At 48.8% G+C, this 57671-nt stretch carries 41 protein-coding genes and 1 other annotated feature (1 of these 42 running past the window's edge); of the genes, 12 read left to right on the top strand and 29 right to left on the bottom strand.

Features of this window, described 5'->3' with window-relative positions; all coding sequences use genetic code 11:
* Positions 1-76: 76 nt before the first annotated feature.
* From QMO62_RS32235 to QMO62_RS32225, 3 genes are all read right to left on the bottom strand, one after another.
* Complete coding sequence (locus QMO62_RS32235; RefSeq protein WP_284646594.1) at positions 77-619, bottom strand: P-loop nucleotide/nucleoside kinase family protein; 543 nt, start codon at positions 617-619, stop codon at positions 77-79.
* A gap of 174 nt (positions 620-793) precedes the next feature.
* Positions 794-1192, bottom strand: coding sequence for a GNAT family N-acetyltransferase (locus tag QMO62_RS32230; protein WP_284646593.1), 399 nt, complete (start codon positions 1190-1192; stop codon positions 794-796).
* A 659-nt stretch (positions 1193-1851) separates the two neighbouring features.
* Positions 1852-2814 carry a helix-turn-helix transcriptional regulator gene (locus QMO62_RS32225; protein ID WP_284646592.1) on the bottom strand — a complete coding sequence of 321 codons (963 nt, stop codon included), beginning with the start codon at positions 2812-2814 and terminating at the stop codon, positions 1852-1854.
* A gap of 150 nt (positions 2815-2964) precedes the next feature.
* Between QMO62_RS32225 and QMO62_RS32220 the strand changes: the two genes are divergently transcribed.
* Positions 2965-3444 (top strand): hypothetical protein, encoded by a 480-nt coding sequence (locus QMO62_RS32220; protein WP_284646591.1) that lies wholly within the window; start codon positions 2965-2967, stop codon positions 3442-3444.
* Between the two features lie 22 nt (positions 3445-3466).
* Positions 3467-3943: a GyrI-like domain-containing protein gene (locus QMO62_RS32215; RefSeq protein ID WP_284646590.1), complete on the top strand. Its 477-nt coding sequence runs from the start codon at positions 3467-3469 to the stop codon at positions 3941-3943.
* Between the two features lie 151 nt (positions 3944-4094).
* Here the strand turns inward: QMO62_RS32215 and QMO62_RS32210 are convergent, their stop codons facing one another.
* Complete coding sequence (locus QMO62_RS32210; protein ID WP_284646588.1) at positions 4095-4541, bottom strand: MerR family transcriptional regulator; 447 nt, start codon at positions 4539-4541, stop codon at positions 4095-4097.
* A gap of 170 nt (positions 4542-4711) precedes the next feature.
* On the opposite strand from QMO62_RS32210, the gene QMO62_RS32205 reads away from it, so the two are divergent.
* A complete protein-coding gene (locus QMO62_RS32205) occupies positions 4712-5563 on the top strand; it encodes an aldo/keto reductase (protein WP_284646587.1) in 852 nt (283 codons plus the stop codon).
* Positions 5564-5817: 254 nt separating this feature from the next.
* Here QMO62_RS32205 and QMO62_RS32200 read toward each other — a convergent pair whose 3' ends face one another.
* From QMO62_RS32200 to QMO62_RS32150, 11 genes are all read right to left on the bottom strand, one after another.
* On the bottom strand, positions 5818-8094 hold the full coding sequence (locus QMO62_RS32200) for an ATP-binding cassette domain-containing protein (RefSeq protein ID WP_284646586.1): 2277 nt from the start codon (positions 8092-8094) through the stop codon (positions 5818-5820).
* Positions 8095-8116: 22 nt separating this feature from the next.
* Complete coding sequence (locus tag QMO62_RS32195) at positions 8117-8659, bottom strand: dihydrofolate reductase family protein (protein ID WP_284646585.1); 543 nt, start codon at positions 8657-8659, stop codon at positions 8117-8119.
* Positions 8660-8971: 312 nt separating this feature from the next.
* Complete coding sequence (metG, locus tag QMO62_RS32190) at positions 8972-10612, bottom strand: methionine--tRNA ligase (protein ID WP_284646584.1); 1641 nt, start codon at positions 10610-10612, stop codon at positions 8972-8974.
* Positions 10613-10655: 43 nt separating this feature from the next.
* Positions 10656-10917, bottom strand: a binding site (T-box leader).
* A 180-nt stretch (positions 10918-11097) separates the two neighbouring features.
* On the bottom strand, positions 11098-14094 hold the full coding sequence (locus tag QMO62_RS32185) for an OmpL47-type beta-barrel domain-containing protein (RefSeq protein ID WP_284646582.1): 2997 nt from the start codon (positions 14092-14094) through the stop codon (positions 11098-11100).
* A gap of 204 nt (positions 14095-14298) precedes the next feature.
* The gene (locus tag QMO62_RS32180; protein ID WP_284646581.1) at positions 14299-15522 is read right to left on the bottom strand and encodes a glycoside hydrolase family 130 protein; all 1224 of its coding nucleotides are present in this window, start codon (positions 15520-15522) and stop codon (positions 14299-14301) included.
* Positions 15523-15583: 61 nt separating this feature from the next.
* Positions 15584-16453: a carbohydrate ABC transporter permease gene (locus QMO62_RS32175; RefSeq protein ID WP_284646580.1), complete on the bottom strand. Its 870-nt coding sequence runs from the start codon at positions 16451-16453 to the stop codon at positions 15584-15586.
* A gap of 20 nt (positions 16454-16473) precedes the next feature.
* Entirely contained in the window at positions 16474-17394 is a 921-nt protein-coding gene (locus QMO62_RS32170) for an ABC transporter permease (RefSeq protein ID WP_284646579.1), read from the bottom strand.
* A 206-nt stretch (positions 17395-17600) separates the two neighbouring features.
* A complete protein-coding gene (locus QMO62_RS32165) occupies positions 17601-19115 on the bottom strand; it encodes an extracellular solute-binding protein (protein ID WP_284646578.1) in 1515 nt (504 codons plus the stop codon).
* Positions 19116-19318: 203 nt separating this feature from the next.
* Positions 19319-21601 carry an AraC family transcriptional regulator gene (locus tag QMO62_RS32160; protein ID WP_284646577.1) on the bottom strand — a complete coding sequence of 761 codons (2283 nt, stop codon included), beginning with the start codon at positions 21599-21601 and terminating at the stop codon, positions 19319-19321.
* Between the two features lie 252 nt (positions 21602-21853).
* The gene (locus QMO62_RS32155; protein WP_284646576.1) at positions 21854-22255 is read right to left on the bottom strand and encodes a nuclear transport factor 2 family protein; all 402 of its coding nucleotides are present in this window, start codon (positions 22253-22255) and stop codon (positions 21854-21856) included.
* Between the two features lie 48 nt (positions 22256-22303).
* Positions 22304-22774 (bottom strand): DinB family protein, encoded by a 471-nt coding sequence (locus QMO62_RS32150; protein WP_372516751.1) that lies wholly within the window; start codon positions 22772-22774, stop codon positions 22304-22306.
* A 199-nt stretch (positions 22775-22973) separates the two neighbouring features.
* Between QMO62_RS32150 and QMO62_RS32145 the strand changes: the two genes are divergently transcribed.
* Entirely contained in the window at positions 22974-23885 is a 912-nt protein-coding gene (locus QMO62_RS32145) for a LysR family transcriptional regulator (RefSeq protein ID WP_284646575.1), read from the top strand.
* 462 nt (positions 23886-24347) lie between these two features.
* On the opposite strand, the gene QMO62_RS32140 is transcribed toward QMO62_RS32145, so the two are convergent.
* From QMO62_RS32140 to QMO62_RS33675, 3 genes are all read right to left on the bottom strand, one after another.
* Positions 24348-31145, bottom strand: a complete 6798-nt coding sequence (locus QMO62_RS32140; protein ID WP_284646574.1) for an S-layer homology domain-containing protein — start codon at positions 31143-31145, stop codon at positions 24348-24350.
* Positions 31146-31431: 286 nt separating this feature from the next.
* Entirely contained in the window at positions 31432-31671 is a 240-nt protein-coding gene (locus tag QMO62_RS32135; protein WP_284646573.1) for a hypothetical protein, read from the bottom strand.
* 77 nt (positions 31672-31748) lie between these two features.
* Complete coding sequence (locus QMO62_RS33675; protein ID WP_504928723.1) at positions 31749-32411, bottom strand: sulfatase/phosphatase domain-containing protein; 663 nt, start codon at positions 32409-32411, stop codon at positions 31749-31751.
* A gap of 402 nt (positions 32412-32813) precedes the next feature.
* Here QMO62_RS33675 and QMO62_RS32120 point away from each other — a divergent pair, with 402 nt between their 5' ends.
* A complete protein-coding gene (locus tag QMO62_RS32120; RefSeq protein WP_284646568.1) occupies positions 32814-33503 on the top strand; it encodes a hypothetical protein in 690 nt (229 codons plus the stop codon).
* 51 nt (positions 33504-33554) lie between these two features.
* Here QMO62_RS32120 and QMO62_RS32115 read toward each other — a convergent pair whose 3' ends face one another.
* Both QMO62_RS32115 and pelA read right to left on the bottom strand, forming a co-directional pair.
* On the bottom strand, positions 33555-35027 hold the full coding sequence (locus tag QMO62_RS32115; protein WP_284646567.1) for a hypothetical protein: 1473 nt from the start codon (positions 35025-35027) through the stop codon (positions 33555-33557).
* Positions 35028-35176: 149 nt separating this feature from the next.
* Positions 35177-36904 carry a pectate lyase gene (gene pelA, locus QMO62_RS32110; RefSeq protein ID WP_284646565.1) on the bottom strand — a complete coding sequence of 576 codons (1728 nt, stop codon included), beginning with the start codon at positions 36902-36904 and terminating at the stop codon, positions 35177-35179.
* A gap of 545 nt (positions 36905-37449) precedes the next feature.
* On the opposite strand from pelA, the gene QMO62_RS32105 reads away from it, so the two are divergent.
* Complete coding sequence (locus QMO62_RS32105; protein WP_284646560.1) at positions 37450-39009, top strand: copper amine oxidase N-terminal domain-containing protein; 1560 nt, start codon at positions 37450-37452, stop codon at positions 39007-39009.
* A 62-nt stretch (positions 39010-39071) separates the two neighbouring features.
* Here the strand turns inward: QMO62_RS32105 and QMO62_RS32100 are convergent, their stop codons facing one another.
* The 6 genes from QMO62_RS32100 to QMO62_RS32075 form a co-directional block, all read right to left on the bottom strand.
* On the bottom strand, positions 39072-40547 hold the full coding sequence (locus QMO62_RS32100) for a sulfatase family protein (RefSeq protein WP_284646559.1): 1476 nt from the start codon (positions 40545-40547) through the stop codon (positions 39072-39074).
* Positions 40548-40617: 70 nt separating this feature from the next.
* Positions 40618-42147 (bottom strand): ABC transporter substrate-binding protein, encoded by a 1530-nt coding sequence (locus QMO62_RS32095; RefSeq protein ID WP_284646557.1) that lies wholly within the window; start codon positions 42145-42147, stop codon positions 40618-40620.
* Positions 42148-42291: 144 nt separating this feature from the next.
* The gene (locus tag QMO62_RS32090) at positions 42292-43074 is read right to left on the bottom strand and encodes a response regulator transcription factor (protein WP_284646556.1); all 783 of its coding nucleotides are present in this window, start codon (positions 43072-43074) and stop codon (positions 42292-42294) included.
* Entirely contained in the window at positions 43049-44890 is a 1842-nt protein-coding gene (locus QMO62_RS32085) for a sensor histidine kinase (RefSeq protein WP_284646555.1), read from the bottom strand. The genes QMO62_RS32090 and QMO62_RS32085 overlap by 26 nt, the downstream gene beginning before the upstream one ends.
* Before the next feature lie 90 nt (positions 44891-44980).
* Positions 44981-45823 (bottom strand): carbohydrate ABC transporter permease, encoded by an 843-nt coding sequence (locus QMO62_RS32080; protein WP_284646553.1) that lies wholly within the window; start codon positions 45821-45823, stop codon positions 44981-44983.
* Between the two features lie 27 nt (positions 45824-45850).
* Complete coding sequence (locus tag QMO62_RS32075) at positions 45851-46825, bottom strand: carbohydrate ABC transporter permease (RefSeq protein ID WP_284646552.1); 975 nt, start codon at positions 46823-46825, stop codon at positions 45851-45853.
* Positions 46826-47037: 212 nt separating this feature from the next.
* Between QMO62_RS32075 and QMO62_RS32070 the strand changes: the two genes are divergently transcribed.
* From QMO62_RS32070 to QMO62_RS32055, 4 genes are all read left to right on the top strand, one after another.
* Positions 47038-47772 (top strand): c-type cytochrome, encoded by a 735-nt coding sequence (locus QMO62_RS32070; protein WP_284646551.1) that lies wholly within the window; start codon positions 47038-47040, stop codon positions 47770-47772.
* 111 nt (positions 47773-47883) lie between these two features.
* The gene (locus QMO62_RS32065) at positions 47884-49827 is read left to right on the top strand and encodes a plastocyanin/azurin family copper-binding protein (RefSeq protein ID WP_284646550.1); all 1944 of its coding nucleotides are present in this window, start codon (positions 47884-47886) and stop codon (positions 49825-49827) included.
* A gap of 163 nt (positions 49828-49990) precedes the next feature.
* A complete protein-coding gene (locus QMO62_RS32060; RefSeq protein ID WP_284646549.1) occupies positions 49991-50557 on the top strand; it encodes a sigma-70 family RNA polymerase sigma factor in 567 nt (188 codons plus the stop codon).
* A gap of 3 nt (positions 50558-50560) precedes the next feature.
* On the top strand, positions 50561-51301 hold the full coding sequence (locus QMO62_RS32055; protein ID WP_284646548.1) for an anti-sigma factor: 741 nt from the start codon (positions 50561-50563) through the stop codon (positions 51299-51301).
* A 474-nt stretch (positions 51302-51775) separates the two neighbouring features.
* Here the strand turns inward: QMO62_RS32055 and QMO62_RS32050 are convergent, their stop codons facing one another.
* Positions 51776-53980 carry a heavy metal translocating P-type ATPase gene (locus tag QMO62_RS32050; RefSeq protein ID WP_284646547.1) on the bottom strand — a complete coding sequence of 735 codons (2205 nt, stop codon included), beginning with the start codon at positions 53978-53980 and terminating at the stop codon, positions 51776-51778.
* Positions 53977-54528, bottom strand: a complete 552-nt coding sequence (locus QMO62_RS32045) for a cyclic nucleotide-binding domain-containing protein (RefSeq protein ID WP_284646546.1) — start codon at positions 54526-54528, stop codon at positions 53977-53979. Before QMO62_RS32045 ends, QMO62_RS32050 begins: the two co-directional genes overlap by 4 nt.
* A gap of 111 nt (positions 54529-54639) precedes the next feature.
* On the opposite strand from QMO62_RS32045, the gene QMO62_RS32040 reads away from it, so the two are divergent.
* On the top strand, positions 54640-55023 hold the full coding sequence (locus QMO62_RS32040) for a DoxX family protein (RefSeq protein WP_284646545.1): 384 nt from the start codon (positions 54640-54642) through the stop codon (positions 55021-55023).
* Here QMO62_RS32040 and QMO62_RS32035 read toward each other — a convergent pair.
* Complete coding sequence (locus QMO62_RS32035; protein ID WP_284646544.1) at positions 55020-56468, bottom strand: serine hydrolase domain-containing protein; 1449 nt, start codon at positions 56466-56468, stop codon at positions 55020-55022. The two genes, QMO62_RS32040 and QMO62_RS32035, sit on opposite strands and share 4 nt — an antisense overlap.
* A 153-nt stretch (positions 56469-56621) precedes the next feature.
* Here QMO62_RS32035 and QMO62_RS32030 point away from each other — a divergent pair, with 153 nt between their 5' ends.
* Positions 56622-57671, top strand: partial view of a glycoside hydrolase family 43 protein gene (locus QMO62_RS32030; RefSeq protein WP_284646543.1) — the 5' portion only. It continues 528 nt past the right edge of the window; the window shows 1050 of its 1578 coding nt (coding positions 1-1050); its start codon is at positions 56622-56624; its stop codon lies beyond the right edge, outside the window.

Raw genomic sequence — 57671 nt, 5'->3', positions numbered from 1 at the left:
CCTCCCGTTAACGTAATGAAGCTGCCGGTCGCAGCGGCAGCTTCATGTGGTTTATTGAGCTAAAGTCTTTTTTAGCTTAATCTTTCATATTCACATTATGTTCATTCCATTTACTCAAGACATACCTTTTTATTTGCTCTGCCACTTGAGATGGAGGGGGTGATGTAGTATCAATTGTGGGCATAGGTGGGATGTATGCAGTTTCTGCATTATTAATAAGCCACTGAGCAAATTCTTCATGTTCTTTTAGCTTCTCATCGGTCCAATTTGCTTTATCTCCTCGGTTACGCAAACGATTATTACGGGTAGCATCATCGCAATGTAAGTTAATAAAACATACTTCACTAAATTTATTGTAAGTATCACATTTTTCTGCTGCCCAAGGCATCAATGTGCCGCAAATTATCGTTCCCCTTCCGGATTTTGCAACAGCATTAGCAAAATGAAACAATATGTTAAATCTATCTTGGTATTCTAGTTTGGACGCGGTTGTTCCAAAATTATCAATATCAGTGCTAAATACATCAAACTCCGGCATTGTAGTGCGTAGTTCACCCATAACCGTTGTTTTTCCAACGCCACTTGCCCCAGTGACAATAAATAAAGGTATTTTCTTCACAAAAAATCCCCCTAAAATATGCATAAACACATATTATATCCAGACTTAGTTTAGGGGAAGGGAAATTTTTCCTTAACATATTGTTTACCTACTATGGTGCCCTTTACGTTAAAGAATAAGAAGCAGTTGCCGCTGAAACTGCTCCCAAGTTAGGTTGCTTAATGTTGTAATGGGTTATTTAATAACTCGGTGCCATGTATCTTCGATATCTTTGAAATTACTGAATCCGATTTTTTTATAAAAATTTTTAGATTCGGGGGCGGATATCAGGAACATCAATGTATCCTTTTCTAACTGTGGTTCTAAATACTCTACTAACCCTCTGCCGATTCCCATTCCTTGATACTCTGGGTCAACAGCAATATCGTTAATGTAGCAATCAAAACAAAAGTCTGTGAATGCTCTCAGGAAACCCACTAACTTCTCGTTATGCCAAGCAGATACTTTAATATTTGCATTCTTTAACATCATTTCCATTCTTCCCTCGTCGTTAGGTCGTCTTAAATTGGCTTTATTGTATAGTGCTATGATTTCCTTCGATGAGGGTGTTTCACCGCTTTTATAAATTATCATTAGTTCATGCCTCATTCCCCGTTGAGCAAATTAATTTCCATTTCGATTATTAAATTCTCATTAAATAAATTCCACCAACATTTTCACCATCCAAATTTTCAATGGAAAACATAAGACGGTTTGATGAAAAGTCAGAAAATCGCTCTATAAAATAATTTGCTTCTGCTAATCTATGGCGGACCTTATTATCGTGACGTCAACAAGACAGATCTCATAACCGATACATATTACTTATGGAAGCAGAATAGCAGTTTCTATGCTGCTCGCTTAGACAATCGCTTTATAAAGAAGAAAATTATGAAGAACTCGTTAAAGCTTTCATACTCGCACCTTAATCAGGCAGAGCGTAAAGCGATTGAGCGATTCCAAACAGCTTGAACCGATCCAAGGGGCGAGTTGATCCCACCTTTTCTTTTCGACGGTAGCTCGGTTGCTATAATCGTCTTTACGCCCTTGCCGTACGAATAATCTAGCCCTACTTATGGTATGGTTCTCCATATCAGCTCTAAAGCGAAATATCAGCTCGCCACGGCGTTCTGATATTTCGCATGTTATATAGAGTGAGCGCTAAAATTTTTGAGGTTACTGCGGCATCAGGCCGACTCGGGCTCGCGAACGTTGCAGCCCGGTTATTATCCTAACGTATTTTTGTTAAAGTGTCAGCACTTCCCCTTCAACCGCTCTTCCAAAATCAAGCGCAGCTCAACAGGAATTCGTTCAAACTCCACCCCTTTCCCCAAAAACAAAAGCCAATCCGCATAATACTCTAGCGCCTCAACATCGGTTACATCCAGTTGAGCATTGAAAATCCCACTCGACTGGAACATCCCTGTAAAGGATAAAATAATCCCCGGCGGGTGCAAGCGCTTAAAGCGCTGAATCCCAGTCGTATCAAGCTTTACAATCAGATTGGACTCACGTGCGCCAAGCCGTTTTTTGCTTAAAATCTCTTGCTCAGACCGCCTCATCTTCTGCTCAGAAATGGCCGAATCCCGCAGCATCTCAACAGGCAAATAACGAAACTCATCGGTATCTAGATCGTAAACCTCGACCAGCCAACGAGCGTTTGAGTTAAAAATATGAATCAAAAAAACGTCCATTAACTGCGGCCAGCCAGGACTCGGCTCATACGTCAAGCGCAAGTGCTTATCCCGCGCGGCAAGTGAAATCAACTGGTTCAACTCCGCAGGCGCCGCATCATCGAGTTCCAAAAGATTCGGATTAGCAGGATTTGTATTTTCAAAAAGCAAGATATGATTCAGCTCGATCAACTCGTCGTGCTGGGTTTGCGACGCGATGCCGATGAGCTTTTCAGTGATGGAGCGGCGATTTTGCAAATAAGGCAGCTGCGAATTTTTCGAGGCGATAAAGCTGATAAATATCGCTTTCAGCTCTTCTGGTGTGAAACGGACGGCGGACAGATACTGATTTTTCAGGACATTGTAGCCGCCCCCGCGCCCAAGCTCGGTCGTCAGCGGAAAACCCATCGCCTGAATCTCGTTAATGTCGCGGATCGCCGTCGCGCGAGAAATCTTGAACTCCCGCTGAATCTCTGCAATCGTAAAATGCGCGCGGTTATTGATGAAGCGCATGATCAGGTTCACTCGTTCTGTCTTTTTCATGATTTTATTGTATCAGAAATGTAGCACCAGTACTGATTTTGATTCTGTTTTTGCAATACTTTTTGATATTCGATAAAAGGTATCGTTTTTTGATACATTTAGAGAATAGTATCAATCTTGTAAAAACAAATCCGCTAAGGAGAGATCAAGATGTCTAACTACTCCATCCAAACCATCTCAGAAAACTACAAAATGACTGCTTTCGGTGTTTTACTTGAAGACTACAACGACTGGGCAGGCAATGCAGCAAAAACTACAGCGAAAAAAGCTGAAATCACTGAAAACGGCAAGCTTGCCGAACTTCTCGCGCTCGCTGACGGGCAAGAATATCAAATCAACTACGTCATCGACGGCAAGGCTTGGCGCGGCTTCGGCGTGATGGGCGCATACGACGTGGAAGGCGCGGTCGTCCTTGACTTCCTCGCTGGGGACTACCTCGTCGTGCCTGGTACAGGCGCTGACAAAGACCGCCTTGCTGACGAAATAACAGGCAAAGTTTTCGGTGGCCTGCTGCAAGAAATCACAGACTACACATACGTTGGTCCTGGTAACTCAACATTTGTCAAAGCAGCTGAAGACGGTACATTTTATGGCCAAATGTGGCTTCGTGCAAAAAAAGTAGCAGGCTAATCTCAGTCAAAGGAGCACTCCCATGGCAAATTACACAGTTGAACATAAGAAATCATTTACATTGACCGCTTATGGTTTTTCAATTCAATCCAATTTCCAAGACGCGCCAGCTTTGCAGAAGGAAAAAGCAGAGTTTTGGGGAGGACTCAAGGCTGACGGGCGTTTTGATAAGCTCAAAGCGGCCGCAAAAGATGATCGCGAATGGTCAGTCAACGAGGTTTATCAAGGCAGACCGTGGAATTATTTCGCGGTAGAAGCTAGCAAATCGGTGGCTGACGCAACACGCATCATAGAATTTCCAGAGAGCGAGTACATAGTGCTCGCAGGAACCGGCGACAAGGAAACTTTGTTTGATCAGTTGACTTATCGTGCTTTTGGCGAAGTTTTGTCGCAAATCACTGACTATGCTTACATCGGCGGTCCCAATGCGACTTATCGCAAAGAAAACGGTGACGGTATTTTCTACGGCGAATTTTGGGTTCCTGTGGTTAAAAAATAGTATGATTTGAGCAAAGGGCCACCCCGAAACACACGCGGATGGCCCTATTTGAATTATTGACAAATAATAATCTAAATATATTTTGCGTCATTGATGATACGGTTCACCGTAACAGAGCTATCAGCGAATACGGTTTAACCGGCTTCGACATTCAAACTCTATGTGCAGCCTTATAAAATACGTCACCATGCATATGCTGAATTCTGTCCCAATTGATGGGATTGGTTGTATCTGGAGTGCGGTGCTCTAGTATGGCTTGATATAGGACTGTTTTCTCTTCCAAATGGGCAACGTGCAGTTTGGCCTCCTCGAGCTTAGCGAGCGCCGCTTCCTTATGTTGCATCATGAGTGTGTAGCGTTGCGGAATGGTGGAATCCCCCTCGAGACATAAATCGATATACGTTTTAATGACATCAATCGGCATCCCGGATTGCTTGAGGCATTTGATGCCATGCAGCCAGTTGATCGATTCTTCGTCGAATATTCGAACATTATTCTCATTGCGCTGTACGCTTGGCACCAGACCTTTATCCGTGTAAAAGCGCACAGCGTGTTCGGTGAGTCCCGTGACTTGTGCGGCTTCTTTGACTGTGTACATGTGGAATCCTCCTTTGAAAAAAAGAATAACAGCCTCTTGCCTTCGTCTAACACGAAGGTACTAAGCTTATTGTAATGCAACTGAGTCGTAATCGGAATTCCCTCTCCAGTACCGATTTCCGGGATACGCACCGGTTGCTGCTATACAATTAATCAATAGGAGGAATTTCAATGCAAACTGTAACTTTGAACAACGGTGTGAAGATGCCGATCCTAGGCTTCGGGGTCTACCAAATTCCGGATGCTGTAGAGTGCGAGAACGCGGTGTACGAAGCACTGTCGGCCGGTTACCGCTTGATCGACACCGCCGCCGGTTACCTTAACGAGGAAGCGGTCGGACACGCGATTAAGCGCAGCGGTGTACCGCGTGAAGAGCTATTCATTACGACCAAGATTTGGGTTCAGGATGCCGGATACGAGAGTGCCAAGCTTGCGTTTGCAAAGTCCCTGAAGAAGCTGCAGCTCGACTATCTCGATCTATACCTAATTCACCAGCCGTTCGGCGATTACTACGGCGCTTGGCGCGCGATGGAAGAGCTTTACCGTGAAGGCAAAATCAAGGCCATAGGGGTCAGCAACTTCATGCCGGATCGTCTGATGGACCTCATTGTGCATAACGAAATCGTGCCCGCCGTCAACCAGATTGAGACGCACCCGTTCTACCAGCAGACAGAGAGCGGTGCTTTCTTGAAAGAGCAGGGCGTGCAACATCAGTCGTGGGCGCCGTTCGCTGAAGGACGCAATAACCTGTTTAGCAATGAAGTTCTGACCTCGATCGCGGAAAAACACAACAAATCCGTCGCCCAGATCGTATTGCGCTGGCTTGTTCAGCGAGAAGTTGTTGTCATTCCAAAATCGATACACAAAGAGAGAATCGTCGAAAACTTCGCTATTTTCGATTTTACGTTGAGCGTGGACGATATGGAACGCATTTCCGCCCTTGATACACGGGAGAGTCTATTCTTATCGTACCAAGATCCGGGAGTCGCCAAGATGATGGGCAACTGGAGAGTCGAACTGTAAACTTTGGTCTGGTTTCTCCACTAGGAATGGACAGGGCGGGTGCCGCTGTCCTTCCTTGTTGTTTCATCGGCCCTCCACCTTACCACTATTTGGTTCTCCATAACGAGTTTAGCGGCGGGCTGGATGAATTAATCGTTGCAAGCATATTCATTACAAGCAAAAACAAACGTTTTGTCTACCTGGATCCTCTGTTTTATTCAATTAACGTTCTCCAAAAGCTTAATCCTCGATCGGGTCCGTTACAAAGTACCCCGTCAGAAAGACGCTCCTTGCCTGGTTTCCGCCTTGCGTAAATACTCCCCCGTTATCGAATGCTCGGAAGCAGCCAGCTGGACAGGAGTGCCTTCGAATATGATTCGGCCACCCCGGTGCCCGCCCTCGGGACCCATGTCAATAATCCAATCCGCGCTCTTGATCACATCCAGGTTGTGCTCGATGACTACCACCGTGTTGCCCCCGTCGACCAAGCGGTTCATAATGTCCATCAGACGGGAGATATCGGACATATGCAGTCCGGTTGTCGGCTCGTCCATTACATAGAGACTGCCTTTCTTGTGAAGTTCCCCGGCCAGTTTGATGCGTTGGCATTCTCCGCCCGACAAGGTGCTCAGAGGCTGGCCCAGCGTCACGTATCCGAGTCCCACATCCTCCAGCGTCTGCAATTGACGGAGCAGCTCTTTCCCGGTGAAAAACTCCGAAGCTTCCCGTACCGTCATGGCGAGGACGTCGCTGATGGATTTTCCGAACAGCTTATACTCTAGTACTTCATCGCTGAACCGCCTGCCTGCGCAAATTTCGCAAGTCGTCCTTATTGGTTCGAGAAAGGCCAGATCCGTGTATACCATCCCGAGACCCTGACAGTTGGAACAGGCTCCCTTGGAGTTGAAGCTGAACAACGATGCGCTCACCTTGTTGGCGACTGCGAACAGCCGCCGGATCTCGTCCATCATCCCCGTATAAGTGGCTGGGTTAGAGCGGATGGATGTGCCCACGGCCGACTGGTCGATCACAATTGCTTCCGGATGCGACGGCAGGAATGCTCCGTTAATCAACGTACTCTTGCCTGAGCCGGCTACCCCCGTTACCACGGTCAGCACACCTACGGGTATATCGACTGTTACATCCTTCAGATTGTGCAGACTGGCGCCGGCTACGGTCATCCAACCCTTGGGCACCCTGGTTGAAGTTTTCAAGGGCAGACTTTGCTTCAAGTATCGTCCTGTCAAGGTATCCGCGCGGAGCAAACCCGCAAAGTCGCCTTCGTAGACGATTTCCCCTCCGCGGGTTCCCGCATGAGGTCCGACATCGATGATATAATCGGCGATCTCCATGACTTCGCGGTCGTGTTCGACAACGAGCACGGTATTCCCTTTGTCCCGTAGCTGGCTCAGCATGCCGTTCAGACGATGGACATCTCGTGGATGCAGCCCGACGCTCGGTTCGTCGAAAATGTAGATCATGTCGGTAAGACTGCTGCTCAGATGACGGACCATCTTGATGCGCTGCGACTCCCCGCCCGACAAGGATGTAGTCTGCCTATCCAGACTCAGATACTCTAGCCCGATGGAGACCAGATGATTCAGCCGGTTCAGAATCCCGTCAATCATCGGGCCGGCAACGGGATCCTGAATCGATTCAATCATACGTATTAGCTCGCCAATCTCCATCGCCGCGCATTGGGCAATGTTGTATCCGTTAATCCGGCAGCCCAAGGCCGCTTGATTAAGCCGGCTTCCCCCGCAAAGGTGACACTCGCTATAGGTTAGAAAGCGGTTAAGGGTTTCGCGTTTGGCATCTGACATCTCGCTGCTGTCTCGCTTTAAATACAGGCGGGTGAGCTTGGGCAGCAGACCTTCATAATCCGATTCGATATCGCCGCCTTTGGTGCGGTATACGATCTTGCTTTCTTTGCCGTGGAGGAGGGTATCCCATTCCGCCGGCGTAAAGTCGGCGAGCCGCTTGTCGTTGTCGAACAAGCCGGAATGGGTATACGTATTCAAGTACCAGCTACCCACTTTAAATACGGGGAACAGGATTGCGCCTTCATTCAGCGACTTGGACCTGTCAAGCAGCTTGCCCACATCGAACTGCACCACTTGTCCGACCCCGGAGCATTCCGGGCACATGCCAGCCGGGTCGTTAAACGAAAAAACATGCGAATTACCAGCAAAAGGTTTACCGATTCTGGAGAAAAGCAACCGGAGCATCGAATAAATATCCGTGATCGTGCCGACCGTCGAACGGGAGTTGCCCCCGAGCTTTTTCTGATCGATCACAACCGCCGTAGACAGGTTTTCAATCCGATCGGTATCCGGTTGACTACAACGGGGCAGCCGATTGCGGATGAATGTGGAAAAAGTCTCGTTAAGCTGCCGCTGAGCTTCGGCACTGATGGTGTCGAAAACCAGGGAAGATTTGCCCGAGCCCGAGACGCCTGTGAAGATCGTGATTTTTTGCTTCGGTATGCGGACATTCACGTTTTTAAGGTTATTCTCGCGTGCTCCCTCAATTACGATATCATTGATGTTCATAGCCCCTTCACCTCGGATTTTCTTAATGATAAATTAATTGTACAACGCCTGAGGAGAACGTTCTTGTATTAACGAATTTTAAATTCAATCTCTGTTTTATATCCGCAAACAGCGGTTTTCCTTCTCCCAAAACAACAGGATGAACGGATAATCTATATTCATCAACAAGTCCTAAATTGATAAAAGTTGTAATAAGACTTGCTCCACCATATAGCCAGATGTCTTTGCCGGGCTTATTCTTTAATTCATTTACTTTTTCAACAATACTATCATTGATGAATATTGCTTTATTACCTATCCCTTTTTGTGTCCTGGAAAACACATATTTCTCTTTACTGTGAACCGATTCCCAGAATTCTCTTTCAAAATCCGTATGTTCAAGTTCCGGAGTAAATTGTCCCCATATATCATAGCTTTTTCTTCCATATATAATGGTATCAATTTGATTTAAAAAATGGTGAAACCCCATCTCAGAGTCCATAATGCACCAATCAACTTCACCATTTTTTCCTTCAATAAAACCATCTAAAGTAACCGCTAAATCTAAAATTATTTTTCGTTTCATGATTTGTTACTCCTTTCGTTAATCTACCACCCACTATAGACCTCAAATACGTCAACTTATGTCATATTAATAAAAGAGAGCTCTCCGTCAGAGCGATTCCCTGAAAAGCTACGCGGGTTCTCATGGGGCAGTCGAGCGAAACTGAAATAATAAACGTTCCATTAACCGTAGCTTGCGGATTATTTGCAATTCGACACATTCTGTCATTCTCCAGCATTTCCCGGGAAATTTGGATCCTGTTCCGTTAAATGTCGACGCAGGTGATGGGGAAAGAATCATCCGGATGGAAGTCTCCTCCCCGGTTGAGTGAGCCTACAACCTTTGCTTCTCCAAGAGTCTGTTTTCTTCTTCTATCCGACTAATGTCAATTCGCTCGAACAGTAGCTCTAGATTTTGGATTTGTTGGTCCGCCGGAATTTGAAGCAACTTCCAGCTCGGTTGTTCAAGTGTAAGAAATCCTCTTATTTTCTCACAAGAGAAGGGGAGGAAAGGATGGAGCAAATTGGAAAGGTTCGCAATGATCTGGACACAAGCATGTAATGTAGCTCCGCATGCCTCTCGATTATCCTTGATTTGTATCCAAGGCTTTTGTTCGTCAAAAAATTTGTTTGCTTGGCGAACGTATGTGAAAATCAACTCAATGGCCTCCTTGTGACGGCCTTCTTCAATGAGGTTTCCGGAAACCCGATACAACTTTTCCGTTTCCTTATTCCAAACCCCATTTAGTTCTCCTGGCGGAATACGTCCTTCAAAGGATTTGTCAATAAAGACTAGCGTACGGTTAACAAAGTTTCCAAAAGCACCCAGCAGCTCGCCATTGTGGCTGTGAATGAACTCCCTCCAGGAAAAATCAGTGTCACGCCTCTCCGGCCCATTTGCGATGAGAAAGTATCGAATAGAGTCCGGTTGATACCTGTTCAGAACATCAGGTACCCAAACTGCCCAATTACGGCTTGTCGAAAACTTTTGCCCTTCCAATGTCATATACTCACATGAGATGATTCGATCCGGCAAATGCAGCCCCCCGACACCCAAGAGAAGTGCAGGCCAGATCAGCGTATGAAAAGGTATATTGTCCTTTCCATGAACATAATAAGCGGTTATGTCCTTTTCCAAGTCCAACCAAAAGGATTCCCAGCTGCCTCCCGTCTCAGCTGCCCACTTTTTGCTTGCCGACAGGTATCCGCTAACAGCTTCAACCCAAACATAGATTTTCTTCTCTTCAAATTCTTCAACCGGAACTCCCACGCCCCATGTCAAATCTCTAGTCGCCGCTCGATCTTGAAGCCCCTCTTCCAAGTACCTTTGGGTCAATTTAACGGCGTTTTCTCTCCAGCCCTGAGCCTTTTCTGCATATTGGCTGAGTTCATCTTGAAATGTAGACAGAACAAGATAAAAATGCTCCGTTGGGCGCTCAACAGGGGGATTTCCGCAAATTTTACATGTCTTTTCGAATAAGTCCGCCGGGTCGAGCAATGATGAACAATAATCACATTGATCGCCTCGGGCTCGATGTCCGCATACAGGGCAATTCCCTTCAACATAACGATCCGGTAAAAATTGTTGATCTGTTTCGCAATATGTCTGCAATATTGCTTTCTTGTACAGATGTCCGTTTTCCAGAAGCCTTAAAAATATGTCTTGTACTACTCGATGGTGAAATTCTTGATCGGTTCGCGTGTATAAATCATAGGTAAAGCCCAAGCGATGAAAGCAGTCGACAAATTCTCGATGGTATCGATCTGCAATATCACTTGGCGAGACTCCCTCATGATTGGCTTGAACAGCGACCGGTGTTCCATGACAATCGCTGCCAGACACGTACAACACATCTTCACCCTTCGCACGGAAATAACGTGCCAACACATCCCCCGGCAATAAACTTGCCAATCGTCCAAGGTGCAACGAACCATTCGCATATGGCCATGCTCCACCAATAAATATTTTCGCCATGTGATACCCTCCTTTTTTTGGACAAACAAAAAAACCCTCATCCCATAGGGACGAGAGTTGTGCTCACGTGGTACCACCCAATTTCATCAATGCCTTGCGGCATTCACCTCTTCAGGTACGACGCTTTTTACGTTTATACCCTAGCACAGTAACGGATGCGGGTTCCGGCGCAGCCTACGACCAAGTATGGTTTCGATGCGCAGCTCTGAGACCATGTTCCCTAGGCTATTCTTTACTCCTTTTCAGCTGTCGGAGCTCTCTGTAAAAGCCGTCACCAAGGTACTCTTTCTCTTCTTAGATTTTCAAAATATTCAAGTTATTGGGAATTTTACTAAACGTTTATTCCAAAGTCAAGGTACTTTTTCGGAGTAGGGGCTGTTGTGTGTAATGTGACCCGCTCCTACCTACGCGGACTACCCTCATACCGATGCGGCATGAGGGTAGTCATTATCCATTTCGCTAAGGTTAGGAGGCTGAACCGTTCATCATTGCGCGGCTCCTCTGTCATGCGGTACCGTGACCGTCGCCGAAACATCCTTCTTATGGCCTGCTTTATCGGTAACCGTATAAGTAATCGTATATACGCGTCCCGATCCGCCGCCGGATCTATCGGCACGCAAACGAACCCATGTCGCCGCTGTACCGAAATCAGCCTCAATGTCGCCCAGGCCGCTGTCCGGTTCATTGCTTGTCACTGAGGTTAAGAGTACACAATCGATGCCCGATGCAGGATCGGTCGGATGAAGCGCTGCCAGTATATCGACCATTTTGTGATTGGCTGGCCACAGGGACGTTTTATCCAGCTGGACCGTTACTAACGGCGCGGTCTTGTCGATCTTGAACTCGACCGTGCGAATCTGTTCTACGTTACCGGCCTGATCCACACTGCGATAGTCGATCTTATAGTTTCCTTCGCCGAAAGCAGGGATCGAGCCTGTATAGCTAATCCATCCGCCATGATTTACCCGGTACTCCGTCTTCGCCAAGCCGGATACATCTTGATATACCGCCAGGCTTACCGTGACGTCGGATTTATACCATCCGTTGCTGCCGTCAGGTGCTGCCGGGCTAACTATTGCGACGGTAGTCGGCGCCGTCTTATCCACCATCAAGCTGATCGTTTTTATGGCCTCCTCGTTTCCTGTTTGGTCTTTCGAGTGATATTTCACGGTATACTGTCCGTCTTGATCGAACGTCACCGGGGACGAATATAACTCCCAAGTAGCTCCCCCATCCGGACTATATTCGGTCTGAAAGCCGCCCGACAGCTGATTCGAAGCGCTTAAGGCGAGTGTAGCCGGGTTGACGTACCAGCCGTTCTGTCCATCCGGCTGCGCCGGCGTCAACATAGCTGTTGTTTCGAAGCTTGGGGGATTGCTGGCGTTATCATGTACCTGCTCCAAGCCGGCATTGACGGTCTTCATGATATTGACCATATCCGTATAGGGTTGATCCTGTTGATTTACCAAGCCGATATTGAAATTTTCCCCGTCTTTACGCCACGTAACCGCTTGGTCGTAATACGAAAACCAGCCCGACCCGACAAACAACGGATGGGAGATTTGACTTTCCACAAAGGATTTGAAGGCATAACCTCTATCCGCTGTGCTTCCTACGGTTGTACCCGAATTGACAGGCGAAAGACCGCGTTGGGTCGTACTAAATGTATACTCCAGATTCAGCAGCGGTTTGCCGTAAGTCTCGTATCTCGAAATCCAAGTGGCATCGTTCACGTAATTGTCAACGGAAAAAGCATCTACAAACTCCATAGCCGCGGAATCCCACTCTAGACTGGTACGCCAAGTCGGAACGATGGACGCCCCCAGAAATAGGTGGTTCGTATCGTATTTATTGATTACTTTCTTGACAGTTGTAAAATAGGCTCGGGACGCCAGCTTGATATAATCCGATACATCTGCAGCAGGCACCTTGGCCATATTGATCGAGATATCCTTCAACGCGGTGAAGGAGGCGGCGCTGGTACCAAGAAGCTGGTTAACGACGGCAAGGTCATTGTTGTACCTTGGCGCCAGAAAATCCACAAACGCGCTCTTCGCCGTAGATGTCGAGTTATAAGTCAGAACTTCTTTGACAATATCGGTATTCCATCCGGCCTCATTATCATACGTATATCCGATGAGCCAAGGATCGTTTTTCGCTGTTTGCAGCTGGGAGCTTAATGCATTTTCTATGATGGATTCATTCTGCGGGTCAAACACATCATAAGTCCATTGAATTCTTTTCAAGCTGCCGGGGTCTTGCAAAACTTGAATGTAGGGAAACTTGACATGACGCGGTTTGGTCCATTTGCTAAAGGCATTGAAGCCCCAATCGATCAAGCGCTTCTTCGTGATATCCTCCCATTTCGATTCAAAATTGCTTCCGTATTTCTTCATGACGTTGGCAACGACGAAGCTTACCCGTTCTCCATTGGAATCATTGACATAAGCGGGTGCATAGGCCACAGGGTCGGGAAGCTCCTCGAACACATTTCTAGGTGTGCCGTCCGCTTTTTTGAGCGGCGTTCCGTACCCCCACTCCCATATACTAGTGGCGTCCACGCCCTTCAGAATAAATTTATATCCGTCCGGGGTAATAAACCACCATTTGTTGTCGATTTTTTGGAGTCTGAAATAACCGGTGTTTTTGTATTGTCCCCCGTTTTTCACACCGCCGTACTGATCATACTTTGATAGATCCAAGGAAACATTCGAGAGCGCATTCGCCTCATTCGCATATTCCTGCTGCAGCTGCTCGTCGGAGACCACCTTTCCCGGCCACGTTTCATAAACCCACTGCCCGTACTTATCCGCCATCAAGCCGTCTTTCTTCAGCTCGAGAGCCATTTGTTCCGCAGTCAGCGCAGGGCCGGGATTCACGCCTTCTTCCCCGGTCCCTTTATAAATTTGAACCTCGGTTAGAGGAATATGCTGAAAAGCATGAGGACGCTTAATATCGATAACAATAAACCTGGCCTTCTTGTTCGACATCGGTACGTTTACAGAATAGTTCCAGGTGGAGCTAGGGCTCGTTGAGACGATCCCTGGAGTTCTGATGTGTTTGGCGGCAATATAGTAATAATCCGTTACAGCCTCGGGGCGGTATTTGAGCGTAAACTCTTTAAACCCCCAAGCTGAATTGGGTGAATTCAGTACGACGTTAATGCTGTCGAGCGGGTAATCCTTCAACAAGTCGAACACGACCTGTACGGTCCCTGGGGTACCCGTCCCGCTCCCCATCCATCCGGCATAGGTTGTAGTTTTTCCGTCAAGCAGCACGCCATTGGCAGAAGAAACCAACCCTGTTGCTCCTTTGTCGGGAAGACTTCCTCCGTTCGGAGCCGGGCCAAAGTAATAATTTCCGGTTTTCAGCAAAGTGCCTTCTCCGCGCACCTCTCCTACGGGAATCCAGCCTGCTGCCATAATGCAAGCCAGAAGTAGTGCAAAAACGCGCGTTTGAAACAGTTTACCAAGGTTTACCATTATTTACCCTCCTCTGTATTCATACCTTTGGCAAGCGATCTTACAAGGAATGAAACGTCTTCCGATGATCATGCTGCATATAAACCACCCCCTCTCAAACACACGCCCCGACTTTCGTAAAAGCGCTTCCAATATTTTGAGTTGAACCGGCTGCATCGTAATAATCCCCATTGATGCGCCGATTCGAAACGTAGTTCGCCAATATTACTCCCCAATCCAACGGCCATTTGCGTCAAATTGCATACAGTATTTCACAAGCTCCGCGAAATTCACCCACGAAACTCCTACCTTCTGATCTGCGGCGCCATAGGACATGATCAAGTCCTCTCCAACCACAATCCCGCCCGTTGTAAACAAGCATGGCGTAGGATAATCGCTTGGCATCTCCCACTCCTGCTGAGCATACATTAATCGTTCGGAGCATCGATGCGTCACGGCAGGGAAATCATTCTCCCGCTCGCGTACAATCAGGAAGGATTGTGTGTAGCCAAAGTGGACATCCTTCTTGCCATGATAGGCAATCAGCCATTCGTCCGCCGAAATCTTAAGCGGTGCCCAGCTTGCTCCGATCCGGTTGTCCTCCCAATGAAATTGGCCGGCTGCCAGCAGCCGATGGGTGGCCCGATCCGATGCGAAATCCTCCAGCTTCTCTGCCGCTGCAAGGTAGATCGACGGGCTATTCACCAGCGAGCCTTGCGGGAATGAGGCGGGCGTCATCGGGCGATGGAGCATTACATATTGCATTTTCCCATCGATCCGCATCTTCTCCGGGAATAGGAAGACGTCACGGTTATTGCTTACGTGGCCTTCCGTCAACGGGCATACGTAAGTAAAAGCCTCCTCGTAGCGGCCTGTCTTCAGCTTCTCCAAATCTAATTTATACAGGACCGTTACGGTATTATTGGTGCGCGCCGCAACGCGGAACGCATCGTCCCCTTCAAACACCCAATCCGGCACGTAGTCGTTACGTGTATCAATCGATGGGTCCTGATCAATCAGCCAATACGGGCCCGGGGGAAACATTCGGCATGCCACGGAAAGATACAGCTCCCCTTCGATTGGAAAAATACGCGGGTCTTCAATACAGCCGTTGGAATAATCTCGTACGCGATTACCGTGGATGTCCGTAATGTAGATGTCCTCGAATCCCTCATTCAGTGCAGGGGCAAGAGCAGGCCTGGAGAAATCGGCATCCCATGTCTTTCCTAGGTCGCTGCTTACGGCGTAACCTAGAAAGATCGGGTACGGGTCGTGCTTACCCTCCTTGCGCTTCTTCGACCACGGGCCGGTGGCCCGAAAGAGCATGTGCAGCTGATCGGAAGACGGATCTTTTATTATTGCCGGGTTTAGCACCATCTTGCTGGCCCATTCACAGCCTGGCACCGGTTCGAGCACCGGCTGCGGGGAATATCGAAAACGCGGCTTCATGCAGTTAGTTCCTCCTGTTTATGGGATGGTAAGAGCAGATAGACTTTAAGAACCGATATAGCTACCCTTTGACCGCGCCGATCGTCATCCCCTTGATGAAGTAGCGCTGCAGAAACGGGTATAAGAAGATGATCGGCCCAATCGTGATGACAACGGTCGAAAGCTGAATGCCTGTAGCTGAGACAGGAATGTTGATATTTGCATTTAAATAATCCAGATTCTGCGAATTGGATATGATTCTTCTTAACATCATCTGCAGTGGATGATTCTCCGGGTTATCAATAAACATCAGCGCATTAAACCAGTCATTCCAGTAAGAAAGCGCATAGAACAGCGTGATCGTCGCGATGACCGGCATGGAAATCGGCCAGATGATGCGATAGAAAATGTACAGCTCATGGGCACCATCCATAGTCGCCGCCTCATTCATTTCAAAGGGAAGCGTACGAAAATAGGAGGTCATCAGAAATGCGTTGAAGGCGGAGAACATGTGCGGCAGGATTAATGCCAGTAACGAATCACGCAGGCTCAGCCAATTGGAGATGAGCAAATAATAGCCTACGAGCCCGGGGGCGAACAGCATCGTAAAATAAATGTAGAAGGAAAGAGCATTTCTGTACTTCACCTTCTGATGAGCTGTCACATAGGAGAACATGGACGTCAAAAGCACGGCTCCTACCGTGCCGACCACGGTAACAAACATAGACACAAAGGCACTGCGGTACACCTGGCTGCCATTAAATAAGAAACGGTAGGAATCGAATGAAAACTCGGTTGGGAACATTTGAAAGCCCTTGACAATCTGATGCTCCGCTGTGAACGATCCGATATACACAAGCCAGAAGGGAATGAAGCAAATTAGGGCGAAGAAACCTATGAAACCATACGCCACGACGGATATGGCCAATTGGGAACCATCACGTTGTTTCATTAACATGCTTAAGCACCTCACTAGAATAACTTCGAATCATTATCAACCCTGCGGACAACCCAATTGAAAAAGAGAATGGTAATAAAACCCATAACCGATTGGAATAATGCGACTGCCGCGGCGTTGCTATAGCTGTTCATATTAGAGACCTCCCGCAAGGAACGATACGTATAAGTATCGATAACATCCGTAGCCTTGAACAGGAGAGAATTGTCTCCGACGATTCCATAAATCAATCCGAAGTCACCGTAGAAGATTCGCCCAAGGTCCAGCAGAATCAACACGATAATGGTCGGACGCAGCAGCGGCAGGGTAATATGCCAGATCTGCTGCCATCGCTTGGCCCCATCGATTCTTGCGCTTTCATAATATTCCTCGGAGAACCCGGTTAAGGTGGCCAGATAAATAATCGAGCCCCAGCCGGCTCCCTTCCATACGAATAGGATCGTTAGCAGCATAGGCCAGACCGACGGCGTCTGAAACCAATGGACCGTCTGGAATCCGAAGTCGTTCAGCAATCGATTGATCATTCCGTCCTGCCCGTTAAAGAAGTTCATGACCATCAGGTTTACGACGATAATGGAAATAAAATGCGGCAAAATAACGAGAGATTGCGTCAGCTTCTTGAAGAAGGCTTGCCTGATTTCATTCAGCAGCAGGGCAATGAGCAGCGAGCACACCGTGCCTGCTACAATGAACAGAAGGTTCAAATATACCGTATTTAATGTAACTCTGAGCCAATCCGGTCCGGTGAAAAAGAACATAAGATTGTCGAGCCCCACCCACCGGCTTCCCCAAAGCCCCTTGGCGGGAATAAACTGCTTGAACGCCAATATATGGGCGGTCATCGGCAAGTAAGAAAAAATAAAGACGTACACAATCACGGGAAGCGCCATGGCGTACAGCCATTTATTCTTCCTGAGTTCCCGCATGATACTCATGATAAGATCTCTCTCCTTTCGTGTGTACCTGTATCTTACTCATTCGGAGAAAGGATCGTATAGTCTTGCTTTTATCAATGAGTTTGAACCTTAACAGCCTAAGCAGGTGTGAATATTACCAATGGGGGAAGTGCGGATTTTAACACCTCCCTAGTTAAAGAAAAAAGCCGGAGACCTTGACATCAAGGCTCCGGCTTATGGATCTATTACTTCTTTTTATTTGCCAAAAACGCATCCAGCTGCTTTTGATACTCGGTTTGAATTTTCTTGATGTTGGTATACGCTTTTTCTTTAAATTTCTCCAAGCCTTCCTTCGGTTCTATGAGTCCCATAACGATCGGCTCGTAAAGCTCTTTGCCCATATTGCTCAATTGCGCAACTTCATTGGAAACCGGGCTTGGGTCGAAGGTGAACCCGGAAAGAATATCTGCCGAAAAATTATTAGGATCCCGCTGCCACTGATTCAGCTTGATGACGTCCTCCGACAAGCTTGCATCAATACGGTCGAGCTTGGGGTTCCAGCCCCATGCGAAAGGAATTCCGGCATAGGAGTTTTCTTTAATCGGTTTATATAAGCCCGGACCTGCATCCTCCCAGTTTTTCCCCTTGATTCCGTAAGCCAGCAAGTCGTAATTCTCCTGCTTGTTCAGCCAATTGATGAACTGGATGGCGCGTTCTTTGTTTTTGCTTATCACGGGAACAGCGATGTAATTGCCTGCCTTGTATGTTGAGCTGAGCTTCATATTCGGATCATACAGACTGAATGCTTCCGCAGACGCTCCTGGAACCGCCTTCTCCAGAGCCGTACGTGTGCTGAGATTAACACCGAAATCATTAAAGGTCGAAACCGCCGCCTTTCCCTTGGCAAATTCGGCGTTCCTGAGGGTAAGAGCGTCTTTGGCAATAATCCCGTCTTTATACAACTTATGATTGGTTTCGAAATTTTTCATGATCTGGGGATCCATGTTATCGAAGAAATTATAAACCTTCCCGTCATTGCCTTTGGTGTACAATCCGGGATAGCTGAGAACAGAGGCAATATTGGTTTTCGGATCTAACATGCCTGCTTGCTTTAAGCCGATATGTTCCGAACCGTTCGGAATAAACGGCGTGATCTCCGGCGCCTTTTCCTTCAAAGTATACATAAACTTGATCAGCTCGTCATAGCTCTTAATCGGAGCGACTCCCAGCTTCTCCCGGATATCTTTGCGAATAACGAACGTCCACGGACGAATGAAATTCACTTCAAGCGGAACCGCATACAATTTGCCGTTCACTTTGTTGGCTTCCATCAGCTGCGGAGAGCGTGTGCCCTTGATGTCAGGTCCATATTTGTCAATAAATGCGTCCAAAGGCTCATAGAGGCCGGCGGCAATGTTTTGCGTCGGATTATTGTCCCAGATGAGGTCGTAGTCTTCGGCAGAGGACAAGGCGACCTGGCGCTTCGTGAGAACATCCGACCAGGGGATGAACACTACATTCAGCTTCACATTGAGCGTACTCGATAACCGGTTCTCCATCTCCGTCTTGACTTCATTCCAATTGCCCGGCGGATCTCCCGGAAACATGATTTTCAGCGTTACTGGACTCAATTGGGCGTCCGGGGCTGCCGATTTACCGGAGTCGGACGGCGCCGCGTCTTTCGAATTACAACCGGCTAACGTCCCTGCCAAGATCAACGATAAAGACGTTAGCAAGATCCCTTTTCTTCTTTGGTTCATGGATAAACCCTCCTGTTTATGATCAACCGGGCAGCGCCTGTTCAGACGGTCTTTCCTTTTTTCTCTGCTTTCGCTGCTTGCCCGGCTCCGTGTTTTGATCATAATTGGCTTCCTCTCGGTCCGTACAGTCCGTTATCTACCAATCGGTACGGATTGTTACGAACCGGAAGAGTTGTAATTCTCAAAGCAGCGAAGTACGAAATTTACGGCTGTTCTTCCGTGTTTTCCATGCGGTATTGGTTCGGTGTCATCCCGGTAGCCCGTTTGAACGCCGTGAAGAAGGTGCTCTTGGTTTGAAAACCGGACCGTTCCGTTATATCCGCAACCGTCCAGTCGGTCGTTTTAAGCAGCTTCGCGGCGAGTTCTATTCTTTGCTTTAAAATATAGTCGGACAAGGAACAGTGAAAATGGTCCTTAAATATTTGTCTGGTATAGTTCACGGACATGGATACATGAGCCGCGATGTCATCCACGGACAGCATCGGATTGTGAAGATGGTTTCGCACGTATTCGATCATCTCCGCGGCAATCTCTTCCTTCCTGCCCGATGTATTCTTCTTGCGCTGCTGATCCATAATTTGCAGCATTTCTCTGTACAGCCACGTTTTCACTTCACGGAGGGTAGCAAATTGTTCCAGAAAGGCATGGATCCCTTTTAGCCCTTGAAACGTGCTGTAATTTTTAAAGCTTTTCATAATTGAATACACAATGTGGGTCAGCTGCAGCTTGCATTCCTCATAACTCAGTTCTTGCATATGTGAGGTGAGCTGATCCAAATATCCTTCCAGCGCCTTTTCGTTCTTGAGCTGAACGGAGTGGATAACCTGCTTTAACAGCCCTTCATCGAGATCGCTGTCCTTGACTCGTTCGTACCGGTCCAGATCTTCAAAGGTGAATACTTTGTCCTCGTTATTAATGAATCTCAGCAGCGTTAGTTCGTAAAGCTGAGAATAAATGATTTGCAAGTTTTCCTCAACATCAAGCACGGAACTGACCGCCGCATTCACTTCCAGTTTAATCCATCTCCTGATCTGTACCCTTGCTTCCTCAAGTACCCCTTTCATCTGAGACAAGTCATCTCCCGAGGCGGGTGCGGAAATGAGAGCCACGATATGGTCGGAGCCGAAATCGACCGTTTCCGCAGCGTACCCATGGTTCATCAAGACTTCGCCCATAATGTTTCCCATGGCAAAACGCATCAGCTTGCGAGAAGCGAAATCGAATTGTTCTTCGAAGCGGCCGTACGATTCCAATCGAACAACGGCTATACGGAACCATCCCGTTTGAAGTATGCTTGTTTGGGTTGTAATAAATGGTTCCATCGGCTTGTAAGACTTGGAATTCAGAATCCATTGACGCAAAATATCTTCCTTCACCAAGGCTTTGCTGCTCTTAATGGATAGATCCAATTGTTCAATCTTCTCTACGAGTGAGTGGAAACCGGAATGAATCCATTCCATTTCATTATAGGCACTCGTTGGCTGCAGGGCGGTATGCTCTTTGCCAAGCTTGCTTTTCATTTGTGTGGCTAAATCGCTTATCGGCTTGAAGCTGCGGTAGGATTGCCAAAACAAATATAACAGTAAGGTCAACAGCAGAATGATGGAGGAACCGATAATTTCAAAACGAACCTTAGCTACCTTCGCCTGCCATAAAGTGATCGGCGCCAAGTGATACACATTCCATCCCTCTATGGGCAGCCGATCCGTTTGGACGGACCAGGTGACATTGCCCGAATTCCATTCCCGTCTCTGATGCTCCGATACGGTTGACGTTACATCCGTTTCCATTAGCGCTTTCGTTATTTCAGGATGTGTATTTCCTAGGATGAACTCTTTATTTTTGCTTTCAATATAAATCTTGTTCTGATCCTCTTTGGAGACTTGCAGCATGTTCTCGTTCAGTAAGGGTTTACTGAAAAGGATTGCTGCGAAGCCCTGATAGTTTTGATTAGGCCCGGCTGCCGGTACGACAAGCGCAAGATACGATTCGCCCTTCACCTCATGATTGAAATATTGAAGATAGGGCGTTTTCTGATTTTTAATATAATGTAAGATCGTTTGATCATAGAAATCGTCCGTTGTATAGATACTGGAATCGGATGTGTAAATTTGATTGAGGTCGAAATTGATTAAATAAATGGTATCGATAAGCGGTTCACTGCTCATAAATTCCCTTACGCTCATCGTAGCTTTATTCAAAGTCATTGGAGAGTAATCGGTTTTCTCCATGTTCATCCAAAGCGCGATTCTCTCATCCGAATAAATTCTCAAAGCAAACTGACGCAGCTTCTGCAATGTGTATTCTGAGGATTTTACGACTTGCTTCATTTTCTCTTGATTGGACTTCTCCAACTCCTCTATTGCGCTTTTGGCGAACTGCTTGCTCAAAAACACGGTAAACATCAGGGTGAGAAGAGTTACCACAATGCAGGAATACAAAAATATGCTTAAGTACATCTTCTTCGGCTTAAACCGATCCCACATGAAAAAACCGTCCTTGTTATGTAATAGAAGCAATAATCGAACCTTAGAACAATAGTAAGTCAGTTGTTTCGGCGAGTCCAGTACGAATCTTACCAATCAAGTACATAATTTCAGTATCCAATAGAGCTTTCAATACAATCGGAAAAACCGTACAGCCTAATGACTGTACGGTTGAATCCTAAGCGCCCAAATGAAATTCGGCGTAACGTTCTTTCAATTCTTCCTGCTCCTTCTTGTATGGCCGTTACCTGCTCAATCCACGTAGTTTTTTAACGGCATGCCTACATATTCGCGGAAGGATCGGATCCGCTCTGCCTCGAACTCGAAGACGACCGCAAGCTCATTGTGATAAGGCAGCCCCTGCAACGAACCTTCCGCGCGAAACACCACCATCCCGTTGTCCTCGTTCTCAAGCTCGATAAGCGGAGTCAGCTGCACCTGCAATACCGAGCGCTCAAACCTGATCAATTCCTCGAACCGTGCTTTGCCTTGCTGCTCGTGATTCCACCCCTCTAGCGGGAGCGGAACGGAAAAATGAAAATCTTCCGTAACCTTCTTAAGAAAATCGATTGTATGCCCTGTTTCGAAAGCCCGCCTAAAAGCATCAAACACTTCGCAAGTTCGGGATGGGACTGAGCCTATGGATTTTTCCATAAAATAAGCCTCCTCATTATGGTTTATTGGACACTTGCTTTTCATTAGCTAGCGGGATAGGACCTTCAGCTGGCTCGAAATCGTTCCAAGATGAATGGCTTCGTGAATCAGCGCGAAGTTGAACAACTCGCTGGCGGTATTGAATTGGAACGGTCCCAAAGAATAAGGAGTTGAAAGCTTCTCGTCCAACATTTCAGGTGTCAGCTCAGATAGGCGGGAAAGCTGGGCCATTAACATCCCGACCAACTCCTCCTTTGATGGAGGAGCAACCGTCCAGTCCAAGGGCTTTGTTCCAGAGTTAAACAGCATTTCATACGAATCAGGTATGGCCGACGGGGAGCCGAAGCTTAAGGTAGAATACTTATCCATCCAATAAATCATATGGCCGACATTCCAGCGGATGGTATTGTTGAAGCCTTCCGGCAGCTTGTCGAAATATCCCTCCGCTACTCCCTGAAGCTGGCCAATCACGACCTGATGCAGTACTTTGCCGGTGTTAATAATCGATTGTGTCACCATGAAACGCCTCCCTGATTTGTTTTGTATCATGTGTTTCGCTTTCTTAACCCAAGTTTACCTCCTCATTCATAACGCAACAATCACGTAATTCCGATGCAAATGATCGGTATCAGTAATGATCACTAGGAAAAATGTGAAAACTACGCTGCCCCAGTTATAATGATAAAGGAGTTAAGCGAATCGAAAGGAGCTCGGTGGGATGGAACTGAGGCAGCTTGAATATTTTGCCGCAATATGTAAGGAGATGCATTTCTCCAAAGCGGCTGAGAATCTCTGTACCACACAGTCGAATCTTAGTCAGCAGATCAAGTTTCTGGAGAACGAGTTAGGTCTCCCCCTGTTCGACCGTATCGGCAAGCGGATTGCATTAACGGAAGCGGGTAAAATCTTATTGGAGCAAAGCCGGCTCATCTTTGAACGAATCGATTATATCCAAGGAGCGATTGCGGATCTGAAGAAAATGGAGGGGGGCCGGCTGGACATCGGGATCCTTCCGGGTGATGGGGACTTACTGTTTGACGCTCTGCTAGTCGACTTCCACCGGGCTTATCCCAAGCTTTCGATCAGCGTCACGGAGTCCACGGACGTGTATGAACAGGTTGCCGCCGGCACCAGGGATCTCGGGGTTACCACGGTTCCTATCAAAACGGATGAGCGTATTGCCATCATCCCCTTGTTCCATGAGGAATTCGCGTTGGCTATTCGCTCGGACCACCCTCTCGCCAAGTCGAAGGCCATCCCGTTCGAACAGCTACAGCAGCTGAGGATGGTGATGTTCAGCCCAGAGCATCAGATTACTAAAGTGATCCAATCCTGCTGTCAGGATCAAGGGATATCGATCGACAATCCGATCGTGACTTCAACGTTATCCACGCTTCTAACGCTGGTGGAACAAGGGATTGGAGCTTGTATTCTCCCCCGTCTACTGCTGGATTTTCTGAATCGTGAGAATATCTCCGCCGTCAAGCTGCTTAATCCTACTCCAAGCCAAGACATCTGCATTATATACCGCACGGACAGGTTCATGGGGCAGGCGGCTAAGCTGTTCATAGATGTGCTTCAGACCTACATACAAAGTGTAATGGATCGTACCCAAAGGTCGCTCGGGTAGATTTCGCCATACGCAGGCAAACGAAGTCACCAAAACTCTTAACAAGGCTGCCGATCGCGGCAGCCTTTGTCACGGGCACCTTGGAAACGGGGCAATTTTTTACGAATATCATCCGCTTTTATATCCTCTTGCCATACGTTTCAGCGGTATCAAGCAACGAAACTCCAAACCTTTAAAATGGCTTAACGACCATAAGTACCATTATGGCAATCATCAGCAGCTGTGCTGCCGTCTCGATTGGTGTGAATGTGAGTGTGGCTAGATACATTTACTTTCGCAATTCAATTCGTTGATTTTGTGCTCAGCTTGCTTAAAATTCGTAGGAAGAGCGCCTCCTTGATGGTGTTGGGTTTCAAACCCGTGGACAAACCCATCATATTGAGGCGCTCCCTTTTTGACCAAGCCCATTTCTTAGGCTATACAGGAATGTTTAGCTGAATGTCAAATTTCCTCAACACCGTTTTATTTATTCCCTAGCGTAGTGTAATCGCTGCTTGTCCCGCCAATCCATTCCAGAGATGGGTCAAAATCGGCTGGATTTGCTTCCACGCCTTTATTAATGGAAGCCTTGCGGATCAGCTTAGTCGGGGTCGAAGTCGAAAGTGTGCCACTAGTCCATGCAGTACCTGGGTCAAATCCAATTTTCCCGATCAGGTCAACCAATACACCTGTATTCGAATCACTCACAAAATTTTTATACAGTGCAATAGCATCATCTCCATTGAAGCCCATAACACTTGAAGTTGATAACAGGTTAGCATTCATTGTCGCTTTGTCAGCAGCACTGTTATTGACAATGACGTATACGCTGCCGGGCGCAAGAGTGCCGCTTAGCGTCAACTTATAAGACCCTACCGTTGTGCTGCCATTATTATACTGAACCACAGTATACTTGGATAAATCGATACTTCCGGAAGTACCGTTATAGATTTCCAATGCCTTGTTGCTTCCGCCATTGATCAAATATTCCGAGAAGAACAACTCCGTTGAGGAGCCCGGCACCCCATCCGTAGTTTGGGAAACAATATTGGATTCACCTTCATACTGCCCACCCGTTACGACAAGCTTGAACTTATAGAAAGTACCCGCATTCAACCCGTAAACCTGTGCTGTTACCGAGCTTGCATTCAGCACAAGAGGTGCATCCAGCCAACTCGTCCCGTTATCCGCGGAGTACGTCATCTTCACGACGGTAGCTCCCGTAGGAGCCGGGAAGCCAAGCGTGATAGAGCTCGATGTCTTGCCCGTTACAGCCATGGTTGTAATCGGTGTTACTGGTGCTGCGCTTGTAGTAACATCTACGATGTTCGAAGTTCCCGCATAAGGTCCGCCCGTTATATCCAGTCTGAATTTGTAAGCTGTGGACGCCGCAAGCTGCTTCGCCGTAGCATACGTGGAGGCTGCAGTCAAAGGTGCAGCAGTTACAGCATCCAAGTAGGTGCTTCCGCCGTCTATGGAATAAGTAACCTTAACTACCGAAGCATCCGTTGGAGCCCTGAAGCTAAAATCTACTGTGGAATACGTTGACCCGACTGCGTTAAAGTTACTGATCGGACCTGCAACAACATTCGTTGCAGCGTCAACCGCGTTGGAATAGCCTGCACTATTGCCTCCTTGTACAACCAGCTTAAACTTGTAGTTCGTACCTGTTTCCAAGCCAACGACCTGCGCCGTAGTCGAAGCTGCAGTCAGAGTAGCAGCCGTTTGAGAATCATAATACACCGTACCATTGTTGCTGGACTGCTGAATTTTTACCGATGTCGCACCGGCCGGAGCTGTAAAGGAAAGGTCCACCGTCGTGTTGCCGCTTGCCGTCTTGGCTAAATCACCAATCGGCGTTTTCCCTGCAGCCGCTGTATAACCGTTCCGCTGAGCTTCCTCTTCGCTGTTGAAGAAAACGCGGTATTCCACAGGTACCTGAGCATAGTCCTCAGCTGGGACATACGTTTTCGTTTCACGGTTGCCCGTAGGTCTGGATAAACCCTTCTTCTGCTCTCTGGCACGGAAGACAAACGGCAATTCGGTTGCCGGATCGGCCGGATTCCAAATGCCCCGCTCGAACCGGATCGCTTCCTTTTCCGCCTCGGAGAAGGTATTGTAGCCTACCTCATCGATCGGCCAAATGTAATATGTAGAGGCTTGCCCTTGCTTCACCATCTCCAAATTGATGTTGGTATTATCGCTCTTCCGAATGATTTCACCCAGAATCCGTCCGTTGCCGTCCATCAGCTCCGGTCCGAATTTTAAAGTTACCGCTTCCCCTACAGGCAGCAGAGACTTCAAGTAAAGCTTGGCTCTTTCGCCGTGCGCCTTTTGGTTATTATTCATGCTTGTTTCGTCTGATCCTGAGTAAACCTGACTATAATCGAACGATGCATTCGTAATATGGTAGGTCTCCGGCGTGTCAATATTGACAAAACGAATCGTGTCCGTGCCGATGTATTTCGTTGATAAATGTACGGTATCCCCATCGACAACACTGCTAATGGTCGAGTCGACCGTCGCTGGAATCGCAGGCTGCGCAGCCGAGAGAGACAGATCCGTCACCTTGCGCGGAATCAGCTGGTAGTCGCTTCCATACTGATTCACAATCGCCGTTACATCATACCACTTGCGGGATTGCAAGGCCGGATAAACGTTCGTGCCTTCCATAACACGCATCGTTAAGGTATTAAAATCACCATCAATCACCGGTACGTTATAGCCGCCGCCTACTGCCGTAACGCTAGTCGTACCAATGTAAACCTTCAGGCTGACCAATTGGCCTTCCATGCTCTCGGCTGTCGCAGCATTTTGCAGATTGGCAATAGACGTAGGCTTTGCAGCCGGTAGTGCATTGCCGGAGCTGAGCACCGTTACTTCGGTAACTTCAATTTCAGTCAAATTGCTGTAAAGCTTAATAACTCCCTTTGCACGAACACGGTCGCCTTCCTTAAGGTCAGGAATACCTGTCATATTGCTCTTGAAAATGTTAATGGCACCCGTTTCATCCTGCATATACGTGGAAAGCTTTGTACCGCCAAGAGCAGAGTTATCGGCCGTTACGATGCCTTCTATCATTACCGTCGAATTCACGCGGGTACGTGCATCGGCAATGGTAATTGGCGTGGTTGTCGATATTTCTGCCTTCACCGTTACCATGAAGGTCTTGGTATCACTCGCCGTACCCTTCGTGATGGTTGCCGTCAAGGTTACTTGCTTATCCGCTTGACCTTCCGCAGGTCGCGTTACGGAGCCGCTTGTCGATATGGCGGGATCATTGGATGCCCATGCAACCGCCGTGCCGTTTGAACCGCTAACCGGAAGAGTCAGTTTTGCTGTTACATTCGTTGCCGAATCCCCGCTGCCGTATCCGATGGCTAACGCCGCTTTATCCATTGCCACGGCATCCGCGTCCGTCATGTTCACAGGAACGATATCCGCCACACCGCGCGGCTTTACTTGAAACAGTGAGTTGAATACAGAGGCAACCCCGGTAACATTGACGACATTGCCATTTTTAAAAGTAAAATTGTTATAGCTCAGTCCAGTCCTGTTATCAACGCGAACTCTAGAATATACGGCGTCTTTAACTGCATTAAACTCAAACGTATCATAGGAGAACTTAGTTAGGTCAGCGATCGTTACACCAATGAGCTTAACCAATGTACCCTGATTGGAGACAGTTACGCCGTTCGGCTCAATGATGACAGGAGCCGGCACGGCTTCCGAACCGATCTTGGCAATGCCGTTCGAATCCGGTGCAAACTGGAATTCTCCGTTGAAGCTTCCCGTTGTCGCAGTAAAACGAAGCTTATCTCCGGGAACTACATCCGCAGCGCTTTGATAAACATACGCGCCGCCGGTTGCATCCTGAATGTAGAAGCCCTTGCTTCCCCATCCGCCCGACTGGGAGATGGCTATACCCTCAATCGTTACCGTTGAACCTGCTGCAAGTGCTCTTGCTTCTGCAATGCTCTTCTTGCCTGCATCGGTTGACGTGCCTTCCAGCTTCACCACTCGGCCTAACGGGAAGTCCGCTGCAGAAATCGGACGTTCGAAGCTCCGCACATAATTAACGGTTGCTTCAAGATCCTCCGGTCCCGTAATTGCCATCTTGTTCATAGCAACAATCGTCTTATTGGCGCCGAACATGTAATTGTTAACAACCAGCGTGTACTCTTGTGCAGGATAGATTGGCTGGTCGTTCAAGAGCTTCATCTCAACGACCTTGCTTGTTGTGCGGTCCCACTTATATTTAAAGCCTGCGATGCTATAGTCCGCACCGTATTGGGAGATCTGGGAATTCATGATCTGCTCCAGCTCCGCACCGGTCACTGTAAACTTAACAAGCACGTTGTTGAATGGCTGAATATTGAACAACTCGCCCCATGTGATGTCGCCGGCCTCAGCAAGATTATCCCGAATGCCGCCGCCATTCATTAAGGCAAAATCAGCTCCCATCGCATGTTTCATGCCATCAGCGATAAGATTGCCGAGCGGATGGTCACCTTGGTTGACGTAACCGCTGGTTCCGTTTTCTCCACGAAGAATCGGTGTCGTTGCATGGCCTACAACCTCATTGATTTTTGAAGCGACAGCCTGCTCATACTTTGTTAAAATTGCTGCGATCTCCGCATCCGGTGTAATCGCATCCTGGACCGCATAAACGATCTCGCCCTGTTTGGATACGATATCGTGTGTAGCCGGATCGATCTGCAAATCTACATCCACGATCGCTTTACCATATTCGTAGGCCTGTACGATCAGCTTGTTATCAACCGTTCCATTGACTATCTTGTGGTTGTGTGCGGCGAAAATCACATCGACTTCGTCGTCAACCGCATTCGCCAGCTCTGCCGCCGGACCGGAAATCGTGCCGCTCGCTTCTTGCGTTGCGTCTAAGTGTGCCAACACGACGATTGCTTTCACACCTTGTTGCTTAAGCTCCGCAACGGATTCATTTACAGCTTCTCTTGCATTGGTGAATTTGATGTCTGTAATTCCCTCGGGAATTACAATCCCAGGTGTCGCTTCGGTAACAATCCCGATAAATCCGATCTTTACCCCTGCAACTTCTTTGACGATGTATGGGGGCAATACATGCTGATTTGTGGCTTCATACTTTACATTGGCAGCAACGATCGGGAAGCTGATGCCATTATAGCCCTTGGTTCCCCTCGGATGCTCCCCGCCATTAACCATGCGAAGCATTTCCTGAGTGCCTTCGTCAAACTCGTGGTTCCCTAATGTACCTACATCCATGCCAAGCGCCTCGAAAATTTCTATTGTCGGTTCATCCTGGAGAAGCGCCGATACGGGTGAGCTTCCACCCCACAAATCGCCGGGTTCTACCATCAGAGTGTAAGGGTTTGTTTCCTCACGCTGGCGAAGGTAAGCTGCCGTATAGTCAATCCGACCGATTTTAACTTTCTCCGAATAGCCCGGTACCGTTTCGGTGTAAGTCTGGTCGATCTTTCCATGAAGATCGTTAATGCTCAGCAGCTGCACGGGAATGTTCCCGGTCAGTACCGGCGTAGCCTCCACCGTTGTTTTGCGGGATTCCTTGCCGCGAGAGCTTACGCTAGTTACGTCGAAGCTATATTTTTGCCCGTTCGTTAAGCCGATTCGGGTAAATTTTGTTTTGGTGATAAGAGCATCGTTGATCTTCTGACCGTCAAGATATGCGTTATACCCGGCAACCTCGGAATCGTTAGGAGCTGTCCAGCTAAGCGTCACATACTGATGACCTGTCGTTGCTGCCAGCTGTGCCGGCGGCTCCGGTGTCCGGTTCTGCTCGCCGGAGTCACTTGGACCGTTGTCATCCGAGTTCGATGAGCCATTGCCATTATTATTGCCATTGCTGCTGCCAGCAGAAGGAGTGCTGCCGGAATTGCCCGGATTGGTCGAGGTTACGTCCTTGCCGCCTACCTTCGCCTGTACGCCTTCGCTGATCTCTGTCTTTAACGGAGTAACGCCAAGGTCAGCGCCACTCTTGTTGATTTTCGCGGACCCGATGGTTCCACTGCCCGTCACCTGCACGTTGGAGTCAACGGTCATGGACTTGACCACCGCATTCGCGCCCAGGTCGATCTTGGCTTGTCCTGCATTGGAGTTAATTACAAAGCTTTCGATGATCCCGCCTTCCACTTTAATGGTGGAATTGGCTTCAAGCTTCATTTCCCTAATACTGCCGTCCTTAAGCGTAACCGTAGCGGAAGCGCCGCTCACGATAAGTGACTGCACATTCCCGGCAACCTGAACCGAGGAGCCCGAAGGAATGTCTTTGGACACCTGCACGCTGCCGTAGCCGTCCTTGGAGTTCCCCTCCAGCTTCACGCCGGAATTCACTTCTACGCTCTGTACCGTCGTGCTTCCGTTGGCAACAAGTCGTACGTCTCCATTCGCTTTGTTGACGGACACCTCGCCAAGCTTCGAGTCCTCCAACGTGATGGAGTTCGGTCCGCCGCCCTTTACGAGAGTTTTGCCTTTTACCGTGACTTTTTTCAAAAGAGCCTCGCCCTCGCCAATGGAAGCAGCAAGAACCAGGTTCCCGTCAATCGTCATATTCTCTAGCTTCACGTCAGGTGATTGGACCACAACGTGTCCTTTTACATCCCCCTGATATGTCCCCGCCTTGTCAAATGCCTTCATCTCACGCGTAAAAGCATTCGCCTTATTCAGTGTAATTAAAGCTTCTGCCCGCGTGATCGACTGCTGCGGCCGGAAGGTCTGATCAGGATACCCGTTCAAATACCCGGCTGCTGTGAGCGCTTGAATGGCCTCCTTGCTCCATGCCGGGAATTCACTTGCGTCCTTGAACTCCGCCGGCTTGTCCGCTGCAGTGGCTTTCACAAGCTTACTGACCGCAACCGCGACCTCTTGTCTTGTGATGGTCTGAGCAGGCTTGATCGTGCCGTCTTCGTATCCGGAGATGTAGCCCGCGGAAACCGCTCTGCCGATTTCCGAATAAAACCAATCCGTACCTCGGACATCTGAAAACGCCGGAGCTGCCGATGTGCGAAGGTCAAAGACCCGATTGACCAGTGCGATAAACTCCGCCCGGCTAATCGGTGCATCCGGACGAAATGAACCGTCCTCATAGCCTTGGCTGAGCTCCAAATCCATCCACAGCCCGATCTCTTTAGCTGCCCAGTGTGCGGCTGTATCCGCTGCGGGGGCTGCTGAAGCCAAACTTGGAACACTTGGAAACAACGTGCCGACAACTAGCGACATTGCCGCAATAGTACTAACCGCTTTTTTCAACATCTTTCGTGACAACAATGCTCCCTCTCCCTTAAATTACAGTTTTTGGTTATTCCCATAACCCCATCACACACTGCTCCATCATAAGCATTGACTGTTAGGGGAGCATCAGTGCAATGATAATTTTATATAAATTTATTTTTCATCCCTAGAATAACTGTTATCAGTCCTTAACTTTACTAAAGACGGGCAAATTATACAGGGAGAAAAAATAACCCACCCTATTTCTGGGTGGGTTCAGTAGTTATTTCAGCTTTGATGATGAAATAAATTGGGTGAAATCCTGCTATGGCTTCGAATCTCAGCGTTTGATCTTTCTGTCATGCGATGACTTCGACTCTGTCTGGGACGACGACTTGCTATCAGGTGCGGGCTTCGACTCCGACGGGGACGAAGGCTTGCTTTCCGATGCGGGCTTTGATTCCACTGGGGCTGTCGGAAACTTCCATTGCGACGTATGCTTCGTATCGCCGCTTACAATCTTGCCGTCCTGCGGCTGCTTGGCTTCCACATGCGGCAACGACGTTTTGCTATCCGGCACTGGCTTTGAGTCCTTCGGTCCAATATCACTCGGTTTCGCATCCGCGTGCTCGCGTTCCGCTCCACCGAGTAGCTGCCCTAAGTAACCTGAAATACTTCCGAAACCGCTTTGCTTAGATCCGGGGTCGGTGCCGTCGGTGTCTTGATCTCCGGTGCCGGTGCGGGTGCCGGGGCTGTTGTCGGTGCTGTCTTCATCTCAAACACGGTGCTGGGGCCGGCGCCGACTTCATTTCGGGCTCCGGAGCCGGCGCTGGCGCCGTCTTCATCTCCGTAGCTCCCGGCAGCAACGAGCCTGCCGCATCCAACGGGCCCGCAGCCGCCGAGAACCTGCCATCCGTAATGGGGCAAATTCCCAGGCAGAACCCTTAGCGGCAATTGGAGCGGCAACCGATAGCATCTCCGGCATGCCTGGCCGCCCTTTGGACCACAATAGCGAATAACCAAGGGCAATCTCCTCTTAAATAATGGCGCTAATATACGACTATCCAGTCCATGGGGGATGGTAATTTCCGCTAAGCCGCACAATGTAGAGAATAGATCACATAAATTCACATTTTCCTTAACGTTCCTACCGCCTTCGAAGCCTTTCGACCAGCGTATGATTAACGGTACTCGGGCACTTCCCTCAAAAAACTTCTGTTTTTCCCATACTCCATGCTCACCCAGTATTTCGCCATGTTCGTATGGAGTTGCAAATGCGAAAAAGCCGCCCAATATCCAAGGATTCAGACGGACGTCCATACACAAGACAGCAGGAATGCATACAATACAATGTAACAACGTAAACACAATTGACGGGGTGGGTGATAAAAATGGGAGCTGTAGGTGCATGTGGTGGTTACGGTACAGGCGGTGGTGCTGCCTTCGTACTCGTGCTGTTCATTCTTTTGGTAATCATATTGTCGGCTGGTTTCATGGTGTAATTTGTTAATTATGAGGAATCCCAAAGAGTCTACCGTGCATTGCTGGTAGGCTCTTTTGTTTCTTGTTGCAAGCCCGAGCCTTCAGCTTTTCCACCCCGTCCGGATGATCCTAGTAAGTATATAAAATAGAATGTAATTAAATTTACATATTTTATTGCGACTATAGCCACAATCTGATATTGTCGTATAGGCAATAATAACTATACAGGAGTGAAATTCTATGCGTTTTTTAAAACTGCTTGTCATTTCGGTAGTTCTAGCAGTCACACTATCTACTACATCTTTTGCACACTCAGGCAGACTAGATAGATACGGTGGCCATGAATGTTCAAATGAGGCATATATGAAACGCCTATGCAAAGGATATCACTCGCACACTGGAGGCTTTTTCATAGGTGAGTTTCCAACAAATGAACCCGTCCCTCCAACATCCGATGCTGAAGAAGTTATTCCCGATGGGCATGTTAAAGTTACACTTCCAACATTTAAGATTTATATCAACTATAAAACTGGAGCTTCTGACGCTCAAAATTACACCTTAGAATACCCATTTTTTATTTATAATGATATCATCTACGCACCTTTGAATTATGATATGTGTTCAACTCTTACGATTGAAAACACTTGGACAAATGAAGTAGGCTTATCATTAAGAAAAACTGGTACTGAAATTGGGAATGGAGTACATTTTAAACGTATTGAAGCATCCTCTACTCAGCCTGTAAACATGTATGCTCATCTTCCATCATTCAATATTTATGTCAATGATGTATGGGTAGATAATGGAAAAGAGCAGTATCCTTTTTTAGTTTATAATGATGTAACATACTATCCTATGACATTTGATAATAACAGCAAGTTTGGTTTAACTGCCGTATTAAAAGATAATAGGTTCGATATTTTTAAGTAAAAGATGAAGCTGCCCATTGGCGGCTTTTTTAATTTCCTCACCTCAACAGTACTATTTGACAAAGTTTTTTATTATCTCATACACCTCTTCTACTGTTAGTTTCTTAACATCACCTCTGACTATTTCCATTATTTTTTGGTGTACTACGCCATTTTTAGCATTGGAGGTTTGATCATAATCTATTTCAATTGTACGGTACGCTTGCTCAATACGAGCTTTTATAGCCGCTACATTTAAACTATTGTTCTGATATATGACTTCTAAGTCATCATGCAAGTCATCTCTAATTTTTTTGAGACTAGCCAAGGATGCTCTGTAATTACCAATCGCGTCTATTGTACCTTTAACATTGAACATGTCTAGGTTATCGATTTTTTCATTTAGAAAGCCTCCGAAAGTATTCCGGGAGACATTCTCCTTTCCTCCGCCAGCCCAAAGGTTTTTAATAGCACTATTCATGAAGAATGCAGTTTTCATAAGAACTTTTTCTGGAGTATCATCAGCTATAACACCCTTCTTATTTTCATAGTGATGATTAAATCTATCGCCTATTCCCTTGTTATTTAGTGTTTGTATTTTCTCGTTGGCGTTAACAGTGTTCAAAAGATTATTAATTTCTTTAATGAAGTTTGAATCTTTAAAAGCGCCTCGTACCATATTCAAAAAAGTTCTGATATTGTGCCAAGCCGTAATATGCCGAATGTGATGAGTTACAGCCCGATTCTTGAACTCATCCTGCGTTCTAAAATCAAAATCCGGTCTACCTGTAAGTTCATTGTCCTGCGTCAGTCCTAGTGATCCTAATCCTCCAATCGCGTGACCACGTGTAAAAGTCTCTCCAGTTAATGCGTAACGTAATACTTTTAGGGTAATATCTGTGTCAGAAGGATTGGCAATGCTCCTATATATTGTAAAAATTATCTCTATTGCCCTGTCTTCATTATTAAATTCATCATCAGTTAAATAGCGATTAGATTTACTAAGGGCTTCTTGAACTTTTTTTAAAGAACTTATTATATCGGGATCATTGTAGTCTTCTGGTGTAAGATAATCTTCAGCATAATATTCGAAGACAACATTCGGATCGTTGGTCTGTTTTTCTTCTTCTATTTCTGATAATGCTCTTGTTGTATACATAGGCTCATCAACCATTTTATTGGACTCTATTTTCCAAATTAAATCCTTTAATTCTTGCTGGCTTGAAACATAGATATCATCTGTCTGATTTTCCAGTTTATCGATTGCATCACTATGTCTTTGATATAGAGTTTTATAATAGCCATACTCATTTAATCGCTTTTTACCAGTTTTGTGATATAGAGTCCTTTGAATAGGCTTTTCATTAGAACTATATTTTGACTGAAATTGAGAGATTAATTGTTGTGTGACTCTATTTCCATATTCCTTCTGCATTTGCATGATAGAGTTAGCGTTCGGTGAAATAGCCTTACTCTGCTGTATCACACTCTTCCCTTGTGTCGGAGAGTATTTCGCTTGTTTATTGGCGTTTCTGGTATAATCCATCGTTATCTCCTAGTACAAGATATATTTAATAAATTATACCAGATATTCGGAAATGTGGACAAACAGCTAACCAGTAAAGAAAAAGACCGCTCCTTTGGTAACATTCCCAAAGGAGCGGTCTACTGTAAAACCCCGTCCGGACCGGAGCTCTACCGCTTTGCTTCACCTGTCGGCACGACCTGAACGCTCGCAGACGCGGAATTCCCGCTCTTGTCTACAGCGGTGATCGTGATTTCATTTTGACCCGGCTGTAGCGCTGTCGGCTTGGATTCGAAGCCCAGGTTCTCCAGAGCTTCCGCATCCACTCCGTTCACCTTTACTGAAGCCGCTTCATTCAAACTCCCCTTCAGCACTAGGGAAGCACTGTCTACATTGTAATGATTGCCTGTTTTCCTCCCTGGAGGAACCAGCTCAAGGGAAGGAGCGATAGCATCCTCGATGCGTTTCAGCTCTCCCGGAGTGAATGCTTGCCCCGTCTCCGAACGGGATTCGCTGCCGACGATTTTTACAAACACGCGGCCCTCGTAATACCCGGTCGTCTTCATCGTTTGCAGCAGCTTCTGTGCCCAAGAACCGGCCCAACGGTAGCCGTTTCTTCGTTCTTCCTCGATCTCGAGAATATTGTGTTTGATCACCCCGTCGCGCCCGGAGAAAATAGGCTTATTCGTACCGATCTGATAAAAGCGATACCACGTATCGACAGCCGGATTCGGTACGAAGTATACATTGTTCGGATCTCCCGAAATGTAGTTGATTCCGCTTAGCTTATTCGCATCGAACCATCCCAGCGCGCTATCCACAGCATGTCGAATTTCCGGCGTCTCGTCCGGATGGGCGATCAAATATTTGATAATCTCGATCGATTCCGACCCGGAGATGGAAGGGTGCTCGTAGGCACGCGCACCGCGAGGCTCATACGTCACCGGATCATGCTGGGCACACCATGCCGTGAGAAGGCCCCCCACCTTGATTTGCGATTTCAGGATAAAATCCAGTCCTCGGTCGAGACTCTCCTGAATTTTCAAACCGGCATCCTCGCTCAATATATCCGTATTAAACGGATAAGCCTTAGACTTAGCCATTTTCAAAACGTTCATCACACGAATCATTGCGTTATCGTTGAAGGTAACGTAATCGGAATAGCCGTTCCTGGCAGGATACACCTGCGCCCAGCCGCCGGTCGGATACTGCATCCGGAGCAGGAAGCCGATACCCTTTTGCACTGCCTCCCTGTAGCGGATATCCCCCGTTTCCTTATACATAACGGAGAGGAATAAAATTTCATTCGTCGTTGCATTGTTATCTATCGTTCCAAGCTCCACACCGTTTGGACCGAGCCAATCCGATCTCTTTTCGGTGCCGTTCCAAGCGCGTTTGTATTGCGTACTGAATTTATACCACCCGCCATGCTCCATCTGCCATGAGAGCAGGTAATCAGCCTGCTGAATATCCTTCGCTCGATCTCCCGTGTAGTAGGCTGTATTTAAGAAAGGAACCTTCTTCGGATCCTCCGTGACAGGCCTTGGAATCGTAGCATCAGGCCGCACCGCCTCATTGGTCTCCAATGTGATAACCGTTTGGCCGGCATCGTTTGTAGTCATATTGCTTTGCTTTAAGCTAAAATTGGGGGTGAGCTGCGGGTTTAGGCTAGTCCAATCGCCCAAAGCAGATTGAAGCTGAAGGTCAGCCGGCTGAAAGCTGTTCAGCTTTTGATTCAACGTTATCTGAAAGGTGGTAGGCGAGGTCGCTTCCGCCTTCAAGATCTTCAGCGAAGTGTTCGCATCTGCTGCACCGGTCTCCGCATGGACGGCTGATAGCAGCAGCATGAGCTGTGCAGAGCAAAGGACGGGAATCATTATTCTTTTTTTGATGTTCATCGGCATACAGTGTTCATCCTCCAACTATTGATTTTGTTGTATACGCTTTCATTACTAGTCTTAGAAGAACAAGAACCGTTTCGCTTCTGTCACTTCCCCCCTCTTACATATAGAATTTTAGGATGGAATCATTCCCTTCCAGCATAAGTGAAAGGGGTATTTATCACCAGTGCAGGATTTGCTCACTTTTCAAGACATTTGCAATATTTGCTATTTTTGATGATTTTCCCCTACTCCCGCATATCCAGCACCGTCATCCGGTACCGATCCTTCCATGCCTTTGTCAATGCCGTTCCCACAATACCCGAGCCGCCGATGAGCACAACGGATTTCATTCTTCCAGTCCCCGCTTCCTGCGTTTTTCCATAGGATATCCGAGAAGAGGCGAAGTATGCTTACTGGCTGTACGATTCATCGAAAAGGAAGTACACTTTTTATCATTTTACATAGACTTCCAACACGAATCGACAAACTTCGCACGCCCCATCGAGTAGAATGTACATTACTGTGTAATACAAAGTGTACATAATGAAGGAGCGTCGAACATGCGAAAAATCATAGTACCGCTGCTGCTTGCGGTAATGCTGCTTTTGGCCGGCTGTACACAGGCGACAGGCATAGCGCTGAACAAGCTGTCGGAGAAGGAAGTGGAGCTGCAGGCCTATGAGGGCAAGCTGTCGGTCAGTTTCCGCTTTGATTTAGACGAAGAGGTTATACCCGCATTAATGAGCTATGAGAAAAGGACGCTAGATCGCTACCGTGCCTTGAATGGAGCCAAGCTGACGCTTACGGATATGAAAGTGAACCATGTAACAAGCTCTTGGTCTGCAAAGGGGCTTTTACAAAAAGACGGATCGTCGATCCCGTTTCATCTCTATATGAAGGATGGACAAGCGGCGGCTCAGGTGAAGGGTGCCAAGGATACGCTCCTGTTCGGGAATAGTGTGGCCCGCGTGTTTGCTCCAACGAATTTGCTCTATAGCGTCCCGTTACTCGGATATGCTTCAGATTATGTAATGGAAGGAACGCACACAAGCAAGGATTCGATCGTGCAGGAACTGCTAAAGCTTAGCTTGTCCAACCTGCCGACCGCGAAGGGCTTAACAGTGAAACCATCAGGGAAAAGCTACGGAGGCGTGGAGACGTCATTCCACGCAAACGGTGTAGAGCTGCTGGAGCTGGTAAGAGGCCACCTGCGTAACATCGCCTTGGATGATCAAGGGCTTCGGCAGCTGGCTAGTGTCATTCACGACTATATAACGACGGAGTTCAAGAACCAACCGGAGAGCTTTGCGGCATTTTACGATGATAAGCAGATGTCGGTTGAAGGGATTTACGGTGTGGAGAAAGCGTTGCTAGCCTTCCTTTCTTTGAACAAGCCTGATGAGAGTGATTTGCAGGAACTTCAGAATGTACAGGCAAGTGTGACCTTAAACGTGGATTCGAATCAAATGGCCCGGGGAATCGATCTTAAGATATCCGCAGGGAATCTGTTAAGTGAAAATAGTGGCTTACGCGGCGGGGAAATACAACTGTCTTATGAACGTGTGAAGATATCCGATGGGGAAAGTATGGTACCTGATGCGTTAAGCCTAACGGACGGAATCCAGTTGAATGACCTGGATACCTCCGAAAAGCTGCTGCAGCAAGTGGACGAAACCTCTGCCTTATATCGCTTCCTGAAGAATGATCTGAAACTGACGAGAAAGAGCATTACGATGTATGTAATGGATCAGTCTTACGTACTCGATCGCACTCGCGTACTGCTGGCCTCGGGTGACTACCGGTCCAATCCCCCTGTATTTATCTCGGACAATACCGCTTACGTACCGGCGAGAATACTTGCCTACAATCTGGGCTATGGCTCGCCCATCCTAGATTTGGATCAGGAGGAGGTAACCGTTGAGGCAGGCTCCCAAACAATCTTATTCAGCGCAAACAGCCGGCAGGCCCAGGTGAACGGTGAATCGGTCGAGATGCCGGGCCCGGCCAAGCATATGGGAGGAATCATGTTCGTTCCTCTCCGTTTCCTCGCTGAACAATTAGGCGCCCGTGTTGTCGTACCCGAAGGCGAATTGTACAGCATTCTAGTGGAACGTGACTAACAATCAAATTACACGGTAACAAGGCTGCCCCCATGATCGGGGAACAGCCTTGTTCCTTTATCCTAGGAAATCCCCAGCCGCTCATACTGCTCCTGCGGTGCATCATGCTCCTTCATAAGCCGACTCAGGAGTCTGACCATACGACTTTCCGCTTCTTCATTACGTATCGGATGCTGCTGCCCCGGATCCTGCTCCAAATCAAACAACAAGGTACCATACTTATGTGCTTGTAAGTAAGAAGAAGCCGGGATCTTCAGCGTCCTGATCCCCTTGGTGAATGAAAACGGCTCAGCCAGTTCAAGCTCCTGAAGCTCGGACACGGCGAACATCGAGGCCATATGTGCAGGCATCAGCGTGTAATTGTTAAGCGGTGTATTATCCGGTCGGGCCGGCGCGCGCATGTACACATATCGTCCGTCAGTGCAGTTGACATGTCCGCCGTGAATGCCGAAGAGCACGGCCTCCCTAGCCGGCTTGCTCCCTTCCGAATGCAGCGTTGTACGCAGGGGGATGCCCTGCATATCCGGGGGCACAGGTACGCCGAAGAAATCCAGCAGGGTCGGGGCCAAATCGATGAGCTGCGTTAGTCCGCCGCACCTTTCATCCTGCCGCTGCTCCCGGGGATCCCATACAAATAACGGTGTTCGTGCAATCTCGTTGTAGAACGGCATGATGTTTTTCGCCCACCAGTCGTGCTCCCCCAGGAGAAAACCATGATCCGTAGTCACGATCAGCATCGTGTCCTTCCATAGGTCACATTCGTCCATGACATCCAGCACCCGTCCCAAGTAGTCGTCGCACATGCTTAGCAGCGCAGCGTATTCATACTTGCAGTGCTCCGCTTCCTCCCTTGTTTCCTGTACGGGATGGTAGCCCGGCCAATCGAAATGCTTCCCGCTGTAGTCGTGCGGGTACAGATCTTTATATTTCTGATGAGAAAAGAACGGCTCGTGCGGATCGAACGCCTCTATCTGCAGCAGCCAGCGGTCCTCGTTCCGGTTCGTGCGGATAAACTCGATGCCTTTGCCGAACGTTTCGGCCTGCGGATGGAGCTCTTCCTTGGACATATACTTCCGGTTGATCCAGTCCTGCCGGAACAGCTGCCCCCGGTATCCTTCGAATTGTCCGACATGCTCGGGGATGTCCGGTTCCGCGATCTCCCCCTTCCAAGGGTCGCCCTCTTGTCCCCGCACGAATTCCCAAGTGTTGTACTGGCTGTGGTAGGTGGCTCCGCCCGGCTCCCAATAATGGTAATGGTCGCTTACCAGATGCGAATAGACCCCGTGCCGCTTGAGCAAAGCTGGCATAGAGTCGTCGAACGGCTCCAGCGGTCCCCAGCTTCGATGAAGAAAATTGTATCGGCCCGTCAGCATATCACGCCTGGCCGGCATGCACGGCATGCTCCCTACCCAGCTGTTGTCGAAGGTGACGCTCCTCTTCGCCAATCTGTTAAAATTCGGTGCGTGGACCCAATCGCAGCCGTAGGGGGGAAGCATATGCCGATTCAGCGAATCGAACAAGATCAGTATCGCCTTCATAGGCTGTCAGCCTCCTCTGTAGTCATCCAACCGGTCAAACTCGTCAGCTCGACGTTTTATTTATCACGCATTATTTCTTCAGCGCTTCATAATCTTTATCCGTAAAATCCTTCATAGGATCCCAATTCGGAAAGACGAAATCACCGCTATCCACCTTGGCCCCGCCTTGCTTCACCTTCTCCAGGCCTTCCTTGAAGCCCTTAGTCATCTTCTCGTTATACTGCTTCAGCGCCCCGTCCGGATCCTTCTCCGCTCCCGTAATGATCGCTTGAAGTATCTCGTTGAAGCTCGGCTTGATCTTCGGCTGACCCATCCCGCCAATCTCAGCAAGCACCTTCACCGCTTCCGGGTTGCGTACCGCCGGGTCTGGACGAAGCCGCAGCACCTCCTGATGAAGCTTGACGAACGCCTCGTATTCCGGATACGGATATTTGGATTTGTCCGCATTGAGCTTCTCTATCGGCGAAAGGGCAACGCCGCTCTTCATGAACCGCTCATAGAATAACTCCGAGGCCAGTCCTTCCTCGATGAATTTGCCCACAGCCTCGGGATGCTTCGTGTTTGCCGAAACCATAAAGCCTCCGTTGCTCGCCAGCGTATGATGCATGATCATCGGTTCGCCCTTCGGGGTGGGCAATGCGGCCATGCCGAACTTCGCATCCGGCGTGTCCCGCTTGATCAGCCACATTCTCCAGCGGCCGTCGAACAAGAAGGCCGCCTTCCCTTGCCCGAACAGTGCCCCCGCTTCGGGATGCTTCAAATTATAGGAAGAAGGAAGAATGCTGCCGTCCTTCTTCAAATCAAGAAGAAATTTAACCGAATCGGAAATGGATTTCGAATCATAGGTATAGCTCCCGGTTTTATAATTAAAACCATTAATATTCGCATCGAGAGTTTGGATGCCTGACGCGAACCCGGTCACTGTATTCGTCGCGTAGCCGTTCTCCGCCATGGCGAACACAACGCCGAAGACATCGCCCTTTCCCTTGTCGGTCACCGTCTTGGCCATGCTGCGCAGCTCATCCCATGTTTTCGGCGGCTTCTCCGGATCCAGACCGGCATTTTTCAGCACATCTTTATTGTAATAAAGCAGCTGGTTCATCACCGGTCCGAAGATGGGCCATGTGTAGGTCTTGCCACCGATCACATTGACGCCTTCCGAGAACGCCCCCGCATAAAACTGCTTCTTCCAGGTATCCGTCACGAGTCCGTCAAGAGGCCGAATCCACTTCGAGGCTACCACCTGCTGAAAATCGATATTTTGCGGCATGTTGAAGATATCCGGCAAATCGTTGGACGTCACGGCTGCCTGAATGGCTGTATTGTACTCCGCCCAAGGCATGTATTTCATTTCTACGCGAATCTTGCCTTTGTTTTTCTCGTTAAAAATTTTGACCATCTGCTGCCCCGGGCTTTCGTCGCCCTTCATAAAGTCATGAGGTCCCCATACCCGAATCACCGCTTCCTGACCCGAAGACGAGGTGCCTCCTCCGGATCCTTCCTTCGAGTCCCCCTCTCCACCGCTGCATCCTGCCAGTACAGCCGATGCAAGCGTGACAGCCGCTAATGCGGAAGACCAAACCTTCCGTTTAGGTATCATCCGACAATTCCCCCTTAAAATAATGGTACCTGCCGCAGCTTCGCGAGCCATTTGAACACCCGCGTCCCGCTGCCCGTGTCCCTATTGTAACCGCTGTCATCATGCGGCTAAAGGAGCGTTTTATTACTTTCGGGTGTCGTTTTCTTACCGTCTGCCGGGTGCTTGCAGTCCTCTACGGTAGTCGCTTGGCGTCTCGCCGATCTCCCGTTTGAACTGCTTGCTGAAATGCTTGTCATCCCAGTAGCCGACCCTTCGGGCAATATCGGAAACGTTCAGCTCGGGCTGTTCTCTAAGCAGCCGCTTGGCTTCCTCAAGCCGGATTTCAGTCAAATATTGAACGTAGCCCTTACCCGTCTCCTGCTTAAATATTCGGCTTACATACGACGGATTAAAGCCCGTTGTATCAGAAATGACGGCAATGGACAGATCGTCCATATAGTTCAACTGTGCCTTCTCCTTCATCATGCGGACGATTTGGCTTCCCCGGCGCAGCTCCTCTTCCTTCGGTGCCTCCGGCTGCCGTGTTCCGTTGGATTTGGTGCCGAATGCTTCCCCATCAAGCTCTCGAGCCAGCTTCTCCAGCACGCCGGATATTTCCTGACGATCCACCGGCTTCAGCAAATAATCGTAGACACCGTGCCGTATGGCCGTTTTCGCATAATCGAATTCGTGATGCCCCGATATAATGACAACAGGCTGCCGATACCCTTCCGAGCGCATTTTGCGCAGCAGCTCCAGTCCGTCCATCCCCGGCATGCGGATATCGGCGAATACTACGTCGAAGCGTTTCTCCTGCAGCGCCGCGAGCGCCTTAAGACCATTTTCCGCCGTCTGCACCACTTGAAAGTGAGAATTCGTTCGATGGATGATCGCGGTCATTCCCTCGCACATCCAAGTCTCGTCATCCACGACCAATACGTTGTACATGCCGCTCCTCCTCTACACCAAGTTCTAGCGGAATGCTGATTTCCACGATGGTGCCTTGTCCCGTCCTGCTGCTCATACGGATGGATCCCTGCTCCTCGTAATGCATAAAGAGCCGCTGGCGCACGTTCATAAGACCGATATGCTCCGTCATACGTGCCTCGTAAGGACCGGGCAGCTCCAGATGCTTCGTAAGCTCGGCGAGCCGCTCTTCCGTCATGCCTACACCGTCATCTACAACCCGAATCAATAGGCAGCCCTCACGCGCGAAAATATGAATCCAGACGTTTCCCTGCCCCAGCTTCGGACCGAGGCCATGATTCACGCAATTCTCCACAATCGGCTGCACTGTCAGCTTCACTACCCGGGAGCCCAGTAAATAGGAAGGAACATCCAGATGATATTGAATTCGATCCCGGAAGCGGAAACCGATAATGTTCATATAGGCGTTTACGTGCTCCAATTCTTCGCTTAAGGAGGCGTGGTGATTCGGGCTAATGCTGTATTTGAACATTCTCGCAAGGCAGCCGCTGATGTCGGCAATGTCCTCTACCCCGTTCACCTCTCCGATGCAAGTTATCGTGTTTAAGGTATTGTATAGAAAATGAGGATTGATCTGCGCCTGCAGCGCTTTCAGCTCCGCCTCCTTATGGAGCATATTCAGCTTGTATTCCCTTAGCTTCGACGAGTAGATCTCCTCCCGCATTCTGGCCAGCTCGCTTACCATGCGATTGAATCTCCGGCCAAGCCGTCCGATCTCGTCTCCGCTCCATACCTCCACCGCGGCAGTAAAGTTCCCGCTCTCCACCTGACGCATGTTCTGCTCCAGCTGCTTTAACGGCTTGGTAATCGCCTTCGATAAGAAAATGGACAGAAGAGAGATGAGTGCGACCGCCAACACGACAATAACGTAGAGCATGAAACGCACATTCTGAACCCCTGCGGAAATCTCCTCAAAAGGAACGACACCGACGATCTTCCACCCCGTGGATGGGGAGGTATAAAAGCTGACCATCGTCTTCACTCCCTGATAGGGGATAATGAAATGGCCTTTTTTCCTTTGAATCGCCTCCGTAAACGGAGGAAGCCCGATTAAGCCCTCGGGAAACGTACCGGAAGGACTGACCCTTCGCCCATCCGGCGTCATCAGGAATACATAGCCTGTTTTGCCAAGCTGAATATCCTTGCTCATGAAGGAAATGACATCCGGGTTGAAATTGATGAGCAGTGTTCCCCGCTCCCGGTTTCGGTTTACATCAAAGATACGCCCGGCGTAGCTAATGATCGGCTGCCCGTCCACATAATCCTGCTCCCGAACGGGATAAAGACGAAAGTCCTTATTTTTTTTGATTTCCTCATACCACGCTTGTGCTTCAAAGCTATAGTCGGCACGCACCAGCCGGTTATCCGCATTCGTATACACGGACAAGCCGTGATCATTTATAATGTAAATCCCCGCCAGATTGCTGCGTAAGCTTGCGATAGACCATAATAGCCTGCGGATTTCGCCAACTGTTTGAATGGTAAATAACTCGTCGTTCACCTTCGTCAAATCCAAAAAATTCAGTGTGGATTCACCGTAGCGAATCATATTAGCCATACGTTCCGTTTCCAAAATAAAGGAGCTAAGGCGTCCGTCGACTTGCTTGAGGATTTCGGCCGAATAGGCACCCAGCTCCTCTTCCAACACCTTGGAAGCGCTTTTATGAAAGGCAAGCACCGAGATCAATAAAGGGATTAGACTGACCAGACAAAAGACGAGAAACAGCTTTTTGACCACACTGGCATCCTTCAGCATGCGGAGCAGCAAACCCTTCATGCGATTGCTAATATTTATAATTTTCATAATCTTCACAAAGTTATCAAGCTTCTCAAACTTCATATGCTTCATAAGGAAGTACCAGCTATGTTACCCCTTGACCGACCCGGCAATTCCTTCCACGAAATAACGCTGGAACAAGAGAAATACCGCAATAATCGGCAGCAGCGAGATACTGGCGGCCGCCGCCATCCCTGTATAATCAATGCTGTGCTCTCCCACGAATTGATACATCCCCACTCCCAACGTCCTCAGCTTTTCCTTGCCTAAGGTAAATACTAAAGGAATTAGGAACGAATTCCAAGTCCACATAAATTGCATAATGGCCGTCGTGGCGATAATCGGCTTGGATAACGGCAGCATGATTTGAACAAACGTACGAACGAACCCGCAGCCGTCCATTTCGGCGGACTCCTCCAGCTCCTTCGGCAGTCCGCGGAAGTGGGTCATAAAGAGCAATATGAACAGCACATGCGCACCGCCCGACTCGGCGAGAATGACCCCTAGAAGCGAGTTATTAAGTCCCATCGAATTGATAAGAGAATACACCGGAATGATCGTAAAGCCCTTAGGCATAAACATCGTGGCCGTTACAGCCGATACGAACAGGATCCGGCCTTTGAATTGATAACGGCCCAGCGCGTAACCGGTTAACGAGCAAAGCAGGATGACCAAAGCGACAGTGGAAAGCGTAACGACGACCGTATTTAGAAAATAAGTGGAAAAATTCGCCGTCTTCCACGCCCTGACATAGTTCTCGAACTGCAGCTTATCCGGCAGCAGCGTTAAACCGCCCGTTAAATACTCTGTATTCGTCTTAAGCGATGAAGCAACCATCCAAATAAACGGATAAATCCAGACAATACCGATGCCGATCAGGCCGATATGCAGAAGTGTTATAGGCAGCTTGCGTTTGAGTCCCCGCTGGTGCATAGGTTATTCCCCCCAGTATTTTCAGAATCAGTGTCCGTGCGCGGACTTCCCTCCGGTGAGCTTCACCAGCGCCCCAAGCAGCAGGGAGATGAACAGCACAGCGATTCCGTAGAAGATACCCGCGGCCGACGCGAAGCCCACGCGCGCTTCCCCCGCACTCGAGAATGCATAACGGTATATGTACAAATCCACCATATCCGTTGCGAAGGCCGGTCCCCCTTCGGTCATGGCTTTGACTAGGTCGAAGACATGCAGCGCATTGACGGCCGATAACAGGAGAATGACGCTCCCTACGGGAAGCAGCAGCGGCACCGTAATGTATCTGAATTGGTGGAGCGCCGTTGCCCCGTCGACCCTCGCCGCTTCATAAACTTCTTTGGGCAGCGATTGGAGTCCGGCCAGCCAATAAATCATTTTCATCCCAAAGCTTTTCCATATGCCGACGATAATGACGATGAGCAGCGCGGTATCGATGGAACCGATCCAATCTACGGGCTTATCCAGCACTCCAAGCTTGATTAGAACCTCATTGACCAAACCCTTATAAGCACCGAAAATAAAGCGCATAACAAGCCCTACCACAGCCGTAGTTGTAACGACGGGCAAGAAGTAGATCGCCCGGTAGGCGGCGGAGCCCTTCAACCAGCTTGCATTTAAAATAATGGCCAGAATCAACGCGAGCGGCACTTGAACGCATACCAGGACGATCATGAAAATAAAGTTATTTTTGAATGCGTTCCAAAACACCGGGTCAAAGACCGTCTCTACAAAATTGTCCAGCCCGATAAATTCCTCGAGCGGCCCATAGCCGTTCCAGCGGTAAAAGCTGTACACATAGCTCATAGCGATTGGATACAAAGTAAATACCAGAAACATGATGAGCTGCGGTGCGATAAAGGCGTAACACCACAATGCCTTCCTTTGCCGATGGTGATAGAACGACCGGTTAGCTTTCTTCCGCAGGGTCCCTGTTTCATTCCTCAGGTTCGTCGTTTGCTCCATGCGTTGTCACCTCCCCTTAGTATTAGCTTCATTGTAACCGCTGTCATTCCTAGGTAAAAGAATCGTGTTTTTACAATAGAGTGTGTTTTTCTTACTTTTCAACATGGAGAGGACAAGCCCTGAAACTTTTTCCGATTCCAGAGGCGAACCGAATTGCCTACATCCCCGTTTCCTGTTTATGTAAGATACTTATAGCAGAGGGGTTGGGGCCATTGTACAAAACGTTAATGCTCACTGTAATAATGTTTGCCTTGCTGACAATTTTGGTGGCTTGCGGCGGAGAGCAAACAGCGGACCGCGCGCTGCAGGCGCCCCCTGAACAGGCGGTCAAAAACGGATTATCAGACAGTACGGCCAAACCTGCGGAAGCTTCCAATCAGGCGCTCCCGACGCAAGTGAATTCGTCACCTGCCAGTGAACCGCCTGAGACCAAGCAGCCTGCTCCTGTTCTTGAGCCTGTTCAGGAACAGAAACAAGAACCAGCGCTACCCGCACAGCAAGATCAAAAGCAAGCTTCCGCATCCGGACAGACTGCCCCTCCAGAACAAGAAACTCAGATGGCGCAGCCCAAGCCGCCGAAGGTCGAACAGCCAAGTCCGGTGCAGCCCAAACCAGAGCAACCGAAGACCGAACAGCCAAAGGCAGAGCAGCCCGAACCGCAGCAGTTGAAGACGGAGCAGCCAAAAGCGGTTGAGCCGAAACCGGCAGCACCCCCACCGGATACTGTGAAGGCCGAAGCTCTTTTTAAAGACAATTGTATGGCCTGCCATGGCGAATCGCTGAAGGGCGGATTCGGACCTAATCTTCAACAGGTAGGAGCGAGCAAATCCAAAGACCAGATCATGAAACAGATCTTAAACGGTAGCGGTGATATGCCAGGCTTCGCCGGTCAGTTAGATCAAAAGTCAATTGATACGCTGGCCGTTTGGCTTTCCGAAAAAAAATAGCATCAAGCCACGAACCGGCTGGGAGTTATCCGCGTTACCTACATATGGAAAGGGAAATCGCAAACTGACCGTGGTTTTCCAATTCATTCATTAAAGGAGGGAATATCGGTTATGAAATTATCTGCAAAATCATTTATCACTCTATTACTTTGGACGCTCTTCATTCTGCTTGCAGCTTCGGTGACGGCGTCGGCGGCCGAACAGACGAAGGTCAAAACGGACGCTCAAATTATGGTGGAGCTTGGCATTCTGCAGGGGGATGAAAGCGGATTAACCTCCGCCTATTTCAGTAAAGAGACGACCCGTATTCAGGCAGCCATCATGTTCCTGAGGCTGAAGGGCTTGGAACAGGAGGCTCTGTCCTTCAAAGGGAGCGACAATTTCTCAGATGCGGGGCTTGTTTGGGCCGGCGGGCAACCGATTCTCGCTTATTTGAAAGCGAATCCAGGGCTGGGTTGGGGTGGTACCGGAAACAACAAATTTGAACCGCTAGCAGGCATCACCGCTCAGCAGTACTACAAGGTCATGCTTGAAGCCTTGGGCTACAAGCAGGATTCCGATTTTGAATATGCACAAGTCCTCAAGTTTGCCGCATCCATCGGGCTAAGTAAAGCAGCCGACGTTGCACATTTCAAAAATGTAAACATCGCGACTGCCACCGTCGAGACATTGAATTGCAAGGTCAAGGGCATGGGCAAGACACTAGCAGAAGTTTTAGTGGAGATGAAAATCATCGTAGGCGAGAAAACCAAGGCCCTTAGCTATACGAAGCTTGAATTTTCTGCACAGGAACTAACCGGCCGCTATCTTGTCGATGGGAACGGCCGAACCCTGTATTATTTCAGCAAAGACGCATCAGACCTGAATTCCTGTACGGGCAAATGTTTAGAGCTATGGCCCGTATTCTACTCTGATACATTGAAGGTTCCCGCAGAATTAAATGCCGCCGATTTCGGAGAGCTGACTCGTCCGGACGGAACGAAGCAAACTACATACAAGGGATGGCCGCTGTACTATTATGCCAAGGATGCGAAAGCCGGTGACATCAACGGAGAAGCCTTTAACAACGTATGGTTCGTGATCAATGCACCTGCTTTTGCGGCCCTCGGTTCGAAGGCGGATATCGGCCTTTATCTTACGGATTCGAACGGTTTGACACTGTATTATTTCGACAAAGACACGCTGGGGGCAAGCAATTGCAGCGGTCAATGCCTAGTGAACTGGCCTGCATATTATGAGGAAAACCTCCAGGCTCCTACCGGAGTAAAAGAGAGCGATTTCGGCGTGTACATCCGTCCCGATGGAACGAAACAATCCACGTATAAGGGATACCCGCTCTATTATTTCGCAAAGGATCTGAAGCGCGGAGATACCGCGGGCCATGGCCTTAACAACATTTGGTACGTGATTGACCCGGGGAAATTTAACGGTACGAAGGCCGCTAACTTCAGTGTCAAAACGGCGAAATCAGATGCTTTGGGCACATATTTAGTCGATTCGAACGGACTTGCATTGTATCTGTTTACAAAGGATGCCGCCGATCTCAACGCTTGCAAAGGCCAATGCCTGAAAAATTGGCCTGTGTTTAATGATTCCAACTTAACGGTTGCACCGGAGCTTCAAGCGGCAGATTTCGGAGAGATCGCACGCGAAGACGGAACAAAGCAAACCACCTATAAAGGCTGGCCGTTGTATTATTTTATTAAAGATATGCATCCGGGACAAACGCTGGGTGAAAATGTTAATCAGGCATGGTTTGTGCTCCATCCTGAAACGACGGCTCCACTGGAGAGACCTCAAGGCAAAACCTATACCATCGAGATATCCGGCTTTAAGTTCAGTCAGGAGGAACTAACGATTGAGGCGGGATCAACGGTTACGTTTACCAACTTAGACAGTGTTAAACACAATGCCGTTAGTGTGGACGGTTCATTCCATACTGACTTGATAGCCAAAGGCGAATCGGCGAGCGTGACGTTCGATAAACCGGGAGTATACGAGTATTTTTGTGAACCTCACAAATCCCGAATGAAAGGTAAAATTATTGTGAAGTAAAGGAAGCCAACCGGAATACCCGGGTCTGCGCCAATGCGGAACCGGGTATTTTGTTGTTGCAAAAAATCACCGGATATACGAATATAAATGACATAAGAACAGATCTTCAACCTTGGACGTTACTTATTATGAGGACCGAGATCATCGGCGCGAGGAGCATGGTATGCGCGACAAAACTGATGCGGAATTAATGGCCCTGGTCTTGGAAAACCATCGTCCGGCGCTTGAGGAATTGTACGACCGGTACGTCAGGCTGGTCTATTCGTTTGCTATGAAATCGACTTCAAGCGAGCAAGCATCCCGCGAAATCGTGCAGCTTGTTTTTACACGGCTTTGGACTACGAAGAAAGGCTATGATCCTGCAAAAGGCCAATTCGTAAATTGGCTGCTGACCATCACCCGGCATGCAGCCATTGATTATCACAGGCGGGAACGGAACCATGGAGTGGAGATCACCATACCGGCTGAGGAATGGGATCTGCTGCCCGACCGAAACGAAAGCGATCCACTGTCCGTTATCTCTAGAAAGCTGCTGGGTCAGGAAATTCGAGAAGCGTCCCGCATGCTTTCCGAAAGCCAAGCACGTCTAATCGAGCATGTTTACTGGAAGGGCTATACGCTCAGCGAGGTGGCCCGGCAAATGAACGAGCCCCTGGGGACGATTAAAAGTAGGCTGCATCAAACCTTAAAGTTACTACGAAAACATTTGATGGAATATAAGGAGGGATGACAAGTGCATGAACATCACGGGAACCCCTGTGACGCTCTGATCCCCTTCCTTACCGGAGATTGTAACGAAGCGGAAAAAGCGGAGTATGAACGTCACTTGCTGTCATGCCCCCATTGCAGACAGGAAATCAAGGAACTGCAGAAAGTTTGGATGGCACTGCCTTTCACAGCGGAAGAAGTAGAAGTCCCCTCTGATCTTAAAGTCGAAGTGATGGACCATATTTTTACACATAAACAAGAAAAAGGAATGAACCCGGGAATTCACACGAACCGGCAAAAGAAACACATCCGATGGTACACATCCGCCGCTGCGGCCTTCTTCATTGCCATAGCCGGCATGTTATGGTGGCAGTCCACCGATTCACGCATACCCGGCCGCCTAACGGAGCCCCTGGACACGAACCGGCCTGCGGAAATTATTAAGACTATTGCCTTGAAGGCTGTTGATCCATCCATGCCAAACGCCACCGGAAACGCTTGGGTGTTAAAACAGGGCGACATGCACAAAGTCGTCGTGGAAATGAACGGTTTAACCAAAACCACTGGCGACGAAGCTTATCAGGTTTGGCTTCTTTATGAGGGCAAGCGTTATAACTGCGGAACCTTGTACGTGAATAATCAAGGTAGCGGCGTGCTCTCCTATGACATTAAACGCAATAATTTAACATTCGATGCGATTGGAGTCACGCTGGAGCCCGACTCCAACGGCACCCAGCCTAGAGGGAAAAAGGTTCTGGGATCATAAGAAACGGGGACTTGCATATCGCATGTCCCCGTTTCTTACAATCTCAAATGATGAGATTTTACTCAATAATACCATGATTTCCTTTCCAAATTCTGGTGGCAACTCGGATCTGCGTTACCTTTCTGCGTACCTAGGGTAAGATCGGCATCACTTAAGGTTCGGATCGACGACCGACTCTTCACTACCATTCGAGTACTCTTTCTTTTTTTTCTTATTTAGAAAATTAAGAAGGATCAATGGGGACGTATAGTATTCAGAGATTCCTAACATTTCAGACCAGCTTAAGATAACTAGAAAAGGCAATAGACCTATAACCAAAATAGCTGCTAATAAGCCAAGGGAAACAGATAATAGGATTGATCTAATCGGCATATTTCTACCTCCCATCTGCTTTTAATTCTATGTATATGTATGAGGGCATGGACATATTTGGAGGATTATCATGTCCGCGTTTTTAACGAAGGCGCCGGTCCGTCAAATCCCCAATTTGCGCAGCTTGACATCTAAACGCAGCGCATTCAGTACCACCGTCAGGGAGCTGCCGGTCATTGCCGCGCCGGCGGCCCAAGGGTCAAGCTGACCTGCCATCGCCGCGGGAACGATAAGCATGTTGTAAGCAATGGACCAGCCCAGGTTTTGCTTCATGTTTCGAACGGCAAGCTTACTAATCTGTATGGCTGTCCCCACGGCTGTGAACTCATCCCTAAGCACATGAACATCTGCCGCCTCTTTGGCTGCAGCAGTTGCTCCAGGTACCGTAATCGAGCAATGTGACGCTGCCATTGCTGCCGAATCGTTCACTCCGTCGCCGACAACAACCACTTTCCGTCCTCTGCTTGCGAACTCTTGTACGATGTTCAGCTTGTCTTGCGGAAGCAAACCGAATCGGACATCCTCCAGCCCTACCTGTATCCCAGCATAAGCAACCGGCGATTGTCCGTCACCGGAGCCAAGAATGATTTGCATGCCGTTCCTTCTTAAGCGGTTAACGGTCCCAGCCGCTCCACGTCTTAAGGTGTCGCTGACCGCCGCTGCGCCGGCCCATTTGCCGTTGACAGCGATGTGCATCACCGTGCAGCCTTGTGCATCCCATTGCTTCATCGGCTCATGCAATTGGATGCCTACTCCTTGCTGACGCAGCAGCCTTTCGGAGCCAATGAGCAGCCGATGCCCTTCCACTGTAGCCTGTACGCCAAGACCGGTCAGTTCCTTCACGTCTTCCGCCTTCGTTAAGCTGAGCTTTTTTCTTCCGGCTTCACGGATGAAGGCCCCTGCAACTGGATGCTCGCACTGCTGCTCGGCCGAAGCGACCCGGCGGAGCAGCTCCTCAGGCGAGCTGCCCTCCGATATGAATCCGGCTACGACGGGAATGCCTTGGGTCAAGGTGCCCGTTTTATCAAGCAGCATTACATCCGCCTGAGCCAGCGCCTCCATAGCGGACCCGCTGCGGAATAAAATCCCGTGCTCTGCCGCTCGCCGGGACGCAATAAACACCGATAAAGGCGAGGCAAGTCCAATAGCACAAGGGCATGCGCTTACGACTACGGCAATCGCGATTTGAATGGAACGCCCCAGCTCACCTGGGAATCCAAGCCAATACCAGTATCCCCATGCAGCCAACGCAAGCCCAATGACTACAGGCACGAACCAAGCCGCTGCCCGATCTGCGTACAACTGTAGTGCCGTCTTTTCGCTTTGCGCTTCCTCCAGCGCGCGGATCATTTGACCAAGGGCGGTCCGGATGCCTGTCCGTTCCGCCTTCACTGCAAGTTCACCCGAGATCAGACGTGAGCCCGCGCTGACTCTGCCGCCTGCCGCCTTCTCCAGCGGACGGCTTTCCCCGCTGATCGCAGACTCATCGGCCATCGCCGTTCCTTGTAATATGATTCCGTCCGCGGGGATCAGTTCGCCGGTACGTATGACAATGGTATCTCCCGATTGAAGCTGTGCCGCGGCGATCTCAACAACACCTTCCGGGGTTATCATGCGGGCGGCTTGAGGAAGTACCGACATCTTAAGCTTCATCGCCGCTTGAACACGCCGTCGCGATTGAGCCTCTAACCATTTGCCTAACCATACGACAGAGATGATGACAGCGGAGGTTTCAAAGTACAAGGGATGGGTAGCATTTGGGATAGGATGAAAGAGGAGATAATGACTGTAAAAATAGGCGGAATTCGTGCCTAATGCAATTAACACATCCATATTGGCATATCCGCCGCGAAGAGCGCGATAAGCACCGATGAGAAACGGTGTTCCCCAGATGAGCTGTATCACTGCGGCTAAGAGGAGCTGTATCCAGGGTGACATACTCCATTCTGGGACCCCCCATTCACGAGCCCAATTCAAATGGTGGAGCATAGGCCACAATAATGGCAGTGTCAGTAGGAAAGAGCCGAGAAATCGGTTCCGGTAAGTTCGAACCTCCCCCTGCCCCGCTTCCGCTGCGGATTCGTCTTGGTCATTAGAAGAGACGGAAAAGCCGAGCTGCTTTATTTTCTCGATAATTTGAGGCAGCTTGATCATGGAGGGATTGTAACGAAGATAAGCTGCACCGAGCGGTAAATTAACAAAGGCCGTATCGATGCCGTTAAGCTTACCGAGACCCTTTTCAATGCGAAGCGCACAAGCTCCGCAAGTCATACCATTCACTTGCAGGGTGACCTTCTCTAAAGTCATACAATCATCCAACGCCCACACTTCCGTTTCTTCATAGTCTCTACTCCCAAAGATATGGACAAACCGGAGAACATATGACAGAAAGGAAATAGGGGACTAAGGCTGCACTTACAATCGGGAAAGCTTCTTGAGCTACAAGCCAGCCAACTGAAACGTTGAATTTGTTCGGGCTTTGGTACCAGCGCTTCTGCTGCGGTATCCCAAGTCGTAACCGAAGCGGTTGCTAAGAAGGCGGCAACAACGACTGTTACGAGTTCGCGAAACCCGTCTACGGTAATCCCCTGACTCTGCTTGTCCGTCCAATAGGCAATGTGTTGCATCATGATGTTCTGTTCACTGTCATTGCGACGCGGGATCCTCGTTAGGGTATAAAGCCGTACCGATCCTGATTTGATCAGAAAAACGAACCCCTGTGAATGATGAGGGGAAGTTAGCAAAGTACCCTTGGTTATCGGCGTAATGGGGACCTCTTCACTCACATCCTCCAATTCTTCCCTACCGAGCACGCGGAATAAATCTACTCTGGATAAATATTTCAGCTTGTTCACAGGTTTACCCTCTGCTTTCTCAACCAATGTAGGCTAGACTACATTCTTTTGCGAAGGACTATTATATCATTGTTTTAGAAACCTGATTATGAAGATAGGAGGTGCTTACTAATGAATTTTATTATCCCGGCCCAGGCCATCCTCGCCGGTATGTTTATGCTGTCGATCCTTATGAAATTTGGGCGTAACAAAAGCATGCTGCAGCATTGGAATGACTACAGGTACCCCCTATGGTTTATGTACGTCACAGCATCGTTGGAATTGTGCGGTGCCCTTGGGCTTATCCTCGCCTTCTGGGTTCCGGCTGTTTTGAAAATCGCCGCAGCCTTATTGGCCGTTCTTATGATCGGGGCTATTCATGCCCATCTATTTCGAGCCAAGCACCGACCTGTCATGGCCATTAACGCTCTATTGATGTTGAGCCTGTCTGCCTTCCTTTGTTCGGCTAAAAAGAAAGACGCAGCTTGTCCCGATAAGCTGCGTCTAGCGTCTTAAGCCAATCTGCCGGTCAGATGTGCCTCGTGGTCATTTAACAGCGCTCCCGCCGGAATGAGCTGAATGCTGACCCAGCCATCCTCAAGGAAACGGCAGGTGAAGGTGAAAAGTTGAAGAGGATCGATGACGTGAACGATTACTACCAGTGTCCGTTCATCCGTCCAGACGGCAGCGCCGTAGGAAGGGACGTCCTGCCCCGTCAAAGGCTCCGTCCCCTGGACCCACGTTCCTAATCCAAACGGCAGCTCCATGATCTCCCCGTCCTTGTGAAAGAAGACACCCGCACGATCGCCGTCCAGCACGAACTCGCAAGCTGTATAGCCGTACCGATTTGAATCCAATACCCACTTCCGGCCGGTCACGGTCTCCGCCAGCGGAGAATTTGTTCTTCCCTCCGGCAGGAAAAGGCTCAGCTTGGCGAGTCTTTCCCGGAGAGCTTGTACCGCTTCGACATCAGCCGGAAGCGGCATTCCTTCGGACTCCATAAGCGCGGCATAGATCGTCGACCAGAAGCATTCGATGATGCGGGACTGCCCGTCTTTGTATTCCAGTGTATTCGCTGTGGTCACAAAGACCAGCTCCTGATCCGGTAACACAATGACCAGCTGGCCCCCCATGCCGAAGGCGCAATACCCGTTGTTACGGATACGCCAGAACTGGTACCCGTAGCCCAGCTTGCCGTCCAGCATCATGCGGGTACCATAAGTACCGATCCGGTTGCCTGTGCTGCGCTCCACCCAGCCCTCCGGCAAGATCCGGACGCCGTTCCATACGCCGTCCTGCAGGTACAGCTGGCCGAATCGGCCCAGCGCCTCTGTCGTGCAGCGGATACCGCTGCCGCCTTTATTGATACCGAGCGGGCAGCTCTCCCACCACAGCTCCCCCATCAGAAGCGGCTCGAACAATCGGGGGCGCAGATATTCCAGCACCGTCGTTCCCGTCACCTTCTGCAAAATGGCGCACAACGTATGCGTCCCCGTCGTGTCATAAGCGAAGCTGGTCCCCGGCATTTTGGTTGGAGCCGTATTCAAAAATGATTTGACCCAGTCTTCCGTCTGCGTATTGGTCGATTTGGGGTGAACCGTCGCCATGAGCAGCAAGTGTTCTATGGTTATCCTCGCTGTGTAAGGGTGGAGCTCCCCCTCAGCCTTCTCCGGGAAGAATTCCGCTACCCGGTCCGTCAGCTTTAACAGCCCTTCTCCTATGGCAATGCCTATTGCAGCCGAAGTAATGCTTTTGCTTACGGAAAAGATCGGGTGCAGATGGTCTGCCTTGAAGGGCCCGTAGTATCCTTCTGCAGCGACTTTGCCTCCCCGAAGCAGCATGAAGCTGTGCAGCGGGATCCCCCGTGCCTCGGCCTGCTCTACAAAGGCCAATACGGCCTTAGAAGAAATTCCCGCCTGCTCGGGCGGAATTCGATCCAGCCGGTTCTGTATTTGCATCATTGGTGGTGACACTCCATTTCTGTGTAAGATGACAATTATTATAAATTATAGAAGCAAAACAGGCAGAAAAGCAAAACAAACTTTGTGTTTTTTGTTCTATAATTACCTCAATGTCTTGCTACCACGTATCAGAAAAGGGGTTGTTGTCGCAACATGAGTACCTTCCGTAATCCGATTATTCCGGGATGTTATGCCGATCCTTCCGTTTGCCGCGTTGGAGACGATTATTATTTGGTAACATCCACGTTCGAATATTTTCCCGGTGTGCCGATTTTTCACAGCAAGGATCTGGTGAATTGGCGTCAGCTTGGCCATGTGCTGGACCGTCCTTCCCAGCTCAACTTGGATGGCACGCCATGCTCCAAGGGCATTTACGCGGCAACCATCCGCTACAACGACGGCATCTTCTACATGATCACCACCTTCGTTGAGAGCGTAACCGGAGCGCGCAGAAATTTCTATGTCACGGCAACCGATCCGGCCGGTCCTTGGTCAGACCCGGTTTGGCTTCCCGAGGCCCCGGGCATCGATTCCTCGCTATTCTTTGATGATGACGGAAAATGCTATATCATGGCTAACCGCCAGCCTCCCGAAGGACAGCAATATCCGAAACACATGGAGATTTGGATGCAAGAGCTCGATGTGAAAAGCGGTCAGCTTATCGGGCCCAAATACAGTCTATGGGACGGCGCGCTGAAGTTCATTCATGCTCAAGAGGGACCGCATATGTATAAGCTGAACGGATATTACTATCTGCTCATTGCAGAGGGCGGCACGGGGCATACCCATTCGGTCACGATTGCCCGAAGCACCTCCATTACGGGACCCTATGAGGGCTGTAAGTCCAATCCCATCCTCACTCATCGCCATCTCGGTCATAAGCATCCGATTACCAATGTCGGTCATGCCGATATCGTACAGACGCAGGACGGGGAATGGTGGATGTTCTGCCTAGGCTCGCGTCCCTATGGCGGCTATTACCGGAACTTGGGACGGGAAACGTTCCTGGTGCCCTTCATATGGGAGGACGGCTGGCCTGTGGTAAATCCCGGCAAAGGTATCGTGGAGCTCGAAATGCCTCGTCCTTCGCTTCCCGAGCATAGATGGCCGTCCCAGCCGGCATGCGATCACTTTGACGCGGAACAGCTTGCGCTGCCGTGGAATTTTATTCGGACACCCCGCGGCGAATTCTGGTCGTTAACC

Origin of the sequence: Paenibacillus silviterrae (genome assembly GCF_030167925.1) — a bacterium.
In the GTDB taxonomy this organism is placed as follows: Bacteria; Bacillota; Bacilli; order Paenibacillales; family NBRC-103111; genus Paenibacillus_G; species Paenibacillus_G silviterrae.
This window is presented reverse-complemented; position numbering and strand designations above follow the sequence as displayed.

What these genes read in the sequence shown, in the direction of transcription:
- QMO62_RS32230 (WP_284646593.1), bottom strand. Translation starts at nt 1,192, where the DNA reads ATGATAATTTATAAAAGCGGTGAAACACCCTCATCGAAGGAAATCATA.
- QMO62_RS32225 (WP_284646592.1), bottom strand. Translation starts at nt 2,814, where the DNA reads ATGAAAAAGACAGAACGAGTGAACCTGATCATGCGCTTCATCAATAAC.
- QMO62_RS32220 (WP_284646591.1), top strand. Translation starts at nt 2,965, where the DNA reads ATGTCTAACTACTCCATCCAAACCATCTCAGAAAACTACAAAATGACT.
- QMO62_RS32215 (WP_284646590.1), top strand. Translation starts at nt 3,467, where the DNA reads ATGGCAAATTACACAGTTGAACATAAGAAATCATTTACATTGACCGCT.
- QMO62_RS32210 (WP_284646588.1), bottom strand. Translation starts at nt 4,541, where the DNA reads ATGTACACAGTCAAAGAAGCCGCACAAGTCACGGGACTCACCGAACAC.
- QMO62_RS32205 (WP_284646587.1), top strand. Translation starts at nt 4,712, where the DNA reads ATGCAAACTGTAACTTTGAACAACGGTGTGAAGATGCCGATCCTAGGC.
- QMO62_RS32200 (WP_284646586.1), bottom strand. Translation starts at nt 8,094, where the DNA reads ATGAACATCAATGATATCGTAATTGAGGGAGCACGCGAGAATAACCTT.
- QMO62_RS32195 (WP_284646585.1), bottom strand. Translation starts at nt 8,659, where the DNA reads ATGAAACGAAAAATAATTTTAGATTTAGCGGTTACTTTAGATGGTTTT.
- metG (WP_284646584.1), bottom strand. Translation starts at nt 10,612, where the DNA reads ATGGCGAAAATATTTATTGGTGGAGCATGGCCATATGCGAATGGTTCG.
- QMO62_RS32185 (WP_284646582.1), bottom strand. Translation starts at nt 14,094, where the DNA reads ATGGTAAACCTTGGTAAACTGTTTCAAACGCGCGTTTTTGCACTACTT.
- QMO62_RS32180 (WP_284646581.1), bottom strand. Translation starts at nt 15,522, where the DNA reads ATGAAGCCGCGTTTTCGATATTCCCCGCAGCCGGTGCTCGAACCGGTG.
- QMO62_RS32175 (WP_284646580.1), bottom strand. Translation starts at nt 16,453, where the DNA reads ATGAAACAACGTGATGGTTCCCAATTGGCCATATCCGTCGTGGCGTAT.
- QMO62_RS32170 (WP_284646579.1), bottom strand. Translation starts at nt 17,394, where the DNA reads ATGAGTATCATGCGGGAACTCAGGAAGAATAAATGGCTGTACGCCATG.
- QMO62_RS32165 (WP_284646578.1), bottom strand. Translation starts at nt 19,115, where the DNA reads ATGAACCAAAGAAGAAAAGGGATCTTGCTAACGTCTTTATCGTTGATC.
- QMO62_RS32160 (WP_284646577.1), bottom strand. Translation starts at nt 21,601, where the DNA reads ATGTGGGATCGGTTTAAGCCGAAGAAGATGTACTTAAGCATATTTTTG.
- QMO62_RS32155 (WP_284646576.1), bottom strand. Translation starts at nt 22,255, where the DNA reads ATGGAAAAATCCATAGGCTCAGTCCCATCCCGAACTTGCGAAGTGTTT.
- QMO62_RS32150 (WP_372516751.1), bottom strand. Translation starts at nt 22,774, where the DNA reads ATGGTGACACAATCGATTATTAACACCGGCAAAGTACTGCATCAGGTC.
- QMO62_RS32145 (WP_284646575.1), top strand. Translation starts at nt 22,974, where the DNA reads ATGGAACTGAGGCAGCTTGAATATTTTGCCGCAATATGTAAGGAGATG.
- QMO62_RS33675 (WP_504928723.1), bottom strand. Translation starts at nt 32,411, where the DNA reads ATGGACGTCCGTCTGAATCCTTGGATATTGGGCGGCTTTTTCGCATTT.
- QMO62_RS32120 (WP_284646568.1), top strand. Translation starts at nt 32,814, where the DNA reads ATGCGTTTTTTAAAACTGCTTGTCATTTCGGTAGTTCTAGCAGTCACA.
- QMO62_RS32115 (WP_284646567.1), bottom strand. Translation starts at nt 35,027, where the DNA reads ATGGATTATACCAGAAACGCCAATAAACAAGCGAAATACTCTCCGACA.
- pelA (WP_284646565.1), bottom strand. Translation starts at nt 36,904, where the DNA reads ATGAACATCAAAAAAAGAATAATGATTCCCGTCCTTTGCTCTGCACAG.
- QMO62_RS32105 (WP_284646560.1), top strand. Translation starts at nt 37,450, where the DNA reads ATGCGAAAAATCATAGTACCGCTGCTGCTTGCGGTAATGCTGCTTTTG.
- QMO62_RS32100 (WP_284646559.1), bottom strand. Translation starts at nt 40,547, where the DNA reads ATGAAGGCGATACTGATCTTGTTCGATTCGCTGAATCGGCATATGCTT.
- QMO62_RS32095 (WP_284646557.1), bottom strand. Translation starts at nt 42,147, where the DNA reads ATGATACCTAAACGGAAGGTTTGGTCTTCCGCATTAGCGGCTGTCACG.
- QMO62_RS32090 (WP_284646556.1), bottom strand. Translation starts at nt 43,074, where the DNA reads ATGTACAACGTATTGGTCGTGGATGACGAGACTTGGATGTGCGAGGGA.
- QMO62_RS32085 (WP_284646555.1), bottom strand. Translation starts at nt 44,890, where the DNA reads ATGAAGGGTTTGCTGCTCCGCATGCTGAAGGATGCCAGTGTGGTCAAA.
- QMO62_RS32080 (WP_284646553.1), bottom strand. Translation starts at nt 45,823, where the DNA reads ATGCACCAGCGGGGACTCAAACGCAAGCTGCCTATAACACTTCTGCAT.
- QMO62_RS32075 (WP_284646552.1), bottom strand. Translation starts at nt 46,825, where the DNA reads ATGGAGCAAACGACGAACCTGAGGAATGAAACAGGGACCCTGCGGAAG.
- QMO62_RS32065 (WP_284646550.1), top strand. Translation starts at nt 47,884, where the DNA reads ATGAAATTATCTGCAAAATCATTTATCACTCTATTACTTTGGACGCTC.
- QMO62_RS32060 (WP_284646549.1), top strand. Translation starts at nt 49,991, where the DNA reads ATGCGCGACAAAACTGATGCGGAATTAATGGCCCTGGTCTTGGAAAAC.
- QMO62_RS32050 (WP_284646547.1), bottom strand. Translation starts at nt 53,980, where the DNA reads ATGACTTTAGAGAAGGTCACCCTGCAAGTGAATGGTATGACTTGCGGA.
- QMO62_RS32040 (WP_284646545.1), top strand. Translation starts at nt 54,640, where the DNA reads ATGAATTTTATTATCCCGGCCCAGGCCATCCTCGCCGGTATGTTTATG.
- QMO62_RS32035 (WP_284646544.1), bottom strand. Translation starts at nt 56,468, where the DNA reads ATGATGCAAATACAGAACCGGCTGGATCGAATTCCGCCCGAGCAGGCG.